Annotated in this window: 49 protein-coding genes and 2 tRNA genes (1 of these 51 running past the window's edge); 24 read left to right on the forward strand and 27 right to left on the reverse strand. The window is 64.4% G+C overall.

What is annotated here, in order from left to right; genetic code table 11:
• Positions 1-859: 859 nt before the first annotated feature.
• The 3 genes from ACG2LG_RS10650 to ACG2LG_RS10660 are packed head-to-tail and all read right to left on the reverse strand — an operon-like array spanning position 860 to position 4,481.
• Positions 860-2,419: an ASKHA domain-containing protein gene (locus ACG2LG_RS10650; RefSeq protein WP_396258828.1), complete on the reverse strand. Its 1,560-nt coding sequence runs from the start codon at positions 2,417-2,419 to the stop codon at positions 860-862.
• Complete coding sequence (locus tag ACG2LG_RS10655) at positions 2,419-3,417, reverse strand: uroporphyrinogen decarboxylase family protein (protein ID WP_396258830.1); 999 nt, start codon at positions 3,415-3,417, stop codon at positions 2,419-2,421. The genes ACG2LG_RS10650 and ACG2LG_RS10655 overlap by 1 nt, the downstream gene beginning before the upstream one ends.
• The gene (locus ACG2LG_RS10660; protein WP_396258832.1) at positions 3,414-4,481 is read right to left on the reverse strand and encodes a uroporphyrinogen decarboxylase family protein; all 1,068 of its coding nucleotides are present in this window, start codon (positions 4,479-4,481) and stop codon (positions 3,414-3,416) included. The genes ACG2LG_RS10655 and ACG2LG_RS10660 overlap by 4 nt, the downstream gene beginning before the upstream one ends.
• A 224-nt stretch (positions 4,482-4,705) precedes the next feature.
• On the opposite strand from ACG2LG_RS10660, the gene ACG2LG_RS10665 reads away from it, so the two are divergent.
• Positions 4,706-5,956, forward strand: a complete 1,251-nt coding sequence (locus tag ACG2LG_RS10665) for a uroporphyrinogen decarboxylase family protein (RefSeq protein ID WP_396258833.1) — start codon at positions 4,706-4,708, stop codon at positions 5,954-5,956.
• A 3-nt stretch (positions 5,957-5,959) separates the two neighbouring features.
• Here ACG2LG_RS10665 and ACG2LG_RS10670 read toward each other — a convergent pair whose 3' ends face one another.
• Positions 5,960-7,081: a uroporphyrinogen decarboxylase family protein gene (locus ACG2LG_RS10670; RefSeq protein WP_396258834.1), complete on the reverse strand. Its 1,122-nt coding sequence runs from the start codon at positions 7,079-7,081 to the stop codon at positions 5,960-5,962.
• Between the two features lie 187 nt (positions 7,082-7,268).
• On the opposite strand from ACG2LG_RS10670, the gene ACG2LG_RS10675 reads away from it, so the two are divergent.
• Positions 7,269-8,894 (forward strand): sodium:solute symporter, encoded by a 1,626-nt coding sequence (locus ACG2LG_RS10675; protein ID WP_396258836.1) that lies wholly within the window; start codon positions 7,269-7,271, stop codon positions 8,892-8,894.
• A gap of 20 nt (positions 8,895-8,914) precedes the next feature.
• A complete protein-coding gene (locus ACG2LG_RS10680) occupies positions 8,915-9,313 on the forward strand; it encodes an L-rhamnose mutarotase (protein ID WP_396258837.1) in 399 nt (132 codons plus the stop codon).
• Between the two features lie 15 nt (positions 9,314-9,328).
• On the opposite strand, the gene ACG2LG_RS10685 is transcribed toward ACG2LG_RS10680, so the two are convergent.
• From ACG2LG_RS10685 to ACG2LG_RS10705, 5 genes are all read right to left on the reverse strand, one after another.
• Positions 9,329-9,631, reverse strand: coding sequence for a hypothetical protein (locus ACG2LG_RS10685; RefSeq protein WP_396258839.1), 303 nt, complete (start codon positions 9,629-9,631; stop codon positions 9,329-9,331).
• Between the two features lie 105 nt (positions 9,632-9,736).
• Positions 9,737-10,615 (reverse strand): homocysteine S-methyltransferase family protein, encoded by an 879-nt coding sequence (locus tag ACG2LG_RS10690; protein ID WP_396258841.1) that lies wholly within the window; start codon positions 10,613-10,615, stop codon positions 9,737-9,739.
• Between the two features lie 13 nt (positions 10,616-10,628).
• Complete coding sequence (locus ACG2LG_RS10695; RefSeq protein ID WP_396258843.1) at positions 10,629-11,261, reverse strand: B12-binding domain-containing protein; 633 nt, start codon at positions 11,259-11,261, stop codon at positions 10,629-10,631.
• 15 nt (positions 11,262-11,276) lie between these two features.
• A complete protein-coding gene (locus tag ACG2LG_RS10700; RefSeq protein ID WP_396258845.1) occupies positions 11,277-11,870 on the reverse strand; it encodes a DUF6580 family putative transport protein in 594 nt (197 codons plus the stop codon).
• A 53-nt stretch (positions 11,871-11,923) separates the two neighbouring features.
• On the reverse strand, positions 11,924-12,658 hold the full coding sequence (locus ACG2LG_RS10705; protein WP_396258847.1) for a DUF1638 domain-containing protein: 735 nt from the start codon (positions 12,656-12,658) through the stop codon (positions 11,924-11,926).
• A 129-nt stretch (positions 12,659-12,787) separates the two neighbouring features.
• On the opposite strand from ACG2LG_RS10705, the gene ACG2LG_RS10710 reads away from it, so the two are divergent.
• A complete protein-coding gene (locus ACG2LG_RS10710) occupies positions 12,788-12,973 on the forward strand; it encodes a hypothetical protein (RefSeq protein WP_396258849.1) in 186 nt (61 codons plus the stop codon).
• A 10-nt stretch (positions 12,974-12,983) separates the two neighbouring features.
• On the opposite strand, the gene ACG2LG_RS10715 is transcribed toward ACG2LG_RS10710, so the two are convergent.
• From ACG2LG_RS10715 to ACG2LG_RS10740, 6 genes are all read right to left on the reverse strand, one after another.
• A complete protein-coding gene (locus tag ACG2LG_RS10715) occupies positions 12,984-14,390 on the reverse strand; it encodes a sugar porter family MFS transporter (protein WP_396258850.1) in 1,407 nt (468 codons plus the stop codon).
• 7 nt (positions 14,391-14,397) lie between these two features.
• On the reverse strand, positions 14,398-15,669 hold the full coding sequence (locus ACG2LG_RS10720; RefSeq protein ID WP_396258852.1) for a uroporphyrinogen decarboxylase family protein: 1,272 nt from the start codon (positions 15,667-15,669) through the stop codon (positions 14,398-14,400).
• A 130-nt stretch (positions 15,670-15,799) separates the two neighbouring features.
• Positions 15,800-17,227 carry a sulfatase gene (locus tag ACG2LG_RS10725; RefSeq protein ID WP_396258854.1) on the reverse strand — a complete coding sequence of 476 codons (1,428 nt, stop codon included), beginning with the start codon at positions 17,225-17,227 and terminating at the stop codon, positions 15,800-15,802.
• Between the two features lie 6 nt (positions 17,228-17,233).
• Entirely contained in the window at positions 17,234-18,568 is a 1,335-nt protein-coding gene (locus ACG2LG_RS10730) for a glycoside hydrolase family 71/99-like protein (protein ID WP_396258856.1), read from the reverse strand.
• Complete coding sequence (locus ACG2LG_RS10735) at positions 18,558-20,525, reverse strand: sodium:solute symporter (RefSeq protein ID WP_396258857.1); 1,968 nt, start codon at positions 20,523-20,525, stop codon at positions 18,558-18,560. Before ACG2LG_RS10735 ends, ACG2LG_RS10730 begins: the two co-directional genes overlap by 11 nt.
• A gap of 276 nt (positions 20,526-20,801) precedes the next feature.
• Positions 20,802-21,302: a hypothetical protein gene (locus tag ACG2LG_RS10740; RefSeq protein ID WP_396258859.1), complete on the reverse strand. Its 501-nt coding sequence runs from the start codon at positions 21,300-21,302 to the stop codon at positions 20,802-20,804.
• Here ACG2LG_RS10740 and ACG2LG_RS10745 point away from each other — a divergent pair.
• Positions 21,268-21,693 (forward strand): PEP-CTERM sorting domain-containing protein, encoded by a 426-nt coding sequence (locus ACG2LG_RS10745; protein ID WP_396258861.1) that lies wholly within the window; start codon positions 21,268-21,270, stop codon positions 21,691-21,693. The two genes, ACG2LG_RS10740 and ACG2LG_RS10745, sit on opposite strands and share 35 nt — an antisense overlap.
• 63 nt (positions 21,694-21,756) lie before the next feature.
• Here ACG2LG_RS10745 and ACG2LG_RS10750 read toward each other — a convergent pair whose 3' ends face one another.
• Together ACG2LG_RS10750 and ACG2LG_RS10755 are read right to left on the reverse strand one after the other, a co-directional pair.
• Positions 21,757-22,779, reverse strand: coding sequence for a LacI family DNA-binding transcriptional regulator (locus ACG2LG_RS10750; RefSeq protein ID WP_396258863.1), 1,023 nt, complete (start codon positions 22,777-22,779; stop codon positions 21,757-21,759).
• 80 nt (positions 22,780-22,859) lie between these two features.
• Complete coding sequence (locus ACG2LG_RS10755) at positions 22,860-25,706, reverse strand: beta strand repeat-containing protein (protein WP_396258865.1); 2,847 nt, start codon at positions 25,704-25,706, stop codon at positions 22,860-22,862.
• 385 nt (positions 25,707-26,091) lie between these two features.
• Here ACG2LG_RS10755 and ACG2LG_RS10760 point away from each other — a divergent pair, with 385 nt between their 5' ends.
• Both ACG2LG_RS10760 and ACG2LG_RS10765 read left to right on the forward strand, forming a co-directional pair.
• The gene (locus ACG2LG_RS10760) at positions 26,092-28,377 is read left to right on the forward strand and encodes a glycoside hydrolase family 38 C-terminal domain-containing protein (RefSeq protein WP_396258867.1); all 2,286 of its coding nucleotides are present in this window, start codon (positions 26,092-26,094) and stop codon (positions 28,375-28,377) included.
• Between the two features lie 52 nt (positions 28,378-28,429).
• The gene (locus tag ACG2LG_RS10765; RefSeq protein ID WP_396258869.1) at positions 28,430-31,519 is read left to right on the forward strand and encodes a glycoside hydrolase family 71/99-like protein; all 3,090 of its coding nucleotides are present in this window, start codon (positions 28,430-28,432) and stop codon (positions 31,517-31,519) included.
• Between the two features lie 15 nt (positions 31,520-31,534).
• Here ACG2LG_RS10765 and ACG2LG_RS10770 read toward each other — a convergent pair whose 3' ends face one another.
• The 3 genes from ACG2LG_RS10770 to ACG2LG_RS10780 form a co-directional block, all read right to left on the reverse strand.
• Entirely contained in the window at positions 31,535-32,275 is a 741-nt protein-coding gene (locus ACG2LG_RS10770; protein WP_396258870.1) for a type II secretion system protein, read from the reverse strand.
• 99 nt (positions 32,276-32,374) lie between these two features.
• On the reverse strand, positions 32,375-33,058 hold the full coding sequence (locus tag ACG2LG_RS10775) for a type 1 glutamine amidotransferase (RefSeq protein WP_396258872.1): 684 nt from the start codon (positions 33,056-33,058) through the stop codon (positions 32,375-32,377).
• Positions 33,059-33,120: 62 nt separating this feature from the next.
• Complete coding sequence (locus tag ACG2LG_RS10780; RefSeq protein ID WP_396258873.1) at positions 33,121-34,479, reverse strand: hypothetical protein; 1,359 nt, start codon at positions 34,477-34,479, stop codon at positions 33,121-33,123.
• Positions 34,480-34,619: 140 nt separating this feature from the next.
• On the opposite strand from ACG2LG_RS10780, the gene ACG2LG_RS10785 reads away from it, so the two are divergent.
• From ACG2LG_RS10785 to ACG2LG_RS10795, 3 genes are read left to right on the forward strand one after another with little or no spacing between them, the layout of a single operon-like run.
• On the forward strand, positions 34,620-35,258 hold the full coding sequence (locus tag ACG2LG_RS10785) for an ATP-binding cassette domain-containing protein (RefSeq protein WP_396258875.1): 639 nt from the start codon (positions 34,620-34,622) through the stop codon (positions 35,256-35,258).
• Between the two features lie 8 nt (positions 35,259-35,266).
• Complete coding sequence (locus tag ACG2LG_RS10790; protein ID WP_396258876.1) at positions 35,267-36,037, forward strand: hypothetical protein; 771 nt, start codon at positions 35,267-35,269, stop codon at positions 36,035-36,037.
• A gap of 3 nt (positions 36,038-36,040) precedes the next feature.
• On the forward strand, positions 36,041-37,036 hold the full coding sequence (locus ACG2LG_RS10795; RefSeq protein ID WP_396258878.1) for a hypothetical protein: 996 nt from the start codon (positions 36,041-36,043) through the stop codon (positions 37,034-37,036).
• 150 nt (positions 37,037-37,186) lie between these two features.
• On the opposite strand, the gene ACG2LG_RS10800 is transcribed toward ACG2LG_RS10795, so the two are convergent.
• Together ACG2LG_RS10800 and ACG2LG_RS10805 are read right to left on the reverse strand one after the other, a co-directional pair.
• Positions 37,187-38,353 carry a choice-of-anchor M domain-containing protein gene (locus ACG2LG_RS10800; RefSeq protein ID WP_396258880.1) on the reverse strand — a complete coding sequence of 389 codons (1,167 nt, stop codon included), beginning with the start codon at positions 38,351-38,353 and terminating at the stop codon, positions 37,187-37,189.
• Positions 38,353-39,075: a type II secretion system protein gene (locus ACG2LG_RS10805; protein ID WP_396258881.1), complete on the reverse strand. Its 723-nt coding sequence runs from the start codon at positions 39,073-39,075 to the stop codon at positions 38,353-38,355. Before ACG2LG_RS10805 ends, ACG2LG_RS10800 begins: the two co-directional genes overlap by 1 nt.
• A 189-nt stretch (positions 39,076-39,264) precedes the next feature.
• Here ACG2LG_RS10805 and ACG2LG_RS10810 point away from each other — a divergent pair, with 189 nt between their 5' ends.
• Both ACG2LG_RS10810 and ACG2LG_RS10815 read left to right on the forward strand, forming a co-directional pair.
• Complete coding sequence (locus ACG2LG_RS10810) at positions 39,265-39,969, forward strand: choice-of-anchor M domain-containing protein (protein WP_396258883.1); 705 nt, start codon at positions 39,265-39,267, stop codon at positions 39,967-39,969.
• A 173-nt stretch (positions 39,970-40,142) separates the two neighbouring features.
• Entirely contained in the window at positions 40,143-41,867 is a 1,725-nt protein-coding gene (locus ACG2LG_RS10815) for a cation:proton antiporter (protein ID WP_396258885.1), read from the forward strand.
• Positions 41,868-41,948: 81 nt separating this feature from the next.
• Here the strand turns inward: ACG2LG_RS10815 and ACG2LG_RS10820 are convergent, their stop codons facing one another.
• Both ACG2LG_RS10820 and ACG2LG_RS10825 read right to left on the reverse strand, forming a co-directional pair.
• The gene (locus tag ACG2LG_RS10820) at positions 41,949-43,112 is read right to left on the reverse strand and encodes a PQQ-binding-like beta-propeller repeat protein (protein ID WP_396258887.1); all 1,164 of its coding nucleotides are present in this window, start codon (positions 43,110-43,112) and stop codon (positions 41,949-41,951) included.
• A gap of 60 nt (positions 43,113-43,172) precedes the next feature.
• Positions 43,173-43,880, reverse strand: coding sequence for a hypothetical protein (locus ACG2LG_RS10825; RefSeq protein WP_396258888.1), 708 nt, complete (start codon positions 43,878-43,880; stop codon positions 43,173-43,175).
• 275 nt (positions 43,881-44,155) lie between these two features.
• On the opposite strand from ACG2LG_RS10825, the gene ACG2LG_RS10830 reads away from it, so the two are divergent.
• A complete protein-coding gene (locus ACG2LG_RS10830) occupies positions 44,156-45,754 on the forward strand; it encodes a GNAT family N-acetyltransferase (RefSeq protein WP_396258890.1) in 1,599 nt (532 codons plus the stop codon).
• 126 nt (positions 45,755-45,880) lie between these two features.
• The gene (locus ACG2LG_RS10835; RefSeq protein WP_396258892.1) at positions 45,881-46,078 is read left to right on the forward strand and encodes a hypothetical protein; all 198 of its coding nucleotides are present in this window, start codon (positions 45,881-45,883) and stop codon (positions 46,076-46,078) included.
• 34 nt (positions 46,079-46,112) lie between these two features.
• On the opposite strand, the gene ACG2LG_RS10840 is transcribed toward ACG2LG_RS10835, so the two are convergent.
• Positions 46,113-46,292 carry a hypothetical protein gene (locus tag ACG2LG_RS10840; RefSeq protein ID WP_396258894.1) on the reverse strand — a complete coding sequence of 60 codons (180 nt, stop codon included), beginning with the start codon at positions 46,290-46,292 and terminating at the stop codon, positions 46,113-46,115.
• A gap of 60 nt (positions 46,293-46,352) precedes the next feature.
• Positions 46,353-47,666, reverse strand: coding sequence for a bifunctional UDP-3-O-[3-hydroxymyristoyl] N-acetylglucosamine deacetylase/3-hydroxyacyl-ACP dehydratase (locus ACG2LG_RS10845; RefSeq protein WP_396258895.1), 1,314 nt, complete (start codon positions 47,664-47,666; stop codon positions 46,353-46,355).
• A gap of 117 nt (positions 47,667-47,783) precedes the next feature.
• On the opposite strand from ACG2LG_RS10845, the gene ACG2LG_RS10850 reads away from it, so the two are divergent.
• The 3 genes from ACG2LG_RS10850 to ACG2LG_RS10860 are packed head-to-tail and all read left to right on the forward strand — an operon-like array spanning position 47,784 to position 49,871.
• A complete protein-coding gene (locus ACG2LG_RS10850) occupies positions 47,784-48,584 on the forward strand; it encodes an RluA family pseudouridine synthase (protein ID WP_396258897.1) in 801 nt (266 codons plus the stop codon).
• Positions 48,547-49,302 (forward strand): Nif3-like dinuclear metal center hexameric protein, encoded by a 756-nt coding sequence (locus ACG2LG_RS10855; RefSeq protein WP_396258899.1) that lies wholly within the window; start codon positions 48,547-48,549, stop codon positions 49,300-49,302. Before ACG2LG_RS10850 ends, ACG2LG_RS10855 begins: the two co-directional genes overlap by 38 nt.
• Positions 49,302-49,871 carry a DNA-3-methyladenine glycosylase gene (locus tag ACG2LG_RS10860; protein WP_396258900.1) on the forward strand — a complete coding sequence of 190 codons (570 nt, stop codon included), beginning with the start codon at positions 49,302-49,304 and terminating at the stop codon, positions 49,869-49,871. Before ACG2LG_RS10855 ends, ACG2LG_RS10860 begins: the two co-directional genes overlap by 1 nt.
• Positions 49,872-49,888: 17 nt before the next feature.
• Here ACG2LG_RS10860 and ACG2LG_RS10865 read toward each other — a convergent pair.
• Positions 49,889-49,962, reverse strand: a tRNA-Gly gene (locus ACG2LG_RS10865).
• A gap of 140 nt (positions 49,963-50,102) precedes the next feature.
• Here ACG2LG_RS10865 and ACG2LG_RS10870 point away from each other — a divergent pair.
• The 7 genes from ACG2LG_RS10870 to ACG2LG_RS10900 all read left to right on the forward strand — a co-directional run.
• A tRNA-Gly gene (locus ACG2LG_RS10870) sits at positions 50,103-50,176 on the forward strand.
• Positions 50,177-50,208: 32 nt separating this feature from the next.
• The gene (locus ACG2LG_RS10875; RefSeq protein ID WP_396258902.1) at positions 50,209-50,814 is read left to right on the forward strand and encodes a hypothetical protein; all 606 of its coding nucleotides are present in this window, start codon (positions 50,209-50,211) and stop codon (positions 50,812-50,814) included.
• A 52-nt stretch (positions 50,815-50,866) separates the two neighbouring features.
• On the forward strand, positions 50,867-52,129 hold the full coding sequence (locus tag ACG2LG_RS10880; RefSeq protein ID WP_396258904.1) for a hypothetical protein: 1,263 nt from the start codon (positions 50,867-50,869) through the stop codon (positions 52,127-52,129).
• Positions 52,130-52,274: 145 nt separating this feature from the next.
• Positions 52,275-54,431 carry a GumC family protein gene (locus ACG2LG_RS10885; protein ID WP_396258905.1) on the forward strand — a complete coding sequence of 719 codons (2,157 nt, stop codon included), beginning with the start codon at positions 52,275-52,277 and terminating at the stop codon, positions 54,429-54,431.
• A 32-nt stretch (positions 54,432-54,463) separates the two neighbouring features.
• Entirely contained in the window at positions 54,464-55,027 is a 564-nt protein-coding gene (locus tag ACG2LG_RS10890; RefSeq protein WP_396258907.1) for a polysaccharide biosynthesis/export family protein, read from the forward strand.
• A 27-nt stretch (positions 55,028-55,054) separates the two neighbouring features.
• Positions 55,055-55,774 carry a PDZ domain-containing protein gene (locus ACG2LG_RS10895; protein WP_396258909.1) on the forward strand — a complete coding sequence of 240 codons (720 nt, stop codon included), beginning with the start codon at positions 55,055-55,057 and terminating at the stop codon, positions 55,772-55,774.
• 61 nt (positions 55,775-55,835) lie between these two features.
• Positions 55,836-56,444, forward strand: the 5' portion of a protein-coding gene (locus ACG2LG_RS10900) for a carboxy terminal-processing peptidase (RefSeq protein WP_396258911.1). It continues 1,671 nt past the right edge of the window; 609 of the gene's 2,280 nt are visible here — the first part of the coding sequence; it begins with the start codon at positions 55,836-55,838; the stop codon falls past the right edge of the window.

Here is a 56,444-nt window from a genome sequence, read left to right on the forward strand (position 1 = left end):
GTGACCCGCCACTGGCTCCGGGTGATCCGACGCCGCAGCCAGAGAGGGAGGAGCCGCTGGACATGGGCGAGGATGCAGCGTCTCGGACGCAAGCACCTTCCCCGGCCCCGCATCATCCATCCGTATCCTGAACAGAGATTCCGCGCCCGACTCAAGGCAGGAGCCGTATGAGGTAGTTCCTCACGTACGGATCCGAGCGGGGGGCCGCCGGCAACGGCGGTCCCTACCGCAATCCCGTTTTTCAAGCACAAGCATTAAGCTCCGACGAAGGGTCTCGTCGCAAGAGGGTGCCTGAGCCACCAAGCCGGAAGTCTTTGGGGTCATGGGTTGCATTTTGACATTTCCTGCCTCCGGACCACCTCATCGTCAATCCTTCTCCCCCAAAGGCAGGCGCCCACCGACTTTGTCGGGGCCCGCGAGCCGGCAGGCATGCCACCGCCGCGCCGTCCCTGGCACCCCTCCGGGGTGCGGGTTGGCGGCGGGGGTGAACCGGGGGTGCTCCCCGCTCTCGCGCAACTGTTCGACCCCCGGCTACTCTCCTGTGACGCCTCCGGCGTCGTTTGCCGGAGATGGCATCAGGCAGCTCCCGCTGCATAGGCAGGCCCGCCCAGCCCGCAGGTTGGGCGGGTCCTTTTCGCAGCCGTTTGGGAGGCTGCGGCAATGATGCCCCCGTGGTTGGATGACAGGTCCGGAGGTTCCGCACCATGTTTTCGACACGCGGCACGACGCTTCCCCTTGGCCGTCGGACTCCTCCGCCGGGGGCCATCGATCACACTACCTCTCAGCGGTGTTCCTTGGTCTTTCTCGAATGCGGGCCGGTTTCATCACCGGCGCTCCATTCCTGATCGCTCGGCCGGCCTTATGGCAGGCCGAGGTGGTCGATGTAGTGGTCTTCGAAGCTGCTGCATTGATTCAGTTCGATGCACTCGCAATCGGCAAGGAGCGGGGCCAGGGGCCGGGAGCTGCCGTGCAGCAGCAGAAGCGATGCACCGCCCAGCGAGGTGTTGCCGAGGGTCTGCAGGCGGTCGGCCGGGACCGCGGGGATGAGGCCGGTGCTGGTGGCAGCCTCCTTGCCAAGGTGGAAGCCGAAGCCGCCGGCGATGGTCAGGTGGTCGAGGGCGCCGGCGGTGATGCCGGCCCGCTCAAGCAGCGTCGCGACGCCGCCGGCAATGGCGGCCTTGGCCTGCAGCAACTCGGCGATGTCCGCTTCGGTGACGAAGACTTCCGACCGGATCTCGACGACCCACTCCGGGGCGTCGTCGACAACCCGGGTGCTGGCCAGCGGATGGTCGCGTTGGATTCGGCCGCTTTCGTTGAGCAGTCCGGCGTGGCGGGCGTGGTGGAGGAAGTCGATGTAGGCGGCACCGGCCAGGCCGACTGGTTCCGTGCGGGTTTTGTCGCAAAGCGTGATCCGCCACGTGTCGCCCTCCAGCGCCAGCGCCCCGATGACTCCCGGCCCGGCGGCGCGGCCGCAGTGGAGGCGTCCACCCTCGAAGGCGGGGCCGGCCGCAGTGGCGGTCCCGATGTAGCGGCCTGCGTGCTTGAGGAGGATTTCGCCATTGGTCCCGAAGTCGATCAGCAGCTCGCTGGTCTGGCGATCGAGCCAGCCGGCGGCCAGCGCCCCGACCGCGACGTCGGCGCCGACGAAGGCACCGAGTGAGGGCAGTAGAAGGGTGGGGAGGTCCTGGCCTTCCGGCAGCAGCGGGAGGGTGAGGTTCTGTTCCTCGAGAAACCCGGGCTCGAAGGGGTAGGCGGCAAAGCCTTCGAGGGAGACTCCGGCGAGCGTGTGCAGCATGACTGCGTTGCCGGCGGCGACCGCCTCCGTCACCGAGCCTGAATCCCTGCCGATGCTCTCCAACAAGTCACGGAGAAGTGGTCGGAGGCCGTCGTGGATCAGAGCCTGTTGGAGCCGGGTTGTCGCGTCGGGGGTGTCCACGGAGAACCCGACGCGGCTGGCGACGTTGTCGCCGAATCGGCGTTGCGGGTTGGCGCTGCTGCGATGGGCGAGGCACTTTCCGGATTCGAGGTCCCAGATCGCCGCGCCGAGGGTGGTGGTGCCGATGTCGAGGGCGATGCCGAGACCGGGGCGGGGGCGATGGGCCGGAGGGGTGCCGAGGATCTCGAAGGCGGAGACACCGCTGAGGCTGTGGTCGCGCCAGGAACGCGCCGGAATCGTGAAGCGGGGGGCGATGGCGGCGGCTTCACCGACGGTGGATTGGCAGGCGCGGAAAGTTTGGGCCTTTCCGGAGTCGGACGGCGCTTCGAGCTGGCAACCACGGCAGCGTCCGGTGCTGCCGCAGCGGGTGTTGAGCGGGCAGAGATGGTCTTCGAGGAAGTCCGAGAGGCGACGCCCGAGATCGGCGGCGGTCACCTCGATCGTCCGTTCCGAACCATCGGGAATCTGGAGGGTCAGCTGCATCAGCCGCAGGGGAGCGGTTCGCAGAGAGCCTTGAGATTCGCGGGCGGGGTGCCGGAGGGAATCTCGCAGCCGGCGTTGACCATGAAGCGTGCTCCGGCGGCTTGCCGGCACTGGAGCGTGAGGGTGCGGATGGATTCCGGGGTGCCGTGGAGGACGTCGGCCACCGGGTCGTGGTTGCCGGCCAGGATGACGTCGGGGAAGGCCTCGCGGGCGGCGGGCATGTCGATCATGTGATCGCAGTCGAGGATGTCGATGGGCAGCTGCGAAAGGCCGGGCCACAGGTGCTTGGTCTGACCGCAGATGTGCATCCGCACGGCGGCACCGGCGTTGTGGATCGCCTCGATCAGGCGCTTCTGGCGCGGCCAGATCAGGTCCTGATAGGTTTCACCCGACATCTGGCTGCAGATGGCGTCGCCGATGCCGATGGTGTCGGCGCCGGCTTCGATCTGGGCGAGGGCGAAGCGGATCGAGGTTTCGGTGCAAAGGTCGAGCAGCACCTCGCTGGCGTCCGGTTCCTCGATCAGGTCCATGAGGAAGTCCATGAGCCCGTGAACGTCGCCGGCGAGCGCGGCGGGTCCCTCGACCCAGCCGAGGATGCTGAAATGGTCGACCGACTGACGGCGGTAGAGCCGGATGGCATCCAGCCGGTCGCGCATCCGTGGTGACGAATCGGGATCGGGGATCTCGACCTCTCCGACCTTCTCCAGGTCCGGCAGGGGTGGGGCGACGCATTCCGGCGTGGCGTTTTCGCGGAACCGGACATCGCCGCCGAGTCCGGCCGTTTCCCGGTAGGGATCGGAGATGCAGCTCACCTGGTCGAATCCGAAATCCTCGGCGCAGCGCAGGTTCGCCTCGACCAGCACGCGGTGGTCGCGTGCAAAGGCGCCGTAGTTGCTGCCGATGTACTCGGCGGCGAACTGCATGAGGATGGGGATGCGTGGAACGAAGTCGGGCGTCTCTCCGCTGAGCAGGGCCAGGTAGCGTTCTTTCGGAGTCATGGCGACGGTGGAGTGGCTTCGATCGCAACGAGGGCTTCCACCTTCTTCAGGATCGTGTGCTCGCAGCCCGGCACGCAGAGCACGTCGCACTCGGTGCCGAGGATGAAGGGATGACCGGTGGCCTCCATTTCACGCAGCAGCGCGCCGCCGGATTCGGTGATCTGGTCCACGGTGATCTCGGTGTCGGAATAAAACTTCTTCGACGGCAGATTACCCATGATGACGGTCCGTTGCGAGATCCATGGGGCGACCTCGGGCAGGTGACAGGGGCTGCCGAGGCTGAGGATGGCGGGGTCAAGGGTGTCGATGCCCCGCAGGATGGGCTCGTTCAGCTCGCCACAGTCGTGGAAGATCAGGTCGACATCGTTCTCGTCCATCAGTGCTTTCAGCCGGCGGTTGAAGTCGAGCACCAGGGTGTCGAGCAGCTCCGGTTGCTGTTCGAGCTGGCGGGGGGAAAGGTAGACGACGTTGCAGGCTGGCTCGCACAGGCAGATGGCGCGGGCCCCGGCGTCGATCTGGAGTTCGATCCAGCGGTGGATCGCGCGGGTGCCGATTTCGAGGACGTGCATGACCTGCTCGGCGTCCTCGTCTTCGGGGTCCAGTCCCACCTGATAGGCGGCGGTGATCGGGTCGTTGACGAGCTTGGTCATCAGGGAGAATGGACCGATGGCCATCCCGACCGGTACCGCCTCGGAGTGATCGCGGACGTGGCGCAGGGCTCCCAGCGAGGCCTCCATGCGCGCGGTCGGTTCGGCCTCGGAGATGGCCTCCAGCCGGGTGGTGTCCCCGGCCTTGATCTCGTCGGGAAAGTGGAAGGCATCGATGTCATCGGGGGCCACCCCGATCCGGGTCAGCAGCCATTCCTTTTCGGTGCGCAGGTCCATCAGGGGAAATGCGAGGGGCATGCGGAAGCGTTCGGCGGTCTCAACGATCACCTTGCCCAGACATTCGCCCGAGAAGCGACAGGCCTGCGGATCCTCCTTTTCGTGCAGGAGCAGGTCGGCGGTGATCGGCAGGCGCACGTCGGACCGCCGGGCGAGATCGAGGTAGAAGGATCGGTCCATGAAATGAGCGGGTCCGGGAGGAGCCAGTTCAATCGACGGGGCGGTCGGGCGCCACCCCGTCCGTGGGATTTCCTCGGAGTATCTTGATCCCGGTCCGCGATCGGGAAGCCGGGTTCCGGGGCCTGCGCCAGCCGATTGAGCTCAGGCCCGTGCGAGATTGTCGCTCCGGGAAAAGTATGGGTTATCAGGGCCATTTCCCGCACCGAACTCCGTCCACCCGTCCCATGACCTCGCGCGAACGCATTCTCGCCGCCATCGCCCACCGCGAACCCGACCGCGTGCCGGTGGATCTCGGCGCGACGCCTTCCTCCGGAATCTCCGCGATCGCCTATGGCCGGCTCAAGCAGCACCTCGGGATGAGTGGCGGCGGCACGCGGGTTTACGATGTGGTCCAGCAGCTGGCCCAGCCGGAGGAGGACATCCTCGACCGCTTCGGCATCGACGCGGTTGACCTCGGGCGGACCTTCAACACGCGTGACGAGGATTGGCATGAAGTGACCCTGTCCGACGGCAGCCCCGGTTTTTATCCAGCGTGGTTCCGTCCCGACCGCGGCACCGACGGCTCGTGGCGGGCGCATGCCGCAGATGGCACCGAGATCGCCGTTCAGCTCAAGGGAATGGACTTCTTCGACCAGAGTTGCTTCCCGTGGCTCGACGACTACCCGGCGGACTTCTCCGGACTGCCGGAGGCGATGGGCAAGGTGCTGTGGGCGGCGCTGGTTCACAGCCCATGGGATCACGCCGGGGATCCGGAGTTCTGGGAAAGACTGCGGGAAAACACCCTGAAGCTGAGGCAGGAGACCGACCGCGCGATCATGGTGGTGGTCGGCTGCAACCTCTTCGAGTGGGGAACCTTCCTGCGGCGGATCGACAATTTCCTGATGGATCTCATCGCCGAGCCCGGAGAAGTCGAGCGACTCCTCGAGGCCCTCATGGAGATCCATCTGGCAACGCTTGAGAAGGTGTGTGCCGCGGTCGGCGATATCGCCGACCTGTGCCGCTTCGGTGACGACCTCGGGATGGACACCGGCCCGTTCATGGCGCCGGACACCTACCGCAAGCTGTTCAAACCGCACCACACCCGGTTGTGCGCCTACGTACACCGTCATTCGTCGATGCACACCTTCCTTCACTCGTGCGGATCGATCCACGCGCTGCTGCCGGATTTGATCGAGGCGGGCTTCGAAGTCATCAACCCGGTCCAGACCGCCTGCCTCGACATGGAGCCGGATCGCCTGAAGCGGGAGTTCGGCCGTGACGTCACCTTCTGGGGGGGCGGGGTGGATACCCGCAAGGTGCTCAATCACGGCACCCCCGCCGAGGTGCGCGACGACGTCCTGAACCGCCTCAAGATCTTCACGCCCGGTGGCGGCTTTGTCTTCAACACCGTCCACAACATCCTGCCCGACGTGCCGCCGCAGAACATCGTCGCGATGTATGATGCGATCGATGAGTTCCACCGCGCCGGTGGCTGACCCTCAGTAGACACACTCGCGGGCGGCTGCGACGTAGGCCTCGAGCTTCTCCACCGGGGTCTCGAAGAAGTGGTCGGAGAGCGAACAGACATAGCCGCCCTTCGAGCCCACCTTCTCGAACACCTCCCGAACCTTGATGCGGATGAATTCGTCGTCCACCCCCTCGGCCACCGTGTTGTACTGGTCGATGCCGCCGATCAGCGCGAGACGACCGTCGATCTTCGCGGCAAACTCCCACGGCTCCTGGTTGCCGCCGATGCTCACCGGGGCCAGCGTCTCGGAAATGTCGCAGCCGTTGGCGACGATGTGCTCCTCGATGCCGACGGTGCCGCCGCAGGTGTGGTAGCTGACGAGGAAACCGTGCTCATGGAGCGCGTCGTGGATCTGCCGGTCGTAGGGGGTGCAGAACTCTTCGTGCAGGTCCGGCGAGATCACGGTCGACGATGCCGCGCCTCCCCCGGTTTCGATCACGTCGAACTTCGCACCCTTCATCCCCTCGACGAAGCGGAGCTTCTTCTCAAGCAGAGCTTGAAGCAATGAGTGCACCCACTCCGGCCGGTCGATGGCGGCGAAGATCAACTCGGTGATGTCCATCAGGCAGGCGGCATGCTGCCAGCACCCGGCCTGATCGCCCCACACGAAGCCGCGCATGATTCCACTGTCACCGAGCTCGTCGTAGAGTACCGAGAGCGGCCCGTGGTCGAGGGTGGGCACCGGCATGTACTTGCGGATCAACTCGACGTCCTCGTCGTGCTTGATGAGGTATTCGGTGATCCAGGTCGTCTTGCGGTCGCCCTCCGTCTTGTAGGTCAGTGTGCCCTCGGGCGTGTGGATGGTGTGATGGTTCACCCGGTGGTCGGGCTCCTTGCTGACCTCGGTCACCTCGTCGCGCCACTCCGAGGTCGAGGTCTTCGAATAGTCGGCATCCACCAGCCAGAACTGACCCATGTCCGGGAAATACTGGACCTGCGCGTCCATGCCGAGTTTCCGGAAGGCCTCGAGGTCCGAAATGCCATTCAGATACTTGTCGAGATGGTATCCCTGCCACTGGTGGGCGGTCACCGGCAACCGGTCCGGGGTGCCCTTGTGCAGGGCGGTGAGGATGCGCTCCTTGCTCGTCATCATGATGGGTGGGCCGATCAACCCGGTGAACCGTCTTGCAAGGTACATGACCGGCCGAAAGGAGCAAGACGGCAAGGTCGCATGATGACACAGAAGGGCCACCGGATCGCAACTCCCCTCTGGCTTCGGATTCACCGGCAGGGCATGATCCACGGCTGAGGATCGGTCCCGGATGGTGATCGACCGGAGCATGAACAACGCGATCGATCTCGTCATCATCGCCACCTACCTCGCCCTCATCGTTTCGCTCGGTGTGTGGGTGGGCGTCCGGGGGCGTCGTGGCAGCCACGACTCGGCCAGGAACTACTTCCTCGCCAGCGGCAAGCTCCGCTGGCCGGTGATCGGTCTCGCGCTCTTCTCCACCAACATCTCGACCATCCACCTCGTGGCCTTCGCCCAGGAGGGATTTGTCAACGGCCTCGCCTACGGCAACTTCGAGTGGATGGCGGCCTTCACGCTGATCATCCTGTCTCTGTTCTTCGTCCCCTTCTACATCCGGGCGAAGGTCACCACGCTGCCGGACTTCCTGGAGAAACGCTACAACGGGACGTGCCGCGACATGCTGGCCGTCATCTCGGTGTTCTCGGCCGTGTTCATCCACATCGGCTTCTCGCTCTACACCGGCGGCATCGTGTTGAACGGCATGTTCGGCATCCCGCTGCCGATCAGCATCATCGCGATCTGCGGGCTGGTCGGCCTCTACACCGTGCTGGGCGGGCTCTCGTCGGTGGTCATCACCGAGGCGATCGAAACCGTGGTCCTGCTGGTCGGCGCGGTGATCATCACGGTGATCTGCTTCGTCAAGCTCGGCGGCTGGCAGGAGCTCGTCGACCACGTCGAGCCGGTCAAGCTGACCATCATCCGTCCGCACGGCGACAGCTCGGGACTGCCTTGGTACGCCGTGCTCCTCGGCTATCCGGTGATCGGGATCTGGTACTGGTGCGCGGACCAGACGATCGTCCAGCGGGTGCTCGGAGCGAAGGATGAGAACCACGCGCGGATCGGCCCGCTCTTCGCCGGCTTTGTGAAAATCCTGCCGGTCCTGCTCTTCGTGCTGCCGGGGCTGATGTGCTACGCGCTGGTCCAGAACGGGACACTCGACATCGCCGGCATGGCGGTCGGTGACGACGGGAAACCGGATACCCAGGACACCTACGCCTTCATGATCCGCGAGCTCCTGCCGACGGGCGTGAAGGGCGTGATCACCGCCGCCCTGCTGGCCGCGCTGATGGGCACCGTGGCCGGCGCCCTCAATTCGGTCTCCACTCTCGTCAGCTACGACCTGGTGAAGCGCTGGCGCCCGGCCACCGACGAACGCACCCTGGTCAGGGTGGGGCGCATGACCGCGCTCTTCACCGTGGTTCTCGCCGTCGTCTGGTCGCTGCAACTCGGACGCTACGAGAGCATCTTCCAGGGAGTGTCCGCATTGATCTGTTACGTCGCCCCGCCGATCACCGCGGTGTTTCTGTGGGGCGTGTTCTGGAAGCGAGCTTCGGGCACCGCGGCGGCCGTCACCCTCTCTCTCGGTTCGGCACTCGGCTTCACCGTCTTCCTGCTCGACTGGTTCAAGGAGTCCACCGGCTGGAACGTTCCCTTCCTGATGGCCGCCTTCTACCTGTTCGTGATCTGCTCGGTGATCCTGGCCGTCGTCTCACTGATCGTGCCGCACCGACACACTCAGGAGAGCGCGAAGCTGGTCTGGGCGAATCCGCTCGAAGCGGTCAGCACCCCGGGTTGGCCGGGCCTTGCCGACTACCGGGTGATCGCCGCCCTCCTGTTCGTCACCATGCTCGCGCTCTACTGGTTCTTCCGCTGAAACCATCCCCTGTTGATCCCATGAAAATGCTCCTGCTGCCGATGCTCATCGTGCTTTTCGCCTCGTGCGCCAGCCGGCCGGTCGAGCGCTACGCCATGGTCACCGGTCTGCGCCCGGAAAAGGAAACCCGCTACCGGGAGCTCCACGCCAAGCCGTGGCCTACGGTCATTGCCAGGTTGCGCGAATGCCGCATCCGCAACTACTCCATTCACCGCACCGAGATCGGGGGACGACCGTATCTCTTCAGCTACTTCGAATATGTCGGCGATGACTTCGAGGCCGACATGGCGAAGATGGCGGCGGATCCCGAAACCCAGCGCTGGTGGAAGGAGACCGACCCCTGCCAACGGCCGCTGCCCGAAGCCCTGAAGAAGGGTGAGATCTGGACGATGGCCGAGGAGGTGTTCTGGACGCCGTGATGCGATCGTGTGAGGTCACCACGCCGCCGCATCGAAGTAGACGTATCCGTCTTGCCACCCGACGAGGACTCGCTGGTCGGGCCCGGAACTGCAGTAGCGCGGCAGACCTTCCGGAGACCACCAGGAGGGCCCGTGCGACCACGAAATAATCTCTGCGGGATGATCCTCCGTGACGACCTTCTTTGCCCCAACCTTCAGTGCATACTCTCGAAGCTCCGATTCCGGGATCTTCGCCCGCACCAGCCGGACAAAGTCTCCATTCCAATGGTCCCGGTAGAACTCCTGAATGTCCGCCGCCCCTGTGGGAAGAGTCCTCACCGCCTTCGAGGGCAAAAACCTGTCGGCAACAAGAATGCCGCACACGCCGAGACCCAGGAGAACCGCGATCCAGAGAATCGTTCGCCTCTTCCCTCTCATAACAGATCAAACCCGCGCCATCGCGGCGAGGTGGGCGGGCGAGGTGCCGCAGCAGCCGCCGATGATGTGGATGCCCAGTTCGCGAAGCTTGCGGGCAAGCTCGGCCATGTCCTCCGGTGTGGCGTCGTAAACCACACCCCCGTCGGCGTTGCGCGGTGCTCCGGCGTTCGGCTGAAGGATGGTCGGAATGTCACCGGCAGCGGCAACGATCTGCTCGCCGAGCTTGAGGTAGTTTTCCAAGGAGAGGTCGGTGCCGCAGTTCGAGCCCACGATCGAGGCTCCGGCATCGCATGCCGCCCGGATTGCATCGGCCACCGTGGTGCCCATCATGGTGCGGAACTCCCCACCACTATCCTGGAAGGCGTAGGTCGCCACGACGGGGAGATCGGTGACCTGCCTCGCCGTCTTCACTCCGACGGTCAACTCGGCGGGGTCGCTCATGGTCTCGACGAGAATGGCATCCGCCCCGCCCGCCGCCAGCGCCTCGATTTGCTCGCGGAAGATGGCTTCGAGTTCTTCGGTGGTGGTTTCACCCATCGGCTCGAGAAAATCGCCGAAGGGGCCGACGTCGCCCAGCACCCAGCCGTCGGGACCGGCGGCGTCTGCGGCGATCTTCGCGGCGAGGCGGTTCCATTCCGCTGTGTGACCGCCTTCCCCATGCCGTTCCAGCATGCTGCGGGTGCCGCCGAAGCTGTTGGTGATGATCAGGCGGCAGCCGGCATCGCGATAGTCCTGGTGGACGGCGCGGATGTCGTCCGGGCGTTCGGCGTTCCAGCGCATCCCGCATTCGCCGGGGGACATCCCGCGCTGAATCAGCTGGGTGCCCATGGCCCCGTCGCAGGTGAGCGGCTCAGCGAGGCAGGCCTGGTCGAGTGGCGTCTTCATGGGATCGGGAGGTTCAGGACTTGGCGAGTTCGAGCGCGAGATCCACCGCGCTGGCCGCGTCCTGGCTGTAGCCGTCGGCGCCGATCTCCTCGCAGTAGGCCTGGGTCACCGGTGCGCCCCCGACCATCACACGGACCGCCGACACGTCGGAGCCGCGGATGGCTTCGACGGTGGTCTTCATCGCGGGCATGGTGGTGGTCAGCAGCGCCGACAGGCAGACGAGTTGGGCATTGTGCTCGCGGGCGGCTGCCACGAACTGATCCGGCGAGACATTCGTCCCGAGGTCGACGACCCCGAAGTTGGCGCCCTTGAGCATCATCGCGACCAGGTTCTTGCCGATGTCGTGCAGGTCGCCCTGAACCGTGCCGATGACCGCGGTGAATTCCGGTTTCACGCCGGCATCGGCGAGCAGCGGCTCGAGGATGCCCATGCACTCCTTCATCGCACGTGCGGCGATGAGCATCTCGGGAACGAAGACTTCGTTCTTTTTGAACTTCTCCCCGATGGCGCTCATCCCGGGGACGAGGCCCTGCTCGACAATGTCGAGGGGCGCGGTCCCTTCGGCCAGAAGGTCCTCGACGATCTGCTTGGCGTCCTTGCGCTTTCCGGATTCAACGGCTTTCGAGAGGTCGGCGAATGTGCTCATGATGAATGGGAGGGATCAGGGTTGGGTCGAGGCGACGGCAGGCACCCGCGTGGGGCGGGTGGCGAGATGCAGGACCAGTGTGAAAAGGGCGACGAAGCCCCAGTCGCCGAGCACCGTGCCGCGCAGGAACGGCAGGCCGGCGGCGTAGCACTCGGCGAGTCCCGCGGGATTCTTTGCGTAGGGGACACCGGCCAGATTGAGGCCGGTCAGCCAGACTCCGAAGTTGCTCACCAGGTAGAAGAAGAAGGGGGTGGCGATGGTCAGCGCGAGCCTTGGCTTCCAGCTTCGCTCGCGGATGGCGAGGGCGCCGAGGCCGATCAGGAGAAAGGCGGTCCAGTCGATGAGCCGGGGCCAGTGGAAGGCGGCGTAGCCGTACCAGTGATTGAGCACGAGGTCGCTGACGAACAGCACGGCCAGGGGCACCCACAGCGCGTGACGCTTTCCGAGATGGAACCCGGCGATCAGGGCGAAGGCTCCGATCGGCGCGAAGTTTTCCGGATGGGGAAACAGCCGGAAGGCGACCATGGCGGCAACGAGGGCGAGGATCAGGGGCATGGCGGGTCGGGGTTGTGAGCGGTCAGGATGGCAGAATCCGTGGAGTCGGGTCATGCGGAATCCGCCGATTTTCTGGTGATATTCTCTGCTGCGGGATCGGGTGGGATTCATTTCTCCGAGGCCGGATCCGCGCGCATCACGGCTTCGTCGGGTGAATGACCGAGCAGTTCGCCCGGCCGGATGGTCTGGAAGCGTTCGTCGTCCCACGGGCCGTGCAGCAGGTCGCGGAGCAGGGCCGGGTCACCCTTGAGGTGCTCGAAGCGCCATCCCATCGATTCCGCACAGCGGCGGGTGTAGTCCGCCTCGCGGCCGGCATTCGGGGTTCCGAGGTCGATGAAGGTGGCGGTGTCGTAGGTCGCCCAGGTGGCCTCCTCGCTCTCGATCAGAAAATCGACGTCCTCGGCCTCGAACTGCTTCGAGAGTTCCTCGCGCATCATCGCCAGCCGGTCCGGTCCGGGCACCCGGCGGGCCCGGTTCCAGCCCGGGGTGTAGTGGTAGCATCCGGGACAGGCCCTCTGGCGCTCCGCGTAGCTTTCCTTGCTGCCGAGAAAGACGGTGATGCAGTCGTGCGCCCGCGGGATCACCAGCGGGTGCCGCCCCGCTTGAAGGCCCGCGGTGCCGAGTCCGCACAGCCCGTAGGCGAGGATGATCGCGGCGATGTCGTCGCGCCCGTCCATGGCATCGATCGCCTGCTGCAGGGTCACCCGCATCCGGTCGGGCTGATCGTGCAGGCCGATCTCCAGAAAGCGCGTCACCCGGAGGTGCCGGGCCTTCCCGGCCAGCATGTCGATCTCGTCGCGGAACACCTCGCAGGCAATCAGCGCAGCGGGAGGGGCATCCATGGCACCCCTCACGACAACGGATGCAGCGCACGATGGCGAGGAAATTGATGCCCGCACGAGTCACTCGCCACCGCAGTCCAAATCCCAACCTGATGTGGAATTGCAGTCGCGTTCCGATTTGCGACCATCATGAACATGATCCGAATCATCGAAGACAACCAAGCGACGCCGATCTGCCCCCATTGCGAGACGAAGATCCACGAAGTCGTGGCGAGGAAAATCGGCGGCAATCTCGGCGTCCGTTACATCTATTTTTGTCGGGACTGCCGCAAGGTGCTCGGCGTTTCACACCGCAAGGGATTCTGGATGGGCTGATCTGAAGGGTTCAGGCCCGGGGAGTCGCCGGTGGGCTGTCATGGGTCCACATGTTCTCAAGTTCCTCCAGCGTGCGGCCCTTGGTTTCCGGCACCAGCCGGATCATCACGATCACCAGCACCAGGCAGAAGCCGGCGTAGATGAAGAACGGGAAGCCCTGGTGGAAGCGTTCCACCAGCCACGGGTTCTCGTCCATCATCGGGAAGGTCTGGGAGACGATGAAGTTCGCGACCCACAGGCCGAAGGCGGCAATCGCCATGGCGCGCCCACGGATCCGGGTCGGGAAAATTTCCGAGAGGATCACCCAGGTGACCGGCCCGACCGAAACCGCGAAGCACGCGATGTAGCCGAGCATGAAGACGAGCAGCCAGCTACCGATGGCCTGGGTGGTCGCCGCCAGTCCGATCGCCGCCAGGCACAGGCCCATGCCCGCGGCGCCGACGATCATCAGCGGCCGCCGCCCGAGGCGGTCGACGGTCCAGATCGCGAGCACGGTGAAGGCGAGGTTGACCGCGCCGACGAGCACCGTCTGCAGCAGCGCGACATCCGTCTCCGCGCCGGCCACCGACTTGAGGATCTCGGGGGCGTAGTAGAGGAAGACATTGATTCCGGTGACCTGCTGGAGCACCGCCAGCAGCACGCCGATGACGAGGACGCGGCGCATTCCCGGCCGCAGAAGTTGACGAAGCGAGGAACTCTCCTCGGCCAGCGTCGCACCGATGGCATCGGCCTCCCGCGCGGCGTGGGCGGCGCCGTGGACCCGGGCCAGCACCCGTCGGGCGGCGCTTTCCCGGCCCTGTTTGAGCAGGAAACGGGGGCTTTCGGGAACGACCAGCATGAGGCCCAACAGCAGGACGGCCGGCACCGCCTCGGAGGCGAACATCCAGCGCCATCCGGTCTCGAGGTTCCAGCTTTCGTCGCCGCCACGGGCGATGAAGTAGTTCACGAAGTAGACCACCAGCATGCCGGAGATGATGGCGAACTGGTTGAGCGAGACCATCCGCCCGCGGATGGCGGCCGGGCTGATCTCGGCGATGTACATCGGGCTGGTCATCGAGGCGATCCCGACTCCGAGTCCTCCCAGCGAGCGGTAGAGGACGAATTCCTCGAAGGTCCGCGGCAGGGCCGTGCCGATCGCCGAGGCGAGGAAAAGCAGCGCCGCGATCAGCAGGGCGGTGCGCCGCCCGAGCCGGTCGTTGATTTCCCCGGCGAAGGCGACCCCGACGAAGCAGCCGACCAGCGCGCTCGACGCCGCCCAGCCCTTGGCGGTGGCATCGAGCTCGAAGTGCTGCTGCAGGAAGCCGATGGCGCCACTGATCACCGCGGTGTCGTAGCCGAAGAGCAGTCCGCCGAGCGTGGCCACCCCGCAGACAAGGACGAGGTAGGGCGTGGAGCCGCGGTCGTTGGACGCCTGCACGATCGGGTCAGGGAAGCGGCCCTCCTCCGTAGCTGTCCTTCACCGCCCGGTACATCGCGAGCATGTTCTCGGTCGGGGTCGGGGCTTGAATGTTGTGGATGTTGTTGAAGACGAAGCCGCCGCCCTGGTTGAAGATGCGGATGCGTTCGCTGACTTCCTGATAGACCTCCTCCGGGGTGCCGAAGGGCAGGGTTTGCTGGGTATCGACCCCGCCGCCCCAGACCGTCAGGCGGTCGCCGTACTTCCGCTTGAAGGCCTCCGCCTCCATGCCCGCCGCCGAGCACTGCACCGGGTTGAGAATGTCGACGCCGATCTCTATCAGGTCCTCGACGATGGCCCCGACCGCCCCGTCGGTGTGGAAGAAGGTCTTCCACGAGGTGTTCTCGTGCACCCATTTGTTCATCTGCCGGTAAAAAGGTTTCCACAGGGTGCGGAACAGTTCGGGGGAGACCAGCAGCCCCTCCTGGCCACCGAAGTCGGTGCCGCTGATGATGATCGCGTCGAGCTTGTCGCCGACGGCCTGCCGCAGCAGCTCCATATTGCGGAGCGCGGCCTTGGTCTGGAGTTCGTAGATGCCCCGGATGTAGTCGGGCTCGAGCAGCAGGTATTCGTACCAGAGGTTCGGGTCGCGCAGGCCCTTGGGTTCGATGAGATTCTCGCCCGGGACGAAGGCGACGTCGCCGAGTCCGCCCTGGCCGAAGTTCATCACCAGTCCGTATTCGGTCTCGTCGTGGATGCGGGTGGCCTCGCGCTCGAAGTGCGCGAGGTCCTCCTCGTCGAACTCGCCGAAGGACTCCGCCCAATCGTTCGGATCGAGGGTGTCATCGTCGATCGGCTGCTGGCGGACGATCGCATCGAAGTAGTAACCGCCCTTCGGCAGCCGGCCCGACGGCTTCGCGCTGCGGTCGCCCTTCGGATAGACGAGGATGTCGCCGTTGGTGTCCTCGGTGTACTCGAACTGCTTCGAGATCCGCACCTCGGTGCCGTCCTGCAGCCGCCACGGCTTCCAGCCCTCGTTCTTGAAACCGAAGATCGTCGACCGGCCCCACAGTCCGACGACATCGACGCCCAGCGCCCGGCGCACGTCCTCATCGACGAAACCGAGCAGCTGATAGGGTTCGTGGACCTTCGGCGGCTCGGCGGGCAGTCCCAGACCCTCGCGCAGCCGCGTGTAGGCGGTGGCCGAAATGCCGGTGACCCAGGTCGCTCCCAAATCCATGCAGACCCGGTCGGGTTGCCGGTGGTCCAGAGTCGCTGCCAGCCGTTCGCGAGAGGTCATGAGACGAGGCCCGACTCCATTCAACACGGGATGGGCGGCGACCACAAGGAAACGGAGACATTCTTTGCCGGATCCATCCGAGCGCGCGCTCTTCGGAGGAGGAGTGGACGGGCCGCTGGCCTTTGGTCTCTTACTTCTGCGGGCCGGCGGGTAGAACGGCATCGAGCAGTTCCTTCAGCTTGGCGCGGGTGGCGGCATGTTTCTCCGCGGTGGCCAGATTGTAGTACTCGCCGGGATCTTCGGGATGGCGGTAGAGCTCGATGCCATGGGCGCCCGACGGACCCCACTCGGTGTAGCGCCAGTGGTCGGTGCGCACGCTGCGACCGACCTTCTTGCCGCGGTTGACCTGGGTGTAGGCCGCCTGCTTTCCGGGGTGTGCCGGATTCTCCAGAATCGGGCGCAGACTGGTGCCTGAGAGAGGGTGGGGTGCCTGGAGCGAGGCGAGTTCCATGAGCGTCGGGTAGAGGTCGATGAACTCGACGATGGCCGAAGTCTCCTTGCCCATGGCGCCGGAACCGGGAGCCCAAATGATCATCGGGGCTCGGGCGCCGAGTTCGAAGACCGTGACCTTGTTCCACCAGTCGTGCTCTCCGAGGTGGTAGCCGTGGTCGCCGACGAGCACGACAATGGTGTCTTCCCAGAGCTCGAGCCGGTCCATCGCCTCGAGGATGCGACCGACTTGGGCATCGGCAAAGCTCACGCAGGCCTGGTAGGCGCGCTTGAACTCGCGGCGCTCCGTGTCGGTGAAATGGGCGAAGTCACGGTCGTTGGGAATGGCGAGCGGCTCGCGGGGTGAGCGGTCCGCCGGTGGGTCGGCCAGCCTGGTGCTCCCCTCGGGATAGCGCTCGAAGTATTCCTTCGGGGCGATGAAGGGGTCGTGGGGTTTGTGCAGGCCGAGGGCGATGAAAAAGGGCTTGTCGGCATGATCCTCCAACACGCGCAGGGCCTCGGTGGTGTTGAGCCAGTCGGGCTGGGCCGGGTCGCCGCCCTCGGCGGCGCGCCACTCGCACCATTTCAGGCGTCCGTCCGTGAGGTTCCGGCCTTCGCCGGTGCGACCGATGCGGGGAGCGCCGTTGAGCTTGTCGAAGAAGTGATCCCACGAGGCGGGATCCTGGAAAAGTGCCGGCCGACCCTTTGGATCCATGCCGAGGTGGAAGATCTTGCCGATGCCGGCGGTGTACCAGCCGTTCCGGCGGAAGGCCTGCGGTAGGGTGACGAGGTCGGGGAGCTCCTTGCGGAAGGGGACGGTGTTGCTGACGATGCCGGTCTCGTTCGGACGCAGTCCGGAGAGAAAGGAGGAGCGGCTGGGGTTGCAGACTGGATACTGGACGTAGGCGCGGCGGAAGAGCATGCCCTTGCCGGCCAGGCGGTCGATGTGGGGCGACGAGACTTCCTCGACGCCGTAGCAGCCGAGTTCGGTGCGCAGGTCGTCGATCGCGATGAAGAGGACATTCGGTCCGGACGGTGGGGGTGGTCCGGGTTCGGCATGCGCGAACACGGGAAGGACGCAGACCGGGACCAATTTCAGGAGTCGGTGGAGGAAAGGCGGGCGGTTCATGGGGTTCTAGTCGCGTGGGGTTGCGTGGCGGTCGGGAAGCTCCGGTGTGGAGGCGGCCTCGCCGCGGAGCCGGCGGGTCGCCTCGCCGACCAGCCACAGGTAGTGGTCGGAAGGCAGACCGTCGTTGTCGAGGAAGCGGCTTTCACCGACCGGCGGGTTGTTGCTGGTCTTGAAAATCTGGGTGGCCTCGTCGAGTTCGTCGAACATCGCCTGGTAGATCATCGAGACGCCGGTCTCTCGGATGAGGGCGTCGTACTGGGTCCAGAGAAAGCGACCGCCATCGCGGTCGATGTAGGCGTCGGGATTGTGATCGGTGCCCTTCTTCAGGTTCGACCAGCTGAAGCCCGGGAAGACGACGGGCATGAAGTCCTTGCCTCGGTCCTCGCACCACTGCAGGTCCCCGGCCGCCCTGCCACGGGCATATTTCCGGGCTCCTTCGCGATCCCGGAAGCGCCCGACCATCCAGGGCGAAATGATGCCGGCAAGGGCGTAGACCCGCTCCCATTCGGCGAAGGGCGAGGCATCCCGCTCGCCGTTGCGCCATCCGGTCGAGGTGCCGAGCATGACGGTCAGCCCGCCGCATTCGGGGTCCTCCTTGAGGAAACGGATCAGTTCGCCGACCTCGTCGGGGCCATACTCGCGATCCTTGAAGCCGACGCCCCAGATCGCCACGACGGGCCTGCCTGCGTGATGCTGGTAGGCAGCGTCCTTGAGGATGCCCTTTCCGGCGACCAGATGGCGCCAGTCCTCGCGCAGGCCGGCGAGGGCTTCGGGCTTCATGCCGCTGAGGTCATACATTACGGCATAGGTGCGACCGTGTGCCCCGGCGCCGGCGCGGCAGTTGTCGAGCACGGTGTCGAGCGAGCGGGACATCGGGTGATCGGCGCGGCGGCTGCCGCGGGTGACCTCGGTGCCGAAGCGCTGGACGAAAACGCCGTCGATGCCGTAATCCTCCATCCACTGGAAGTGCCGTACCACGGTCTCGCGAACCGCCGAGCTGAAGACCTGGGCGGTGCTGCCGTCGGCATGGCGGAAGGGCGTGTCGAAGCGTTCGTTTTCCCCCAGCTCCGACATGTCGGGCCAGACCTCGATGCCGGCGTGGCCGGGTTCGAACTTGCCGGTGGAGGGATTGGTGTAGTGGCGCCAGCCGATCTCCGTGCCGTCGCCCGGCGCGCGGAACCAACCCTGGTAGCCGCACATCACCTTGCCGGTGAGGCTGGCCGCGGGACCTTTGGCGGCGTCCGGGGTTTCCTTTTCCTGTCCGCAGCCGACCAGCACCAGCAGGCCGAGCGATGCCCCGATCGTGCGGGTCGGGGAGGAGGGTGGTCGGTCAGTCGTCATAGAAGTTCCGTTCGGGAAGGTTGCGGTACCAGAACCAATAGAGCCCGGCGGCACTCACCAGCCAGAGCAGCGACGAAACGGCGAGACCCTTCCAGTGGTGGATGACCAGCAGCATGGGAACGAGGAACATCGTCACCTGCCACACCAGGGCGAAGGGCACCGAAATCAGGTCGTTGAAGTGCTCGCGGCTGACCTTGCGGCGCTCTCCCTCGGGGAGCTGTCTCTTGAGGTGGCCCCAGAAGCCGAAGGGGCGGGTCTTCAGGTAGAAGCGGCGCAGCACTTCGGGATCGGTCGGCTTGTCGCAGAAGGTTGCGATGATGCCGCCGATGAGTCCGGCACTGAGCGAGTATGTGAGAAGTAGTACTTCGCCGAGGTCTGGCAGCAGCCAGCGTTGGAGCAGAGCGGCGGTCATGCCGACGAGTGAGCCGACGGCCGTTCCGGTGCCATTGAAGCGCCACCAGTAGAGCCGCAGCAGATTGGGGACGAAGAAGGCTCCGGCGAGGCTCAGCATCAGCCAGCCCCAGATGTCCTCGATGCTGTCGACGTTGTTCGCCATCAGGATGCCGCAGCCGACGAGCACCAGCACCGTGGCCCAACTCGCATGGATCAGTTCCCGGGTTCTGGCGTTCGGGCGCAGGTACTTGCGGTAAAAGTCGTTGACCACCATTCCGGTCGCCATGTTGACGGTGGTGTCGAAGGTCGACATGGAGGCCGCGATCAGGGCCAGCAGCAGAATGCCCCTCAAGCCCTCGCCGACCGAGGTCAGCAGCACGGTCGGCAGGATCTTCTCGGGATTCACGGTTCCCTCGAAGCTGAGCAACCCGAGCTTCTGGGCGAAGTCCTCCTCGCCCACGAGCGCCTTCAGTTGGGAGATCAATTGCGGCGGATGCGCCTCCGGTTGGTTGACCAGACCGGAGATCAACCTGCCCCATTCCGGCTTGGTGACTTCGGGAAACTGCTGGTGAATCAGCGCTCCCGCCTGCTCGAGTACCGCCTGATCCGGAAACAGGTCCCGGACCACGAACAGCCCGAGCACCGCGATGCCCATCATCATCGGCCAGCGCACGGTCATCACAATCGTCCACAAGGCGGTCAACTTCCCGCATTCGCGGTCGGTCTTGGCGCCGAAATACTTCGGGTCCCCGATCTTGCTCGCCCCGTCGAGGACGTTCTTGAAAAGGTAGAGGATCATCAGCGGCACCAGCGCTTGATAGGCCTCGTAGCCCTTCGGCATGGACGCGCTCCACCGCGGGGTGCTGCTCATCCAGTCGGGGTTCCGCGTCACCTCGAGCGCGAGTTCCGCGATCTCGTCACCGCCCGACACCGCGAGGAAGGCCTTGACCGAAATGTAGATTACCGCCGTGACGATGATCGCGCTCTGGAACAGGTCGGTGAAGATGACGCCGTAGAAGCCCGAGATCATCGTGTAGACGGCGGCCAGCGCGATCAGCCCGTAGGCGCACATCTCCGGCGAGAAGGGCAGGAAGGTCGAGAGGAACAGGCCGACCCCCTTGGTCAAGTAGGCCAGCATGCCGATCGTCGTCAGGCAGATGGCGAAGACGCTCATCAACTGCGCAAAGCGGCCGCCCCAGCAGTCGCCGAAGCGGAAGATGTTCCATTCGGCACCGGTGAGGCAGCCGGAGCGACGCTGCCATTTGCCGATCCACAGCATCATGAAGACCAGGATCAGCACCGCCCCGCCGCGGAACTCGATGAACAGGCCCTGCGGTCCGAGCATGAAGAGGAAGGACACGATCAGGGCCGTGCCGGTCAGGTCGAGGAACTGCGCCATGCCCGAGATGCCCATCGCCCACCATGGGACCTTCTTCCCGCCCATGATGTAGTCCTCGAGGCTTTCAGAGGCCCGGCCTTTCAGGTAGATGCCCAGGCCCACCAGAATCAGGGCGTAAAGACCCATGAAGAGGTAGTCGAGGGTGCCGAAGTAGTGCGTGGGCATGGGATGAGCCAGTTGCCTTGCCGATCGAGCCTAGCGACGAGCGCATCCTGCCGCACTCCCCATTCTGGCAAGCGGCGTTGAATTAAACGTTTTATCCAATCTTTCAAGAGATAAATGGCGATGAAAGAGCTGGGTTGCCGCGCTCAAATCCTGATTTGTGAGATTCGGGATTGACGCATCATGGCGAATAATGATTAAAGGATTCATCTCCTTCGGTTTCTGGCTTTCAGGGTGAGGTCAGCGATGGGGTGCCAAACCTTCGAACCCATGAAGCATTCACACGCTCTTTTGCTTGTCTCCTTGGTAGCCGGTGGTTTTCAGGCGGCGGATGCCGCCGTTTACCGCTATCGCCAGAGCGGCGACTGGTCCCAGATCACCGATGGATCCAACCCGGGCTGGGGCGTGAATCCGAACAACGACGGCAGCCCCGGAGCCGGAGTGCCGGCTGCGGGTGACGACGCCCGCATCAACTGGGGAGGGAATACGGTCACAGTATCCACGGCGGTGCCGACCGTCGGCCGGGTTCAGATCGGAGTGGATGAAAGCGGCACCGTGGTGGTGGCCAACGGCGGGGTGCTGACGACCAGTGGCGATCTCCTCGCCGGCAACAACAACGCGAATGCCACCGGCAACCTGATCGTGCAGTCCGGCGGGCAGGTCGACGTGGGGAGCATCCTGTGGGCGGCGAACAACGATGCCGACGGAAGCATCGACGTCCAATCCGGGGGCACGATCACGGCGGGTGATCACGGTGACCGGCACGGCGACGGTGACCATTTCCGGGGTGATCGACCAAACCTCGGGCATCCTGGGCCTGGGCACCAGCAATGCGGCGACTGCCTCCGGCGGAGTGGCGACGGTCAGCATTGCCAATGGCGGAGAACTGAACCTCAACAACATCAGTGGAAATCCAGGCACACCGTCGATTCAGGCCGGATCCCAGATCCTGATCAGCGAAGGAGGATTGCTCAGCGTGAAGGGCGACCAGGTGGGAAACTTGGGTGATTACATCAGTGCTGGCGAGATTGTCGGCGTCGGCGGCAGCCTGCAGGTCTCCTTCGATTCGGACTCGAACCTGACTTCGGTGACGGTGATCCCCGAGCCTTCGGTGGTCGCCCTCTTGACCGTCTTGAGCCTCGGTCTGTGCGTGAGTCGGCGCCGCTCCTGACGGGGTCCGCGCCCCGGCGCTGTGTCGACCACGCCCCACCCCGGGGGTCGCCCGCGGTCCGGATCACAGCGGCACGGCGACGGATTCGCGGACGATGAGGTTGGTGGGTTGCACCTGATGAACCGGGGGGCCTCCGGGGCGTGAGAGCCGATCAAGGACGAGCTTCGCACTGAGCGAACCAAACACCCGCTTGTCGACTCCGACGGTGGTCAGGGGCGGGCTGGAGCGGGCCGCGAGCGGGTCGTTGTCGAAGCCGACCATCGACACATCGTCCGGTGTCTTGATGCCCTTCCCGGCAAGGGCGTTGAGCAGGTGATCGGCAAGCGTGTCATTGACGGCGAAGATGCCGGTAGGCGGCTGGTCCTGGTCGAGGCGGGCGAGCACCTGGCTTGCTGCGTCCTCATCGTCGCTTACCCGCAGGATCACCTCTTTCTCCTCGGCCTGCACCCCGCCGGCACGGAGTCCCGAAAGGAAGCCGGCGATGCGCTGCTCGATGTTGTAGAGTGGCGTCTTGTAGGCCACCATCATGATTCGACGGTGGCCCCGTTCGATGAAGTGTTCGGCGACCTTCAGGCCTCCCCCGTAGCCGTCGGTGGTCAGGCTGTCGGCCTGCATCGAGCCGACGTGCCCGTCGACGATGCACATCGGCACGCGGCAGCGGCGGAGTTTGGCGAAGTCCTCCTGCTGGAAGACGCCCGCGAGGACCACGAGGGCGTCGACCTTGCCTTGGCTGACGATGGTGGGCAGGCCGTCGGCGTCGGTGCGGTTGCCGAGGATCAGGTCGAGGCCGGCCTCGCCGAAGGACTCCGCCAGACCCTCCATGATGCGGGCGTAGAAGACGTTGCCGAAGAGCTCGGCAAAGGAGGGTGCGTAGATCACGCCGACGGCATCGGCACGGCGCAGGCGCAGGCTGCGACCGGCCGAGTTGGGAACGAAATGCAGTTCGGCACAGCGGGCGAGGATTTCCTCGCGCACCTTGGCGCTCATGCGGCCGCGGCCGTTGATGGCATTGGAGACCGTGGCCTGCGAACAACCCACCAGCTCGGCGATATCCTTGAGCGTCACTTCCTTTTCACCTCCAGGCATGGGCGCATCCTATGGGGAAATCGCGGCACCGGACAATCGCTTCCATCGGCCCCGGTGACGATCACCGGAGCCGGGTGGCGTCAGGGGGCATCCTCGACGATGTAGAACTTCCTGGTGCCGGTCGCATCGACGGTGAAGGTCGCGTTGCCGCTTCCGTCCGTGGTCTCGGTACCCTCGGTGGTTCCGAAGCCGCTGAGATCCGTCGAGCTCTTGCAGACATAATCGGTGTTCGGGGCGCCCTTGATCACGATTGTGGCCGTCGTGCCCGTGCGGGAGAACGATTCGATTGTCAGCGGGTCCGGCGTGCCTCCGATGGTCGAGGTCAGCGAGCCCGTGCCGGTGATCAGGGCGCTCGCTGAATCATAGACGCCCGCCGGCTGCGGAACGCCGTCGATGTAGAGCGTGCCGATGGTGCTGGTGCCGGCGTAGTCGAGATCAAGGACGGCTCCGGTGGTCAGATAGAGATCCGAGCCGGCATCGAGATAGGGCTCGGCCAGGCACAGCGTGCCCGCCTGCACGGTCGTGTCGCCGGTATACTGCTGCACGCCATTGACGATCAGCTTGCCCGGACCGATTTTTGTCAGGCCACCGACCCCGGTCATGATGCCCGAGGTGGTGGTCGTCCACGCGCCGTCCGGCACGTCGAAGGTGATGCCTCCGGCGAGAAGGTTGGCCGGAAGGTTGCCGTCGATGTTCACCGAGGCATCGGCTGCCGAGCGGATCGTGCCGCCGTTCAGATTCAGTGTCTGCGAGCTGCCCGGGGCGTTCCCGCTCTTGATCTGGGTGGTCTCGACCACGCCGCCGCTGAGGTTGACGGTGCCGGTGGCCAGGGAGAATTCACCGAGCACCACCGAAGATGCCTGGACGAGGCCGGTGCCGCTGACGTCGAGCTGGCCGCTGGTGTTGTCCTGGAAGCCGACGAGAATCCGCTGGTCTCCGCCGGTGAGCGACAGGGTCCCGCCGGAGATCGAGTAGCGGTTGGTGGCCGTGTCGGCGTCCCCGAAGTCGAGGCGGTTCTTGAGGTCCACCGTGCCACCGGTCTGATTGAAGAGGTTGACCACGGCCCCGGAGCCGGCCCCGAGGCGGAGGCGGCCGATGACGTTGAGGTTGCCTCCGTCCATGTTGTAGGTGGCGTCGGCCTGGTTGTTGAGTCCGATGATGGCGTCGCCACTCACGTTGAAAGTGCTGGTCGAATCCATCTGGTTCGCAATTCCTTTCCGGACCTGCAGGCTGCTGGCGGAAAGCAGCCCGGTGCCACTGAGGTTGAGTGTTCCCTGTCCCAGCGCGTCGCCTCCCACCTTGTCCTGGCCAAGGATCAAGGTGTTTCCGGAAAGGGAGCCACTTGAGACATCGACCACTCCGGTGGTCGATGCACGACCCACCTCGATGTTGCCGCCGATGGTGGCGACCCCGGTGCCGCTCACGCTGAGGGTCGCCCCGCCGGCGGTGAAGGCGCCGACCAGAGCATTACCGGTGGTGTCGAGCGTGCCGGCAGAAATCTGATAGACGTTGCTGGCGCCGGCATTGTCGGCGATGTCGAGTCTTCCGGTGATGTTGACGTCGCCACCCGTCTGATTGAAGAGGGTGGCACCACCCGGTGTGACGCCGACCCGGATCCGGTCGCCACTGTTGATGATTCCCGATGACAGGTTGTAGGTCGAGTCGCCGGTCGAATCGACACCAAGAAGGAAGCCGCCGCCGCCGCCGAGGAGATTGAGTTCCGAGTCACCGCTTTGGCTGAAGCTGCCGTTCCGGATTCGCAGGTTGTCGGTCTGGAGGTAGGCGAATTCGCCAAGATTGAACTCGGCGGTTGAGGTTGCGGCAGAGTTGGGGCCGACGGTGATTTCCCCGGCAACCGTGGTAGTTGAGACACCGATCAGATTCACGGTTCCGGTGGTTTCGGCTCCATTGGAGACGATGATGTTCTCGGGATTGAACTGTGCGTTTCCGGAGGCGTTCAGAATCCCGGTCGCGGTGCCTGCATATCCAACGTTGACCGATTGAGTCGTCGCGAGGGTGCCACCCGAGATCGAGACGGTATTCACCACGTCTGCCGGAGTATTTCCCCCGATGTCAATCCGGCCGTTGACGGTGAGACTGCCGCCCGTCTGGTTCAGCGTGGCGGTCCGCGTCCCGCTGGCAGGGGTCGTTCCCGCCACCCCCACACGGATGCGGTCGTTGGTCACCACGGTGCCGTTCTCGACGGTGAGCAGACCGTTGCTGTTCGCGTCCCAGGCGATGCTGGTTTCACCGTTGAGGGTCAGGTCGGTCGAGCCGCCCGAGATCGTGACGTTGCCCGTGCCGGATCCGGCATAGCCGACCTTCATGGTGTTGATGACCGCCGTACCGCCGGACAGATTGTAGGCCCCGACGGCATCGAAGGCGCCGACCCGGAACTCATTGGTGGTGGTGGTGAGACTGCCGCCGGTCTGGTTGAACGCGGTGCCACTGCCCCCGCCCTCGCGCCCGATGGCCACGGGCCGGTCGGTGGTGATGATGCCCGAGGGGCCCAAAGCGAGGGTGCCGACCTTGTTGAGACCGATCCAGAAACGTCCCCCTGTGCTGACGTCGAGGTTGCCGCCCGAATTGACATTGAGAGTGCCATCCAGAACGTAAAGACCGGTCGCGGGGCTGTCCGTGCCGTCGATACCGATCGTGGAGTCCACCGCCAGCGTCGAAGTGCCATCGATGAGAATCTGGGAGAGGTCATCGGCGGCCGGAGCGGCAACCGTCACGGTGTCTCCGTTGAGAATGCCTGCGAGACTGCCCGTGGTGGGAACACCCGAAGACCAGGTCGAATCCGCCCAGTTTCCAGCGGCTCCGGCATTCCACTCGGTGGTGCTGGCTTCCTGGGCGTGGAGGACGGTGACAAGGCACGAGGCCACGAGGGAGAAGGGCAGCAAGTGCCCGATGTTCATGGGTTTCATGGGTCTGGATGGGATGGCGTCTGGAGGTTTGAATACGGTCGGGTTTGAGGAGGCAGCGTGGCGCGGAAGAGGCCGATCCGACCTCCCTCACACCATGCGAATAAACGTTTAATCTAATGGTGCTCGGGGCTTCAAGCATTTTCTCTGGGTCTCCTTCCACAGGGTTGCTGGGTCTTGGAATCGGTCGTCGAGCCACGATGGCGTGGTTCTGTGGAAGTGAAGGACCCCGGAATTGTGGAGGCATCGGTGCTTCGATTCTGGTGAGATGACATTCGGAGATTCGATTTATCGTTTACGCAAGTGCTTTTGAGGGTTATTCCTTGCCGGTCGAGCGGAGGTCGTCGGGTCGGCCGATGCCTCGATGTTCCTCCACGGCCTTCCGAGCATGAGCAAAACCGTCGTCCACCTGATCGCCAACGCGCATCTGGATCCCACTTGGCTGTGGAACTGGCAGGCCGGCGTGGACGAAGCGCTGGCGACCTTCCGCTCGGCGGTCGATCGCTGCCATGAATATCCCGAGTTTCGCTACACCCGTGGGGAGGCCTGGCTCTATGAGTGGGTCGAGGAACTCGATCCGGGTCTTTTCGCCGCCGCGAGGGAGCTGATCGAGGCGGGGCGGTGGAGCATCGTCGGCGGCCAGTGGACCCAGCCCGATGCGAATCTTCCGACGGCGGCGGGTTGGCGCAAGCAGTTCGCGCTCGGCCAAAAGTACTTTCACGATCGTTTCGGGATTTCGCCGACGGTGGCTTACAATGTCGACAGCTTCGGTCATCCGGCCACCCTGCCGGATCTGCTCCACGAACAGGGCTACCGTGGCTACGTGTTTCACCGCCCGAACGAGAGTCAGGTCGAACTGCCGGCGCAGACCTTCCGCTGGCGGGGACCGGGGGGCGCGCAGGTCATCGGCTTCCGCATTGCGTCGGCCTACGTGACCCGGAGCGACGACCTGCACGGACAGGTCGATCTCGCGCTCAATGCCGCCCATCCCGGCCCGGGCCACACGATGTTGTTCTACGGCCTCGGCAATCACGGCGGGGGCCCGACCAAGGCCTCGATCGAATGGTTGCTCGAACACCGGGAGGCGTTCGATGACGTGGAACTCCGCTTCAGCACGGTGGACGACTTCTACACGGCCGTCGAGGAGGTGGTTGACGAGCTGCCGGTGGTCGAGCAGGAGTTGCAGCGGACCTTCCCCGGTTGCTACAGCGTGGTGCACGAGACCAAGCAGTTCCAGCATCGTGGCGAGCGGCTGCTGGAACAGGCCGAGGAGCTCGTTCGGGCCTTTGGCGGCGACGACCGCTTCGCCGAGGACTCGCTCGGGCGAATCGACGAGGCTTGGCGCGATCTCGCCTTCACCCAGTTCCACGACATTCTTGCCGGGACCAGCGTGCCTTCCTCATACGTGTCGACCCGCCACATGCAGGGGCGGGCGGGCATCGTCGGCGAGGAGGAGATCGTGCGGGTCACGCGACGGCATGCACGGGGCACCCTGGAAGATGAGAACGTCCAGCGGTTGGTGCTGATGAACGGATCGGTGCATGCCTTCGACGGTCATGTCGAGTGTGAGCCCTTCATTGATTTCGACGACTGGGGTGAGCGTTGGTTCGCCGACGAGGAGGGGCGCGCGGTGCCCTTCCAGTTGGTCACCTCGGAGCCCAACGCCGGGGCCATGGTCCACCGTGCGGTGCTTCCGGTCACCATTCCGGCGACCGGCTCTCGGGTGCTTCGCCTGCTGGATGGAGCGGAGTCTCCGGTCCCGGACCCGGTCGGGGCGGTTCATGCCGGGGGAACAGTGCTCGCCAACGACCGGGTCGAGGTGGAACTGGGCCCGCAGGGGATTGCGGCGCTGCGTCGCGACGGCCAGGATTTGCTCGGGCCGGACGGTCTCGGACTGCATTTGCGGGAAGATCACGGCGACACCTGGGTGTTCCACGCAGCCGGTTTCGATGAACCGGTCCGGCAGCGGATGAATGCGCTGGAGTGGACCATCGAGGATGCCGGTCCGGTGCGGGCCAGAGCTTTCGCCGAGACGACCCTCGGCCGTTCGCAGCTGCGGTTGGCCGTCACGGTCTACTCCGGAGTGCCGGAGGTTCACTTTCATCTCGAGGTCGTCTTTGCCGAGCGTTACCACCTGCTGCAGATGCCGCTGCAGCTGAGGTCCTCCCCCTCCGCCTGGACCAGCGGTCTCGCCGGGGGACATGTCGAGCGGATGCCGGGCCCCGATGAAATGCCCTTTGGTGGATGGGATGCCGTGGTGGTGGGAGAGCATCGCCTCGGTCTGCACACGCCGGATGCCTACAGCTCCAGCGTCCGCGACGATGTCTGGCAGTTCACGTTGCTCCGGTCGCCGTTGATGGCGTGGACCGGTGACAGCGAGTTGTCGCCGGCCTTTTCGAGGAGGCACTCCGACCAGGGCTGGCACGGCTTCCACTTCATCCTTCGCGCGGATGCCGGCGACCATGCCGCGACCTCCGAGCGGATTGCCGACCATCAGGCCAAGCCACCGGTGATCTTCGACCACTACGTCGGCATGAACCGTCCGGCATGGGGCAACGCACCACCCCGTCGGCTGTGGACTCCGGACATCCCGCACGCCCGCAATCTCGGACACATGCGCCACCTCGATGACATGGCCGGGCAGGGGCGGAACTGGGAGGAGTTGCCGCAGTGAGACGAGCTCCCAGGAACGGGATGGCGATCGGGTTTTCCATCCATGCGCCCTGATGAAGACTCTACTCCTCGTCATCCTTGCCCTGGCCGGTCCCGCATGGGTCCGTGCCACGACAACGACGGTGTGGAATCCGGCAGCGGCTGGGATCTTTCCACCCACCCGGGGGTCGTGGTCGGACCCGGCGAACTGGACCGGCGGCGTGGTGCCGGATGGCGATTTCAAGGCGGTCCTGAACGTGGCGGGTGCCGCCGAATGCGTGCTCGATACGGCGGTGACGGTCACGCACCTGGTCACCGGGGACAACGGGCCCGGAGGCACGCTGCGTCTTGCCGCAGGCGCGGAGCTGACCTGCACCGACTGGGCCGGGCCCTACAACCGCAGCTCGGAGATCATCATCGAGGCGGGGGCGACCGCGGATTTCCAGTCGAGGCTGCTGATCGGTCAGTTCGCGGATCCGGGGGATCACGAGATGGTTTTCCGGATGACCGGCGGCGAGGTCAACGTCGGCACCTTTGTTCGAATCGGGGAATCCTTCGGTGATGCGACGAACGTGGTGCCCCACATCCAGATCAACGGCGGGGTGCTCACCGCGGACCGTCTCGAGATCGGCCGTGGCACCACCGATATCACAGCGGGAATGTTCCTGTTGCGGACCGATCAGTCCGGCGAGATCGCGGACTTCATCGATGCCGGCAAGCTTACGGCCTACGGTGGAACCGGGACGATCCTCTACGACTGGGACAACCGCCATTCCGGTCGCCTGACCATCACGGCCCTGCCCCCCGACGCCCCGGGTCCGGAGAATCCGCTGCTTCCCGTGCCGACACCTTTTCCGAGCGGCGGCGAAGGCTACTTCACTTCGGGGAGCGTCGGGGGGAAGACCGTGTGGACGGCGGCGAACATGCTCTACTTCGACGTTCCGAATGGCACCTTTCCACCCGGCTTCCCGGTCTACCTGCGCATCGAGTATCTGGATGAAGGCCGGGGACGGCTGGAGGTGAAGTATGACTCCGACGAGGGTGCCGACCTCGCCGACAAGTTCCGGCCATCCGAGGTCCACACGCGCTCCGACCGGGTGAATGGCGGCGGCTTCGTGGATTCGTATCACGAACTCTCCAACCCGCTCTTCGCCAACCGCCAGAATGGGGGGAATGACTTCCGGATTGAGTTTGCCACGGATGACGGCACTCCCTTCTCGGTCGCATCGGTGGCGCTCAGCATCGAACCTTTTCCCGATCCCGACTTTGCGTTCTCGATTTCGCGTCCATGGCTCGGAGCCTACGCCGGACCGACTCACGACTTCGTGGATCCCACGACCACCCGCGGCAAGGTCATGACCGGCTACCAGGGTTGGTTCGCCGCGCCGAATGATCCTGACGATCTTGGTTGGCGCCATTGGAGTCGAGGCCGGTCGTCCGTGCCCTCGCCCGAGACCATCACCGTCGACATGTGGCCGTGGCTCGAGCATCATGATCCTGCGGAGCTCTACCGGTCGGGTGATATGCAGCTGGCCGACGGCCGGCCCGCCTATGTCTTCTCGTCCCGGGATCCCGGCACCGTGCAGCGGCATTTCCGCTGGATGTGGCAGCACGACATCGATGGAGCCTACCTTCAGCGCTTCGTGAGCCGTGGCTCCAGCGGGGCCTACGGGGCGCCGGAGTTCGTGCTGCACAACGTCCGGCGCGCGGCCAACCTGGAAGGACGCGTCTGGGCGATCGAGTATGACGTGAGCTCGATGTCCGACGATCCCGACCCCTTCGAGGTCATCACCCGCGACTGGAACTGGCTGGTTGAGCAAGCGCGCATCCTCGAGGACCCTCGCTACCTGCATCACGACGGCAAGCCTGTGCTGTTCATCTGGGGTTTCTCCGTGCCGGGTCGCGAAGGTCTGGATCTCGGTGAAGCCAACGCCATCATCGACTGGTTCAAGGCGCAGGGCCTTCACCTGATTGCCGGGGTCCACTCGGGGTGGCTCGGGCAAACGGGATGGCACGGGCACTACCAGAAATACGATGCCCTGCTGGGCTGGATGGAAAACGATGCCGGGGATCTGGCGGCCCAGAAAGCCCAGCTCGATGCCTGGAACATGGACATCCTTCCCCATGCCTGGCCCGGGTTCTCGTGGCACAACCTCAAGAAGCTCGTGCCCTTTGATGAGTACACCCCCCGCAACGGTGGGGCCTTTTACTGGCAGACGCTGCACCAAGCGGTCGCCGTCGGCGCGGACCAGATCTTCCTCGGGATGTTCGACGAGTACGACGAGGGCACGGCGATCATGCCGATGTCGGACAATCCGCCCCAGCCCCACGGGGCCTGGGGGCATTACCTCACCAATGAAGGCGACGACCCGTTTCGCTACCTGAGACTGAGTGCGGCGGCACGCGAGATGTTGAACGGCTTCCGACCGGTCACTTCCCAGGTTCCGGCAACGGCAGACACGCCGGAACCGGCCCGTGGTGGGCAGGATGCCAGCGTGTGGCTGGGCGACCCGGACCAGGAGGAGGGCCTCACCCATCCGCAGCCGGGTGATGGGGTCACGGTGCCTGCCGTGGCCGGTGGCTTGTCCTGTCGGACGCTGTCGGCCGGGTCGTATCTCTACTTCGGCATCGATGATGCGGTGCTTCATCAAGCCGCCGCGGGCGCTGAGGTGACGATCGAGGTCGAGGTTTTCGATGATCAGCCGGATCTGCAACTACGACTCCAGTACGACGGACTCGAGGGAGCCTACATCGTTCATCCGGAGGTCCATGTCATGCCTGGCTCCGGTGGTTGGCGAAACCTCCGCTGGGTCGTCCCGGACGGGTATTTCGGCAATCGTCAGAACTCCAACGCCGACTTCCGCATCGCCCGTGTCGCACCCGGACCCCTGTCGGTTCGGCGTGCGAGCGTGTTCTTGCCGAGCGAGGGTGGCCTGAGCCGGACCGCCCCGGCCTCGGGTCTTCGCTGGAACGAGAATGGTGAGCTTGTCTGGTCGGCGCGGGATGATGCCACCGGATGGCGGCTTTTCGAGTCGGGGTCCCTCGAGCAGGGATCGTGGTCCGAAGTGGGTTCGCTCATCTTTCAGGACGAGGCCGTCCGGCATGCGCCGACCGGAGCTGACGAAAGACGTTTCTTCCGGCTGCAGCGGGAGCCCGGCCCTTGACCGGGCTGGCCGCGTTCAACGGACCACGTTCCGGGTCAGCTCGCGCGACTCGATTTCGGCGAGGCTCAACACGCTCACACTTCCATCGGCCAGGCAGACATTGACCCTGTCGCGGTGCCGGGGAGCCGGGCCATGACCGCTCCAGCGGTCGGGTTGGGACCAGATGGCATACCAACCCTTGTTCAGTTCATTCGCATTGCGAGTGGCATCTCCGATCAGCCAGGTGCGCTCGGGGCGGGCGATCAGGTTCAGGCGGAGGGAGCCGGGTTGATTGACCCCGACCGGACGGTTCTCGGCGTAAACAAAGATCGTGTCCTCGACCACGCCGTAACCCCCGTAAGTGTGGCTCATGAAGTCGCAATCCGGGCAGGTCCAGACACCTTTTCCGCATGGCAGTTCACCATTGCCATCCCACAGGTACCCGTCCCGCGCGAGCTGCACCGTCCAGATCGGAGGACGCTTGCCGGTGTCGGGATCGACCGCAGGCTGCAGGTCGACCAGCTTCCCATTGTTGTCCATCGCGTGGGAGAGAATCGCTCCGCCGAGCTGTCGGAGGTTCGAGACGCACTCCGTGGCGCGGGCCGCACTCTTCACGCGCCCCATGATGGGGAAGCTGATGGCGGCGAGAACCACGATGATCACGATCACCACCATCAGTTCGACGAGCGTGAACCCGGCCACATGGTTTGGCTTGGCAGAGCGGGTGGAAGAATCGCGACACCGTTGAGAGGGGACCGGGATGATGATGGCTTTCACGGGGATGGATTTTGGAGTTGATGAAACCTTTAATCAAAGATATAACGTGAGGATAGAAGGGTGTCAAGCTCCCGGACTCGGAATTGTCGACCATCGTGATCATTCGCATGGATCGACGAGGGAGGAGAGGACTTGGTTGAGCAGCTCGTTGGCGGCTCCGCAGGCTTCGGGGCTGAGGATTTCGTCCGCTGTCTGGACACGAGGGGCATCCACGAGTTCGTCCGCGCAGTTGGCGACGAGCGCCGCGGCGGACTCCGGCGTGGTCTCGAGGTGGAACTGCAGTCCGATCACTCGGTCGCCGAGGCGGAAGGCCTGGTTTTCGCAGGCCTCGGTGCGGGCGAGAGGGATGGCGCCCTTGGGGAGGTCGAAGGTTTCGCCGTGCCAGTGGAAGGCGGTGAAGCTCGTGGGAAAGTGGAAGCCGTCGGTGGAGGAGACACCCTCGAGCGGGAACCATCCGATCTCGGGTTCGGAATTTGGATAGACCCTCGCACCGAGGGCGCTGGCGATCAGCTGCGCGCCGAGGCAGATGCCGAGCACCGGTTTGCCGGTGTCGAGAAAGGTCCGGATGAATGCCTTCTCCCCAACGAGCCATGGGTGGGTGGCCTCGTCGTTCACACTCATCGGACCGCCCATGATGATGAGGAAATCGATGCCTTCGGGGGCGGGGGGCGACTCGCCCTCGAAGAAAGCGGTGCGGGTGATGCCGAAGCCGTGCTCACGCAGCCACGGCTCGATCGCTCCGAGGCCTTCGAAGGGGACGTGCTGGAAGTAGTGGGCGTGCATGGTGGGCGATGGCAAGCGGGACGCTTGCCATGCTTTCGCAAAGCGGAGCTTTGCGCCACCCTTCAGTGGACGTGGCCGTCGCAGCCGGTGCCGATGTTCAGGACGAACTGCAGCCAGACGGAGTGCTCGTTGCCGTAGCCGCCGAGGTCGTCGTAGCTGTACTGGAGCCGGGTGTGGAGGTCGGCGTTGGGTGCCAGATTGCTGAGATGGGTGACGGCGGTCGAGGCGCGCCAGCGGCGTTCGGCACCGGCGGCGCGGTCGCCCGAGGCCCATTCGAGACGGGCGGCACAGGTCCACGAGGGGTGGAAGCGGATCCCGGTCGCGGCGTAGATGCCGCATTCGTCGAAGCTGCCGGGGTTGCCGTTGTTGTCGATCGCATCGACGTAGCGGTAGAACGCTTCGGTCCGCCACCAGGCCGGGCGATCGGCGACCGTGAAGGTGCCGAAGGCGTCGGCGCCGACGACCCAGGTGGTCCGTTCGAAGCCGTTCTGTCCGGCGGCGATCGAGGCACCGATGAGGTTGAACCCGTAATCGCCCGCAACGTCGGATTCGAGTCGGGCGAAGAAGTAGCCGTCGTCGAGGTAGGCGTCCTCCATATCGAAGATGCCCCCGTTTCCGGCGAAGCCGTGGGAGTGGCCTCCGTGATCGTGATCGTCGTGGTCATGATCATCGTGGTCCTCGTCCCCATGATCGTCGTGGTCGTCATGATCCTCGTCGTGATCGTCATGGTCCTCGCCGGCGTGCTCGAGCGCTTCCTCGTAGAATTCGCGGCGTTGTTCCCGGGTCATGCCGTGGGAGTGAGGCCGGGTCTGGCCGTAGCCGAAGCGGAAGACGGTCTTCTCGCCGATGCCGGGAATGATGAACCCGATGTCGCCACCCTGCGTGATGAGGCCCTCTTCGCCCAGAAGCCGGATGACCGAGATGGGCGGTTCGACAAACTCGCGGTCGTGAAGGTGCGTCTGGTTCTCGTGGCCGAAGGGGACGAAGAACTGGCCGGCGCGCACCGACACACCGGCCGGCAGCGAAACCGTGGCGTAGAGTTCCTCCAACTCACCATCCCAGCCGTCGTATTTGTCCCAAAAGGTGTTGTAGACGCCCATCATCGAGAGATAGGGCCCGAGCTCCATCAGGGCTCCGACCTCGATGCCCTGGAGGTTGAACCCGTCGTCGATCGGGGCGTGGCCACCCTGGATCAGCCCGTAGTTCTTTTCGGAGGTCGAACCGCCGAAGGCGACCGCCGCGGAGAGGAAGGGGTGGAAGTGGAACCAGGCGTCGTCGTGGGATGGCAGCTTGAGGTCGGGATGGTGAGGGCTGACCGGCGCGTGAGCCGGAGTGACCGGATCGTGGTCGTGATCACAGTGCTCGTGCTGGGCGGCCGCCGGGACCACGAGGGCAAGGGCCGCCAAGGCGACTCGTTTCATCAGGCTCATGGAGAACGCCTTACGAAAGTGAAACACTTCCGACAAACGTTAATTAACGCAAATAGATTACAAAAACATATTGACTGTGATCCTGTAATACCCATATCGTCGTGGTCATGGTGAGCGTGTCATCGGGTTCCATGTCCGCGGTCCGGATTCCGAAAGGCTTCGGGATCGGCTACGAGAGCACTCTGGCCACCTGCGACGAGGAGGTGGATCTCGGGCCGGGGACCCATTTCCTGCTGGCGCGCAACGGCCGGGGCAAGACGACCCTTCTGAAAACGCTTTCGGGTCTGCTGAAACCGACGGAGGGGGCTTTCGTGCTGGAAGGCAATCGTCAGTTCATCAGTGATGAACTGACCTACGATCGGGAACTCGCCGCGTCGCACGTGTTCGCCGCCTTCCTCTCGGGGTCGATCCGCAAGGAGGCGCACGCTTTCGCGGAGGAACTCGAACTCGATGTCGCGAAGCCCTTCGGCAAGCTCTCCTTCGGCAACCGCAAGAAGGTCGGACTGGTGGTGGCGGAGTTTTCGCTGATCGGAGACGGCACGGACGTGATGTTCTACGACGAACCCTTCACGGGTCTCGACACGCCGGCGCGCGAGGCCTTGCTGAAGCGCTGGCGGGAGAGCGAGGAGCGGGTGCTGCGGGTGATCTCCTGCCACCCCGACCTCGACGAAATGTCGATGCCGAGCGCGATGCTGATCAGCGACGGCCGCATCGGCCGCCCCGGGGCCGGCGCGACGACCTGGTCGGAACTCAAGAAACTCCTCAACTGAATCCCGCGATGCATCTCTTCCGGCTCAGCCTTCTGACTCTCTGGGTGCGCAAGACCTGGGTGATCATCCTGCTGCTGACCTGCGGCTTGCCCTTCGTGATGCCCCACATGGCGCCGGTGGAGACCGTGCCCAAGCTGATGCCGCCCGCGAGGGCGCACGCGGCCTGGCTGGTGGTCTGGGGCGTGGGCATCCTGTGGGGCCTGTCGCAGGCGGCCCGCCTCGGTGATGGAAACTCCCGGACCGGGGTCGGAAACTACCTCCGCGCTCGCGGCGAAGGTTCGCTGAAACAGATGGTCTCGATGTGGTCGGCGCTGATGATTTTCCTGCTGCCGGTCGTGCTGATCGCGGTGGTCATCTGCCTGGTCGCGGCGATGCCCGGCGATCCCGAGGAGAAGGGGCTGTGGGTGGCGACCAACCTTCAGGCCGCGTTTCTGTTCCTCGTCGCCATCGGCCCCCTCGCCCTGCTCGGCATCGGTCTCTCGAGCCGCTTCGGATCGATGGTGGGATTCGTCGTTCCGGCGGGCCTGTGCCTTTACGGCCTCTACGGGGTGGGGCATCTGGCGGAGACCATCAAGATGGGAGGGAACCCCATCCTCGAGTGGCTTTACATCGTTTCGCCCCAGTACCATCTGGCCGACCTCACGCCTCGCCTGATCTTCAAGATGGGCCAGGTCGAGTGGAGCTCCTTCGCCGGGTTCCTCGGTTACTTCGCCCTGCTGGGAGGCATGCTGGGAGGCCTGTCGCTGCTGCTTTTCCGAACCGAACCCCTGCGCTCCTGAGTCATGGATCGTCCAGCAGTCAGGCGGCCGGCCATCATCGCTGCAGTCGCGCTCCTCGCGGTGGCGTGGGTGGGTGTCTCGGTGTCGATGACACGTGGCGGCCACTTCGAGCACGAGCCGAATTTCATGTCGCTCAAAGGCAGCGCCTACGGCAGGACGATCGCCTTCGCGATGCGCGGGCCGGCCGACCTTTACTGGCACCGGGGAAGCCGGGAGGATCTGCACGAGGATCATCATCACGATGAAGACGAGGAGGGCGGTGATGTCCTGCCCGCCGGGGACGTGGTGAATCCGGCGGCGCGGATGGCGGCGATCGCGGGGGAGATCAAGCGGGAGTTCGAGGAGCACGAGGCCGAAGAGGCCGCCGGGCCCGCGCCCCGGGTGCCGGCGAAGTCGACGCGCGAGTGGCTGCTGCGCTCGCTCAAGGACATGAAGATCGCGCGCTACGAGCGGACCAATCACCGCGGCGACACCGATGCGATGCATGCCTTCATGAAGGGCGAGGCCGAGAAGCGGCTGAAGCTTAGCTACGAGATGGATCCGACCAACCTCCTCTGCTACGGCTCGTATTTCTTTTTCCTGAGTGAATCGATCGTGCGGCTCAAGGGGGCGGACGACGAGGGGGCGGTGATTGCCGAAGGCGAGCGGCGGGCGCTCGACCTGGCACGCCGCACGGCCAATTACTGCCTGCAGTATCCGGACGAACCGACGGCCGCCATCACCGGCGCCTCCGCCTGCCACGACGCCCTCACCGTGATGTTGAGGAACAAGGTGGGGACCGAGCAGGAGCTGCGCGGTTTCCTCGAGATCGGGGCCCGCTCGCTGCAACGCTTCGACCAGCTCAAGGAAGAGATGATCGCCGACGGCCGCTGGGAGGATTTCTCCGAGCACCGGCGGCTTGAAATGGACGAGGCCCGGACCCTGGTCGGGGTCGCCCTGCTGGGCGATCGCCAGCTCATCGAGGCGCAACTCAAGCCCCGGCCCGGGGAAGCGCGCTGAATCACCACCACAGAGGCGGTGGCGGTTTCAGGCTCCGCCCACGCTGCATTTCTCATGAACGCCCGGGCAACCCGGTGAACTCCTGAAAGCAGTCTGATGCCCGAGGGAAACCGAGGGACGGCGTTGCCGGACCGGTTTTGACTTCACCAGTCAGAATTCGTCGCCGGCCGTGACGTCGACGCGACCGAATCCGCGGGTGGCTCCGGGGGGGGCGGGACGGCGGGAAGTGACGAGTTCCCACTCCGCATTGAGGCCGTCCAGCGGAGGATCGAAGTCGGCGGCAGTCGTCGCCACACCGGTGTCGTTCCAGCCTGCCGACAGGTCGCTGGAGAACTCCGGCTGATAGACATCCGGCATCAGGCGGTCGCCGGCCCGCCGACGCGGGTAGGTGAGGGTCTCGTAGAGGGTGCCACCATCGTCGACGAGGGAGAAGGTCGGGAAGCCCAGACCTTCCTCCACCGGAACCGGACCACCGACGCGGGGATTCGTGCCGAAGGCGTATTCGAGCAGGTTGACCAGACCGTCGAGATCGGGGTCGGCGTCCATTCCGGAAATCGCCGGATCATCGAGCTCGTCGGCATCGAACCAGGTGGCCTGCCAGCGTCCGACCGTGCCAACCGTGAAGGTCAGGGTGAAGGGGTCACCGGCACCCGTCGGATTGGTCTCCCCGGGGCCGAGAAATGCCGACGACTCGAAGGTTACCCGGTGGACCCCGAGTTCGGTGAAACCCCACCAGACGTGGAGGTGGCTGCCCGCCGCGTAATAGAAGCTGTCTTCGTTGGAGGTATCGGAGGTCGACATCCAGACCGTGGGGGGCTGGCCGGACGAGGCGTTCCACAAGGAGAAATGCGAAGTCTTTCCCGGAGGAGGGGAATAGTCCACCAGCGAAATCTTGATCCAAGGCCGGGCCAGTCCCTGCGAGACGCGGGCATCCGCGGGGATGTAAGAACCGAAGGTGTCGGTGGGCTGGTCGTTGTCGAAGCCGGGCCACACTTCGTTGATGCCCGGGGTGCCTTGGACAGCGGTCCAGATCGGATCGCCTGGAGAGGCTCCCGTGAAGCTGAAGGTGCTCGACGTGGGTTGGGTCTGCCTCGACCCCGAGATGGCGGGATTTCCGGCCACGACCGGCTTGTCGGAAAGCGGGAGAAAGACGAGCGCCGGGTCCCAGGGCTCCGGGTGGCTGTCAACCCTCAGGACGTTCGACCACTCTCCGCCCTCATAGTGCGAGCGCACGTCGAGGTGTTCGCCGAGGGGCGACAGTCCGGCTGCGAGGGGAGTGGCGCTCAGCAGGGAAAGAAAGGAAGCGGAAGACTTCATCACAGGCCGGGCGGTTGGGCGATGTTGATTCCCGAGTCGGTCTTCTGCTTCAGCGTCGCGGCGCGGATCGACTCCACGCGACCATCGGCGTAGAGGTAGTTGGAACGCCCGTCCGCCGCGAGGCGGTCGTCGCTGCCGCCGAAGCGGCTGGGGGCGATGTCCGAGCAGACGCCGCTCCAGCTGCCCCAAAGATTCGAGTGCGTGTGGTCGTTTCCGGGGCCGGCGCCGATCCGGTCGGAGCAGACGAAGGCGAGCAGGGTCCGGGACGCGTCCGGAATGGCGGCCGGCCGGTTCAGTGCCGGTCCCACGGTTTCTCCCCATGCATTGACCTCGGGGACGAAAATGAAGCTGTTGAGGATGTAGCTGGTGCCTCCGGCTTCGAGCCGCTCGTTGGCGCGGGGGTCGGCCGGGCAAATCCGGATTTCGTCGTAGTCGCCGAGGTAGGGTCTCAGGGACTCGATCCATGCCCGGTCGAGACTGACCGTGTGCGAAGTCTCCGGGAAGCGCCCGCCATGATCCTGGGCATGGAGATGGAGGGCGACCCCGATGTTCCGCAGATTGCTGAGGCAGCGGGCCTCCTGGGCGCGGACCTTCACGGAGTTGGCAACGACAGCTCCCAAGGTTGCGAGCACGGCAACGATGACCACCGAGACCATCAATTCGACCAGCGTGAAGCCGGTCGGTGCCGGGCGATGATGCGGATGACGGGGGCGGTAATTCATGGGCGTGGCGTGGGAAGTGCTTTCGGAATCGTGATGGAATGGACCGGAATCGTCCGGCGGACCGGGTCGGGATGCAGCTGACTGCGGCAAGATGTGCAGTTGCATAAAAAATGCAAATCAAAATAGATTTCTCTTGCATAAGAGTTGCGATAAGGAATTTTGACGCCGCTTCCCACGATCCAACCAATCATGAAAACGAATCTTCTCTTTGCGGCGTCACTTTCAATTTTGGGCCTTCCGACTCTCGGCCACGCGGCACTCCTCGTGACGGGAGGGCACATCGATGCCCCGGCCTTCGGCTACGACACCATCGGAGGCTTCGAACCGCACATTCACAACGAAGGGGGCCCGGATGGGGCGATCATCGGCGGTGTGGTCCAGACTACGGGATCCGAATACGAGCCGGACGAGCTCGTGTTCCAGCTCAAGTCAACCGTCACGACCAGCGTCAGCGGAACGGACTACTTCTGGCTGCCCGAAGGCGAGTTGGACGCGGCGGCCAACGGCCTTCCTTTCCTGGGAGTGGGCCTGGAGGAACTGGCTCAGGGCGACTGGGACGGGGGCGTTGGAACGGTGACGATCACCGCGTCGAAAGTCAGTGGGCCCGGAGAGTTCCGCCTCTGGCAGGACGATGGTTTCGGCGGGGTCGTCGACTTCATCAACACGGCGACGGCGACGGACAGCTTCACGCTGATCGCCGGGACCCATACCCATTACAACTGGGGCTTCACGGAACTCGGCGTCTATGAAATCGAATTTGGAATTTCGGGCAACCACGTCACGGATGGAGCCCAGTCCGGCTCCGCGGTTTACACCTTCGCCGTCCCGGAGCCTTCAACAGCTTTGCTGGGTGTGTTGGGGGGTCTGTTGCTGCTGCGCCGTCGGCGGGGCTGACCTCTTTCCAGGAACGGTCGAGTTGAAGCGGGTGGGGTGCTCAGGCACTCCGCCCGCACTGCGTTTCGCCCCCGGCATGGACCCCGCGCCAGGCTGCCGACTCCGGGGAACTCGATTGCTTGTGGCACCGCTTTTCCATCGCCATGCCGGGGCTGGCAACTAGCCTGACGACGATGACTTTGCCTCTGCTGGCTGCTGGAGAGTCGCCGATCACGTCCTTTTTCGGACTGTTGGCGATGGTGCTGGTGATGTCCGTGCTGATGGCGCTGATCCTGACCAAGGCGAAGCAAAGCCTGCTGGTGGGATATTTCGTGGTCGGTGTGGTGATCGCCAACAGCGGCCTGCTGTGGTTCGTGGGCGCGGACAAGGACGACCCGGTGATCGGCCATCTGGCCGAGCTGGGGGTGATCCTCTTGATGTTCACCCTCGGGATCGAGTTCTCGCTGAGCGAGCTCAAGCACCTGTGGCGGATCGCCCTTTTCGGCGGCGGACTGCAGGTCGCGCTCACCGGCCTCCTGGCGGGCTTGGGCGCCAAATGGGCGGGTCTGCCCGGCCCCGAGTGCGCGGTGATTGCGGTGGGAGTGGCGCTGAGCTCGACCGCCGTGGCGATGAAGTCGTTCCAGGAACTCGGTCAACCGCACAACCCGGGAGCCCGCGCGGCGCTGGGAGTGGCTCTTTTTCAGGACATCTTCGTCATCCTCTTCATCCTGATATTACCGGCGATCTACGGACTCGGGGAAGGGACGTTGGCCGGTGGCATCGGCATCGCGCTGGGCAAGGGCATACTTTTCCTCGGCGCCGTGATGCTGTTCGGAAAATATGTCAACGAACCGCTGCTCCATCTGGTCGCGCGGACGCGCAGCCGGGAGCTTTTCACACTGACGGTGATCGCGCTGTGCTCGGCGGTGGCCCTGGCCGGCCAGATGCTCGACCTCTCCCTTTCGCTGGGGGCCTTCGCCGCCGGTCTGGTGGTCAGCGAGTCGATCTACTCCCACCGGATTCTCTCGGACATCCTGCCCTTCAAGGACCTGTTTCTGACGATCTTCTTCGTCTCCGTCGGCCTGATGATCGACGTCGGGGCCCTGCTCGAGGACTGGGTCTTCGTGCTGGTGGGGACGCTGGTGATCCTGGTGGTGAAAGGCTCGATCGTGCTCGGGGCGGTGAGGCTGATGAAACTGCCGCTGCGACCGGCCCTGCTGGCGGCGGCGAGCCTCGCCAGCACGGGGGAATTCTCGCTGGTGCTTCTGGCGCAGGCGGGGGCCTACCGGGCCTTCGATCCTGCCGTGATGCAGCTGCTGCTGGCCTGCACGGCAGTCTCGATGGGTCTGGTGCCGAGCCTGATGCGGGGCGCCACCCCTTTCGGCAAGTGGCTTGAAGCCCGGGTGGGCCACAAGCTGCCGACGGGGGAGGGCCTGGAACACGGTCTCTCGACCAGGCAGATGCAGGACCATGCGGTGATCTGCGGTTTCGGACCGGTGGGCCGCGCGCTGAACGAGTCGCTGCGCCGCTGCGGCGTCGACACGCTGGTGCTCGAAATGAATGCCGACACGGTCGCCGAGTTGAAGCGGGGCAAGCAGGCGGTGCTGTTCGCCGATGCGACCCATCCGGAGGCGCTGGACCTGGCGGGCATCGAGCGGGCGCGGATGGTCGCCTTCACCTTCCCGGCGGTCGAATCGACGCTGGCGGCGCTGCCGCTGGTGCGGGAGCGGAATGCCGAGGTCTGTGTGTTCGGGCGTGCGAAGTTCCAGAACGAGGTGGAGCAACTCAAGGCGAAGGGCGTGAACGTGATCCACGACGAGTGCGAGAGCGCCGGTGCCATGATCCGGTCGGCCATGGGCGTCTATCAGCGGGCCGATCTCGATGACAAGGAGATCGACGAGATCGCGCATCCGGCGTGAGGGCGGGGCGGCGGAAGCCACGGGCCGAGGACTTGCATGACCGGGATCAATTCTTACGACTCGAACTCGGGGAATGGGGCATCAACCGGCCACCGAGTAGCAGACCACGGTCGACCGGTGCTTGAAGATCAGGTAGCCCTCGCCGAAGGCGCCGCTCGGCCATTCCTTGTCGATGGTTTCGAGCTCATGGAGCACGGTGCCCTTCAGATCCAGCAGCCGGATCACGCGGTCGAAGACGATCAGGCGGTCATCGCCGGTGACGATCACGCTCGATGCCCGTGGAAAGGTCCAGAGCGGTTCGCCGGTCTCGAGGTCAAGGCAGCGGCCGACCTCCGGCAGGTACACCTGGCCGGCCCCGGGGTGGATGACCGGGCTGGTGGTCTTGCAGTGATATTTCGAACGCCAGATCTCCTTTCCGTCGCGGTAGCACACCGTCCGCCGGAGGTTGTAGGCGGCGGATGCCACCACCAGGTTCCCGCTCACCGCCGGGGTTGAAATGTTGCACGCATACTGGGTCGGCCACGGGATCTCCCGGCCCTCGATCCACAGCTTGTCGATGCCGAAGAAGACCCTCGCATCCGGGGCGGTCGGCCCGCCGCTGTGCCCGACCTGGCCCTCGCCCCAGGCGGCGGTCTCACGGCCCGTTTCACGGTCGAACGCCATCACCGCGCCCCGGGTGCCCCCGACCTCGACCCACACGTTCGGGCCGTGCAGCAGCGGGGATCCGGTGTAGCCGTAGTCGCGGATGTGCTTGCGCGGCCCCATCCGGTAATTCTCGTAGAGGTTGAGGCTCCACTTCTTTCTCCCCGTTGCCACATCCCAGCACCAGAGGTCGCCGTCCACCGAAAGGGTGAAGAGTCGCGAGCCATCGCAGGCCGGTGTCGATAGCGGCCCGACGTAGAAGCCCTTGTCGCCCGTGGAATGCCTGCCGTAGCGACCGCCCGGCGAGTGCCCCTGCCAGACGACCTCGCCCGTCGCGGCCTCCACGCAGGTCACCTTGGTCCGCTCGCCGTCCAGCGTCGTCAGGTAGATCTTTCCGTTCACCACGATCGGCGAGCCGTCGGACTCGCCGAAGGACCGCTGCCACAGCTTGCGCGGCGGCCATTGCCCGCTCGGCTCGGCGGTGTGCCCGGTGCGCATCGGTCCAAGCCATTGAGCCCACCCCTTCAACGCCTCCTCGGCGGGAAGCGGGGTCGTGAGGACGTGACCAGCCAAGGCCAGCAGCATTCCCGGAAACAAACGCATGCGCCCCATACCTCACGACGCGGGCCCTCCCTTTCATCGGGCGGGACCGGGCGGGCTTGGTCAATCGAACGGACCGAACTCGGAGATGGTGACCACGCGCACCACCATGTGCGGATCGTGAATCATGAGCACGTAGCCCCGGGCGTTCGCGTCCGCCGGCACGAACCGGTCGTGGCAGATCACCTCGTTTCCGTCGTGGTCGTGACTCACCAGCAATTGGAACATTCCGTTGCCGTCGGCCGCCGGTTCGACCACCTGGGTCTTGCCGGGCGGGGTCTTCGTTTCCTTGTCGCCCGTCTTCACGTCGCAGGTCACCTCGCTTGCGTTGACCAGCAGGAGTTTCCCCTTTCCGAACTTGGTTTTCTTGCCGTCGATCACGTGGGCGTCGAAGCGTCCCTCATCCTGGCTGGCCGAGAGAACGACGAGTGCCCGCTCCATGTTCCGGGGCACGGTGAAAGTTGCGGCCGGCTGCAGCTTCCCATCCTCCCGGATGCAGAATCCGATCTCTTCGCGGGGCAGTTGGATCCAGTCGGATACGAAGGATGGCCGCACGTCGAGCTCCTCCCGCCCCCGCCACTCACCCTTGTCGTCCCTGGTTGCCAGCACGCATTCCGCCTGAGCCCTGGGGGCGGTTGGAAGCACGATCCGGATCTGGACTTCGTCTTCCGCGGCCTCCACCGGTTGGATCATCGTTGGGAAAAGGAACGGGGCGAGGATGAAGGAAAGGAGTTCCGGGAGGTGGGAGAACCGGGGGATGGAACGGATCATGGTAGATGACGTGAAACGAATTGCAGGCAGTCTGAGAGCGTCCGCTCCGCAAGTCGAGGATTCACTCGGCGGCGCAAGATCATCATAGAAAGATCGTTGGCCTCGTGGCGGCATGCACGACCGGGCCGTCTGGGGCTGGCCCAAGGATCGTGGGATGGGCGATCCTTCAGGAGTCCGGGAAGGCAGCGCGGGTCACATCCGGACGGGGTGGGTGGCGAGGGTGGGGAAGGAATCCGTCGCTTGCGGTTTGGCGACGGGCGGCGGAACCTCCCGCCGTGCAGCCGAAGGAATACGAGACGAACAAAGGAACGGTGTGGGTTCGAAATCCGGGGATCGAGGACATCCCCGCGATGATCAAGCTGCACCGCCTGTGCTTTCCCCAGATGGTGGCCGCCGACGGCGCGTGGGAAGAAGGGGAGCTGAAGTCCCACCTCGATGTCTTCGAGGAGGGGCAGTTCGTGGCGGTGGTCGACGGCAAGATCGTCGGCGTGGCGTCGTCGCTGATCGTCTCGATGGGCCGCGACCCGCTGCGCAAGCACACCTACTACGGGATCACCGACGACGGCTATTTCTACAACCACGATCCGCAGGGCGACACGCTCTACGGGGCCGAGGTGTACGTCGATCCGGAGTGCCGGGGCCTGGGCATTGGAAAGGTTCTCTACGAGGCTCGGCGCGACCTGTGCCGACGCCTGAACCTGCGACGCATCCTGGCCGGGGGGCGCCTCTCGAACTACGCCAGCCATGCCGAGCGGTTGACGCCCGAGGAATACGTCTGGCAGGTGCAGGAGGGGAAGATCGGCGATCCGGTGCTGGGTTTCCAGATCTCGCAGGGCTTCGCGGTGCGCGGGGTGATGCCGAACTACATCCGGGATCCTCTTTCCAAGGATTTCGCGAGCCTCATCGAGTGGCTGAACCCGGACTACCAACCGCAGGACAGCGACGACCCGAAGGTGCGCGTGGCCTGCGTGCAGTACAAGATGCGCAAGGTCGCGGACTTCGATGAATTCGCTGCGCAGGTCCGGTATTTCGTGGAAACCGCGGGCGAGGACTACGGGGCGGAGTTCGTGCTGTTCCCCGAGTTCCTGAGCGTGCAGCTCCTCAGTGGCCTGCCGCCGATGGGATCGCGCGAGGGAATCCGCAAGTTGTCGGAGTTCACGGCACAGTATGTCGACCTGATGGCCACGCTGGCTCGCGAGCAGGGCCTCTACCTGATCGCCGGCTCGCACCCGGTCGAGCAGGAGGACGGCCGCCTGCACAATTCGGCGATGATCTTCAAACCCGACGGCAGCCACGTCGAGCAGCCGAAGTTGCACATCACTCCGAGTGAAAAGACCTGGTGGGGCATCTCCGGCGGGGATTCCCTGATGGTGATCCAAACGCCCAAGGCGCGGATCGGGGTGCTGATCTGCTACGACGTGGAATTTCCCGAAGCGGCGCGCTACCTCGCGGACCGCGGGGTGGAGATCCTCTTCGTGCCCTACTGCACCGACAACCGTCAGGGCTACCTGCGGGTGAGCACCTGTGCCGCGGCGCGGGCGATCGAGAACCAGATCTACGTGGCGACGGCCGGGGTGGTGGGCAACCTGCCGGATGTCCCGGCGATGGACATCCACTACGGCCGCGCGGCGGTGTTCACGCCGAGCGACTTCGAGTTTTCCAGGGACGGAATCCAGGGCCAGGCCGATCCGAACGTCGAGACGATGCTGGTGACCGACCTCGACATCTCCGATCTCTACCGCTCGCGCGAGAGCGGGGCGGTGACGCCGATGAGCGACCGCCGCAAGGATCTCTTCGAATTCCGGCCCAAACTCTCGAACGAGATCATCGCCCGTGGCGTGGAGGAGGGGACGATCGAAGGCGAGGAGGGCTGAATCTTCCTGGTTGGGGAGGCCATGCCGGGGTTCGGGGGATGAAACTGATCCGTTGGACCAAGAAATTTGGTAATTGCGACTCTCGCTCGCGATTGGTAGTCAAGAACCCCAAACCTTCAGGTTTCCATGACTCCCCACCGCCCCCAACAACTCCGGCAGGCCTACACGGCGGGCCGGGATGCCTCATTGCAGCAGGGGCTGGTACCTGGACGGCTTGAGAGCCCGGCGGTCGAAGCCAAACTCGACAAGCTCTTCGCCTTGTCGGTGGGGATGTTCGTCGCCGCCGTGGCGGCCGTGACCGCGGTGGGGATCTGGCTGTTCTGAGGACCGCCGATTATGAAATCGGCATCTCATCGGTTCAGCGAGGCTTCTCGATCGAAGATGCCGATTTCATAATCGGCGGTTCTTCCGAAGACTCCTCGAACTCACCCGCACAGCACGAGGCGAGGGCGGTGTAGCAGTCCTCGCAGATGGGGCGGTCGCCGAAATGGAGTTCGGTCGGGGCGCCGCAGCGGGAGCAGGGGGTGGAGTCCGGCATGATGGAGACGCGGCTGGAAGCCACGGGGACGGCCTGCGGCAGGATGCCGCAGCGACCGGATCAGTTGTCCACCAGCGCGAACTTGAGGTCCGCCTCGGAGGCGATCTCACCGTTGACCAGGCAGCGGCAGGAGGTCTGGCCGATCGAACCGCGGGCCTTGGTCATCTCGGCCTGGATGTAGAGCGTGTCGCCGGGCAGCACCGGGCGCCGCCACTTGACGTTGTTGGAGCTCATGAAGTAGCCGATCTTGCCGGCGTTTTCCGGTTTGCGGAGCATCAGGATGGACGACACCTGGGCCATCGCCTCGAGCTGCAGGACGCCGGGCATGATCGGGTGGCCGGGGAAGTGGCCGGGGAAGAAGGGTTCGTTGATGGTAACGTTCTTGACGCCGGTGCACTTGTTGTCTCCCTCGAAGTCGACGATGCGGTCGACCATCAGGAACGGGTAGCGGTGCGGCAGGAGCTTCATGACATCGTTGATGTCGAGCACGGCCTCGCCACGCGGAATTTCGAAGGGTGCGGCGAGGGCGCGCATCTGCGAGTACTGCTCCTTGAGTTTGGCCGCCATCTTCGTGTTGGGGCCGTGGCCGGGCTTGACGCAGATCACGTGGCCGAGCAGGCGCTTGCCGCAGAGCATGAGGTCGCCGATGACGTCGAGTGCCTTGTGGCGGGCGAATTCGTTGTCGAAGCGCACCGCCTCCTTGCTCATCACCTGATCGCCGCGGACGACCACCGCGTTTTCCAGCGAGCCTCCCTTGATGAGCCCCTTGTCGAGCAGCGGCTTGACGTCCTCGTAGTAAACGAAGGTGCGGGCCCGCGCGATCTCGTTCTCGTAGGTCTCGGGGTTGACCTCGGTGGAAAAATACTGGGCGAAGCGGCCGCCGGGGCCGACGTTGGTAACGGAGACCCGGAATTTCCGGTCGGGCACGATGGTGATCAGCGATCCGTCGCCGGTTTCCATGTGCAGCGGCTCGCGGATCTCCCAGGTTTTGCGGGGTGCTTCCTGGGTGGCGATTCCGGCCTTCTTGATCAGCTCGACGAAGGGGCCCGCGGAGCCGTCGCCGATCGGCGGCTCGTTGGCGTTCATCTCGATGATGGCGTTGTCGACGCCCATGCCGACGAGGGCGGAGAGGACGTGCTCGACGGTGTGAACCTTGACCGAGCCTTCGGCGAGGGTGGTGGCGCGCTCGACGGTCTGGACCTTCGAGACGTCGGCATCGATGAACGGCTGGTCGGCGATGTCGACCCGGCGGAACTTGAAGCCGTGGTTTTCCGGGGCGGGTTGGAGGGTGAGGGTGACCTTCTCACCGGTGTGCAGCGAGGTGCCTTCGAGGGTGGCGGGTCCGGCAAGGGTCTGTTGCGCGTCAGCGGGCATGCGCGGAGCCTACGGCTCGAAAGTTCCAAGTGAGAAGTTCCAAGTTCCAAGGTCCAATTCTCGTGAAGCATCATTTTGGCACTTGGAACTTTTCACTTGGAACTTCGGACTGTGCGCGTGAGGGCCGAGTGCGATTTCCGGGTGGTCGATGAGACCGGCGACTGGATCGTGGTCGAGAAGCCGGCGCCGCTGGCGGTGCATCCGGCGAACGGCCGCACCGACGAGCCGACCCTGCTCGGTGGATTGCAGGCGCTGCTGGCCTGCGACCTGGCCGATGGCGGCGGGCTCTCCATTTTGACGCGACTGGATCGCGAAACCAGCGGGTTGGTGCTGGTGGCGAAAACCAGGGAGGCCGCCCGGCATTTCTCGGGCCTGCTCGAGCGGCGGGAAGTGGGGAAGGAATATCTGGCGGTGGTGCACGGCTGGCCGCATTCGGACGATTGGATGGAGGAGGGTCCGATTCTGCGGGCCGGCGAGGTGGGGGAGTCTCCGATCTGGCTGCGACAGCGGGTGCATGCCGGGGGCAAACCCTGTGCCACCCGGTTCCGGGTCGAGCAGCGTTTCGAGAGAAGCGGGGGGCGGTTCTCGGTGCTGCGATGCTTTCCCGAAACGGGACGGATGCACCAGATCCGCGTTCATTTGGAGGTGGCTGGGCATCCGCTGGTCGGCGACAAGATCTACGGCTCCGATGGATCCCCGTATCTGGAGCAGATTTCCGGCGGGCTGTCGGAGGAATCCCGCCGCCGCCTGATGCTTCCGCGTCATGCCCTGCACGCCTGCCGGTTGGCGGGGGAATGGGAGGGGCGGATGCGGGTGTGGGAGTCGCCCTTGCCGCGGGATTTGGCTCGGTTTGTGGACGGCAGGGCGCTAGACGACGGGCATGGCGAAGCTTTCGGAAATCAGGGCCTTTCTGGATGACCAGCTGAAGATTGCCGAGATCCCCGACTACCCGGGAGCGGTGAACGGTCTGCAACTCGCGGGAAACGAGGAGGTCGCGAAAGTGATCGCGGCGGTCGATGCCTCGGCCCCGGTCATCGAGAAGGCGGTGGCGGCCGGCGGGGACCTCCTGCTGGTTCATCACGGGATGTTCTGGCGTGGCGCGCAGCCGTTGACCGGAGCGTTCTACCGGAAAATCAAGGCGGCGATGGACGCCGGAATGGCGATATACTCCGCCCACCTCCCGCTCGACGTGCATCCGGAGTGGGGGAACAATGCCCGACTGGCTGTGGAGATCGGGATGGAAGTGGACGGCGGTTTTCTCGACTACAAGGGGATGCCGGTCGGCTTGCTCGGCCAGTGGCGGGGGGCGCTCGCCGATCTGGTGGATCGGGTGGGGCGGGCAATTGGCGGTGCTCCTCACATTTGCCCGGCCGGCCCCGGGCAGATCGGTCGGATCGGCCTCTGCACCGGGGGTGCCGGCTCACAGGTGGCGGAGGCGGCGGAGGCGGGGATCGATGCCTTCATCACCGGCGAGGGACCACACCACACCTACGGACTGGCCGAGGAACTGGGAATCAATCTCATCTACGCCGGGCACTACGCGACCGAGACTTTCGGGGTGAAGGCGCTGGCAGGCGCGCTTTCAGAGCGATTCGGAGTGGCTGGCCAGTTCATCGATCACCCGACCGGGCTCTGATGAATCCGGACGATCTGGACTCATCCTTCTTCAAGGCTCATCCTGTGGAGTGCGCCCGGCGCTTGATCGGGGCCGAGTTTCGCTGGGACGGCTGCGCCGGGAGAATAGTCGAGACCGAGGCCTACGCGGCCGAAGACGATCCGGCCTGCCACACGTTTTTCCGGCCGAGCGCCCGGTCTTTTGTCGAAGAGAAGCCACCCGGAGCGGCTTACGTCTACCTGAACTACGGCGTTCACTGGCTGTTCAACGTGCTGGTCAAGGGAGGTGAAGTCAGTGGTTTCGTCCTCTTCCGCGCGCTGGAGCCGATCGAGGGACTTTCGATGATGCAGACTAGAAGATCCCGGGTGAAAGAGGATGAATTGTGTTCGGGGCCCGGGAGGCTGACCCAGGCCCTCGGAATCTCGGGAGAGGCCCATGGGGCGGAGTTTCTGAGCCACGAGGCTCGTGGGATCAGGCTCGGGCAGCCCATGGAAGTCCTGAGCGGCCCCCGGATCGGGATTTCCCGAGGAACCGGGCTCCAATGGCGTTTCGGGGCACCGCGATGCCTCCACCTGAGCCGCCGGTTCTAACCCTTGGCAAGGGAGGCTGGTACGGGCGACGGGAATCGAACCCGTATCTCAAGCTTGGGAAGCTCGCATTCTACCATTGAACTACGCCCGCCTTGCACGAGGGCGATAGCGAGCGGCTCCGCCTCAAGCAACCGAAAAATGGGTCGGGATCGTTTCGTGCGCCCCTCCCAAAAAACCGAATTTATCCTTGCCGCTGCGAGCTTTGCGCTGTTTTCTTGTCGAAGTCCGAGCGCGGGTATAGCTTAGTGGTAAAGCTCCAGCCTTCCAAGCTGATTACGCGGGTTCGATTCCCGCTACCCGCTCCAACGTCCCACGAAACCCCTCAGAAATTTCCGCAATGAAGTTCCTACTCTCCATCGCCGCCGTTCTGCTGGCCACCAATTCGTATGGCAATGATGCTGCCGTGGACGACTGCTTGGAGCTGTCGGTCAAGGTTCGTCATCAGGTCAGCGCCAAGCCGTCACTCGTGCTCGAGATCGTGGAAAAGCAAATCGCAGCTTCGCCCGGATGCGCCTGCGAAATCGTCAAGGCAGCGATCGAGGAAGTCTCCGCCGAAGCCGAGCTTGTCGGAGCCATTGTCGAGACCGCGGCGATGACCGCTCCCGAGCAAATGCGCCTGATTGCCCAGTGCGCCCTTGCGGTGGCTCCTGACGCGCTGTCCGAAATTCAGGCGGTGATGATTCGCCTTGAGCCGTCCAGCGGTGAGGCGGGTCTCAGTGCCAAGAGCGCGAAGGGTCCCAAGCAACCGCTGCCGGACGTCAAACCCGCTTGGAACCCGCTGGACTTTCCGGGTCAGGGCATTGGCCCGAGCCCGGGAACCTGGTTTTTCAATCCCATCGACCCGGTGACTCCCATTCCTCCGGTCATCAATCCCCCGGTGGTCGAGCCCCCGGTCGGCACCCCGACCGACCCTGGCTCCCAGACAGAGATTCGTCCCCGTTGACCCTTAGCCCCACCCTGAAGACCTTCGCTGTTCCCCACCCCACCCCACTCTCATGAAACGCTACCTTGCAACCGCCCTCCTTTCCGCGATCGGGGCGATTTCCGCCCAGGCCCAGGAGGGTCTCTATTACATCGGATCGGAGGCCCAGGAGCCACTCCCGCTCGAGTGGTCGCTTGGAATCAACTTCACCTGGGATGACAACGTTACCCCGACGGCGATCGGCCTGGGGGCCAACGAGTCCGCCTTCAGCGTCAACCCGTACGTCGGTCTGTCGTTTGTGAACATCACGCCGCGCTCGACCTTGGATCTCTATGCCCGAGTCGGTGCCATCTACTATTTGGACGCTCCTTCCGCGATCGGAGCCGATGACCTGAATCCGCAATTCCGAATGGGCCTGAACTGGACGCATCGTTTCACCGAGCGTCTCCGGTTCACCAGCCGCAACTTCGCCGCCTACGAGTTGGAGCCGGACTACGCCTATGGTTTTGCGACCTCCCGGCAGAACGATGCCTATTTCCATTGGGGTACCACCAACGCGGTCGGCTTCCGCTGGACCGAGCGCTTGGCGACCTACACCGGGTTCGGAATCCGCGGGCTGGACTACGACAGCGCGGTGAACAACCAGGATCGCCTGATTTACGAGTTGTTCCACCAGTTCCGCTACCAGCTGACGCCGCAGACGGTGGCGACCTTTGATTATCGCTACTCACAAACCGAGGCGGATGGATTCGCCTCGGATTCATCCTCCCACTTCGTTCTTCTCGGGGTCGAGCATCGCTTCAGCCCGAACACGATCATCGTGGCCAAGGCGGGTGCCCAATTCCGCGAGTCCGACGCCCGCGCCGGCTCCAACGCGACCTCGCCCTTTGTCGAGCTTGCGCTCCGCTCGAATATCAACGACCAGTTTTCGATTCGCTCGTTCGTCCGTTACGGAATCGAGGACTACGACACCACCCGCATCATCGCGAATGGGGGAGCGGTCGGTCTCTACGACTTTGATGACCGGCGGACCCTTCGCGTTGGTATCCGCGGGAATTACGAATTCTCGCCCCGTTTGAGTGCTTTCACCGGAATCGACTACATCCCTGCTGACTTTGGTGATGGCCGTCTGGTCGCGGTTCAGGCTGGTCTGCCCGCCTTGACCGCGAACGGAATCCGTGAGGACCTGTTCAACATTTACGCCGGCGTCAATGTGCGGTTTACGGATCGAATCTACGGTTCGCTGTCCTACAACTTCACCACCGCCGATTCGGATTTTGTCGGACAGAGTTACGACCGGAACCGCGTCACGGTTGGTGTGCATGCCCAGTTCTGATTGCAGGCCTGATCGGCTCTGGCAGTTTTCTCCCTCGGTTTTTCAATCATAGATCCCTTTTCAACCTCCCGCAGTGGTATTCTCCATTGCGGGAGGTTTTCGTTTGAACCCCCTTCTTTCCAAGTCGATAAATCCCCGTCATCTCATGAATTCCGAACAGAGCAACTCATCGGAGGTCGCCCTCCACGCGATTGACTACTGGCAAGTCATCAAGAACCGCTACGGCATCATTCTCCTGACCTTCCTGCTCGTCTTCATGACCGCCCTCGTCATCACCTATGTGATGCCGAAACGGTACGAGTCTTCGGCGACCATTCAGGTCCGCCCGAATCTTCCCTCGGTCCAGGTTCTCCCCGGCTACGTCTCCCATGATCCGACCGCCGGCAGCGCGACCTTCTTCCCGACCGAGTTCGAGGTGATCAAGTCACAGAAAACCCTCGATATCGTCGTCGACAAACTCGATCTCATCAATCACTGGAGTGCGGATCGTGAGACGTGCCGGGCGCGACTCCAAGGCATCATTGGTGCGCAGAATATTCGTGGCACCGACCTCATCGAAATCAAGGTTCGGACCTCGAACCCGGCCGATGCCAGGATGATCGCGGAAACGGTGTCGGATGCTTACCGAGAGCGGCGAAAAGTTCTTGAGAATAAACGGTCGGATCGGGCAATGGCCGAACTACGGGAGGCGGTGCGCTCGCAGGAGGATCTGGTGGAGGAGAAACGCAAGGTTCTCACTCAGTTGATCCGGAACGAAGGAGTGATCTACAGTCGAGGATCAGGGGACGAGGGGGGCTACACTGAAGAGCGGCAGGCTCTCAGTGCCGCGCAACGATACGCCGAGCTCGAATCCGAAAAGATCAAGCTGGAGAGCCAGATCGACACCTTGCTTCGCTACGATGGTGAACAATTGATCACCTACGCGGCCGGGCTGAATTTGCCCGAGAATATCATCAAGACTTTGCATCCGCGCTGGCTCGAGGCGAGAAGGGAAATTGCAGCCGCCAAGCTCGGAGGACTCGGAGAGAACCACCCGACCGTCAAGCAGCAGAGCAAGATGATCGAGGGCTTGAACCGGGACCTCGAGGAGGGCGTGGTGGCCCTTCGGGAAACCCTGAGGGCTCAGCTTGAACTGGTGTCCGAGCAGGCCGAGCGGCTCCGGATCAAGAAGGACAAGGAGGAAGCGGAGGCGGTCACGCACGGCATCGCGCGCTACAGCTTCGATGACGCGAAAGCCGATTTCGAGACCGCCCAGGAATTGCTCGAGAAACTCAAGGTGAAGTTGATCAGCGAGGAAATGCAGCGCCGGATCTCCGAGGACCCGGTTGTGGTCCACGCCGATCCTGTCGAATCGCAGAGCCCGGTGAGTCCGAATGTGAAGCTCAACCTCGCGCTCGGAGCGGTGGTGGGCCTCGTGTTTGGCATCGGCATCGCCTTCTTCCTCGAATACCTCGACACCTCGGTGAAGACGCTCGAGGACGTCGAGAAATACCTTCAGGTTCCCGTGCTCGCCGTGATTCCGAAGGAGGTCGGGATTCTCTACAAGCAGAGCGGGATGAGTCCGGATGCGGAAGCCTACCGAATACTTCGAACCAACATCGAGTTCAACCGGAAGAACCCCGAGGACAACTCGATCACCGTCGTTTCGGGTGGAGCCGGTGAGGGCAAGTCGACCACCCTGGTCAACCTCGCCTACATCTGTGCGCAGGGGGGGTACACCACGTTGATGATCGACGCCGACCTTCGCCGCCCCCGTCTCCACACCTTCTTCGACATCAACAACTCGGTTGGCCTCACCAACTACCTGACGACCGACCTGATGCTTGAGGACGTCATTCTCCAGACGCCGGTCGACAACCTCTACTTCATGCCGTCGGGGATCCTGCCGGCCGACGCGGCGGGCATCCTGAACTCCCGCCGGATGTCCGAGCTGATCCAGGATGTGAAGCAACGCTTCGACCTCGTCCTCATCGACTCCCCGCCGATCCTCGGCGTAAGCGATGCGTCCGTGCTCGCGAGCGAAGTCGACCTCACCATGGTCGTCATTCAGCACCGCAAGCTTCCCCGCAACATGCTCCTGCGGGTCAAGTCGGCGGTCGAGAATGTCGGAGGCCACGTCATCGGCGTCGTGCTGAACAACGTGGATGTCCGCAGCGACAGCCAGTATCAGTACTACACGAGCTACTACACCTACTACGCCCCGAGCGACGCGCCGGCACCGGCGGCCAAACCCGCGAAGAAGTCGGCGGAGTCGGCGGCGGTCGCGGAGAAGCCGGTGTCGACGCAGGACGACCTCTATTGACAGCCCGGGCATCACAAGTGACCTTCGGAACCATGAAGACGATTCATTTGATCCTGTTGGGACTCCTCTCCCTGATCGGCTATGCCGCAGGCCAGACGACCATCGAGGCGGGTCGGGCGATCGAAATCCGGATTCAGGGAGTCCCGAGCGAAGAAATGAGCCGGGTGAACAACACCTATCCGGTCTCCGAAGGGGGTTACATCCGGATGCCCTTCATCGGCAACGTGCGGGCGGCGGGGATGAGTCCGAATGCCCTGGCGAACAGCATCGAGTCCCGATACCGGGCGGCGAAGATCTACACGGATCCGACGGTTCAGGTCTTTGCGTCCAGCGACGAAACCGTCGCGGAATACACGGTCACGGTGGGAGGTTACGTCCGGAGTCCCGGGCAAAAGCGTTACACCCGCGGGTTGAACCTCTACGATGCGATCCAGGCGGCGGGCGGGGCCAATGAGTTTGGAAGCTTGTATCGGGTGAAGCTCATCCGGGACGGGAACCTCCGGCAATACAACGTCAAGGAAACCGAAGCGAAGGGGGTTCTTCTCAAGCCGAACGACACCATCGAGGTTCCCCAGAAGAATCTTTTCGGGCGCTGATACCCGGGTGTGATGAGCGTTCCAGGGTTGAGGACATGGCTGGTCTTGCTGGCGCTCGTCGTCGCGGTGCTGCCGTCCAGGGCGGTCGAACCACCGGAGGAGCTTCTCAAGGAGCTGTCATCCGAGCATTACCCGCAGCGCATCAAGGCACAGCGTGCTTTGGAGGACTGGGCGGCGGAAGCGGGCGACGAAGGGCTGGGTTGGCTTCTTGAAACGAGCAGCGCCCACGACGAACCCGAAGTGCGGAACCGGGTGTTCGAAGTCCTGAGAAGCCAGGTGATGTCGCAGCTCGACCGCGAACGTCCGGGTTTCATCGGAATCACCATGGTCGGCTTCCAGGTTGATCTGGAGGGGGAAAAGGTGCCTGCGGTTGCCATCACTTCGGTCCAGAAGGGCTCTCCGGCTGACCGGACCGGGTTGCGGGAGGGTGACCGGATTCTCGGCATCGATGGAGAGCGCTGGACCGAGGGAGACACGCCGGATCAGTTGGCCCGGAAGGTGGGTGGAATGAAGCCGGGAGAGGAGATCGAGTTGGAGGTCGCCAGGGAGGACGAGGTGAAAACCTTTGCCCTGAAGCTTGCGCCGCGTCCCTGGGCTGCGGGCGAATGGGGCGAACTTCGCCAGATGCGTGCCGTCCCGTTCGCGGGCAGGTTTTCTCTCGAAAACGTGGAGAAGGAAGAGCGGGACAAGGCTTTCAGGGAATGGTTGCAGAAGCGGACGCCCGGACCGGGTGCCGGTGCCCGGTGATCGTCGAGGATTTGCGTTCGACTTTCGGCTGCCGTGTGCGAGGCTCCCGGTCTTTCAACGCGTGAATATCCGATCCATTCTCCAATCCTGGAGGCGCTCGAGAGTCGGCGTCGCCAGTCTCGTTGTGCTCGCCTCGGCGCAGGTTGCCTGCGCGCAGAAGACCGACTTCGACCAAGTCGGCTGCCAGATGGCGATCATGCTCCAGAACAGTCACTTCGACCGTTCCCGGCAGCCGTTCCGGGCGCTGAGCGACGATTTTCTGGCGACCTACCTCAAGGACCTTGATTTCGGGCGGGTCTACTTCACGAAGGCGGACATCGATCGTTTCGAGGAGGAGTATGGCGAGACCCTTTCGCAAATGCTTCTCGAGCGGGACAGCATGCGGGCGGCGGAGGACATCTATGAGACTTTCGTGGAGCGGGTTGAGGCGCGGGTCGCCGAGGCCAAGCGACTGCTGAAGGAAGGGGAGTTCGATTTCGACGCGGAGGAGACGGTGAAGCGGAGCCGCGAGGAGGCACCGTGGCCGGAGGACGAAAAGGAGGCGATGGAGATCTGGCGGAAGCAGATCAAGGAGGCGCTGCTTTCGGAAACCCTGCGCCGGGAGATGGTGATCAAGCTCGCCAAGGAGCAGGGGAAGGAGGAGCTGTTCGCCGATGAACGATCGCCGGAA

This window comes from Haloferula sp. A504 (assembly GCF_044385805.1).
In the GTDB taxonomy this organism is placed as follows: domain Bacteria; phylum Verrucomicrobiota; class Verrucomicrobiia; order Verrucomicrobiales; family Akkermansiaceae; genus Haloferula.

What these genes read in the sequence shown, in the direction of transcription:
- ACG2LG_RS10885 (WP_396258905.1), top strand. Translation starts at nt 52,275, where the DNA reads ATGAATTCCGAACAGAGCAACTCATCGGAGGTCGCCCTCCACGCGATT.
- ACG2LG_RS10800 (WP_396258880.1), bottom strand. Translation starts at nt 38,353, where the DNA reads ATGAAGTCTTCCGCTTCCTTTCTTTCCCTGCTGAGCGCCACTCCCCTC.
- ACG2LG_RS10805 (WP_396258881.1), bottom strand. Translation starts at nt 39,075, where the DNA reads ATGAATTACCGCCCCCGTCATCCGCATCATCGCCCGGCACCGACCGGC.
- ACG2LG_RS10820 (WP_396258887.1), bottom strand. Translation starts at nt 43,112, where the DNA reads ATGCGTTTGTTTCCGGGAATGCTGCTGGCCTTGGCTGGTCACGTCCTC.
- ACG2LG_RS10710 (WP_396258849.1), top strand. Translation starts at nt 12,788, where the DNA reads ATGAACATGATCCGAATCATCGAAGACAACCAAGCGACGCCGATCTGC.
- ACG2LG_RS10775 (WP_396258872.1), bottom strand. Translation starts at nt 33,058, where the DNA reads ATGCACGCCCACTACTTCCAGCACGTCCCCTTCGAAGGCCTCGGAGCG.
- ACG2LG_RS10755 (WP_396258865.1), bottom strand. Translation starts at nt 25,706, where the DNA reads ATGAAACCCATGAACATCGGGCACTTGCTGCCCTTCTCCCTCGTGGCC.
- ACG2LG_RS10815 (WP_396258885.1), top strand. Translation starts at nt 40,143, where the DNA reads ATGACTTTGCCTCTGCTGGCTGCTGGAGAGTCGCCGATCACGTCCTTT.
- ACG2LG_RS10890 (WP_396258907.1), top strand. Translation starts at nt 54,464, where the DNA reads ATGAAGACGATTCATTTGATCCTGTTGGGACTCCTCTCCCTGATCGGC.
- ACG2LG_RS10875 (WP_396258902.1), top strand. Translation starts at nt 50,209, where the DNA reads ATGAAGTTCCTACTCTCCATCGCCGCCGTTCTGCTGGCCACCAATTCG.
- ACG2LG_RS10785 (WP_396258875.1), top strand. Translation starts at nt 34,620, where the DNA reads ATGTCCGCGGTCCGGATTCCGAAAGGCTTCGGGATCGGCTACGAGAGC.
- ACG2LG_RS10655 (WP_396258830.1), bottom strand. Translation starts at nt 3,417, where the DNA reads ATGACTCCGAAAGAACGCTACCTGGCCCTGCTCAGCGGAGAGACGCCC.
- ACG2LG_RS10665 (WP_396258833.1), top strand. Translation starts at nt 4,706, where the DNA reads ATGACCTCGCGCGAACGCATTCTCGCCGCCATCGCCCACCGCGAACCC.
- ACG2LG_RS10750 (WP_396258863.1), bottom strand. Translation starts at nt 22,779, where the DNA reads ATGCCTGGAGGTGAAAAGGAAGTGACGCTCAAGGATATCGCCGAGCTG.
- ACG2LG_RS10690 (WP_396258841.1), bottom strand. Translation starts at nt 10,615, where the DNA reads ATGAAGACGCCACTCGACCAGGCCTGCCTCGCTGAGCCGCTCACCTGC.
- ACG2LG_RS10675 (WP_396258836.1), top strand. Translation starts at nt 7,269, where the DNA reads ATGAACAACGCGATCGATCTCGTCATCATCGCCACCTACCTCGCCCTC.
- ACG2LG_RS10695 (WP_396258843.1), bottom strand. Translation starts at nt 11,261, where the DNA reads ATGAGCACATTCGCCGACCTCTCGAAAGCCGTTGAATCCGGAAAGCGC.
- ACG2LG_RS10705 (WP_396258847.1), bottom strand. Translation starts at nt 12,658, where the DNA reads ATGGATGCCCCTCCCGCTGCGCTGATTGCCTGCGAGGTGTTCCGCGAC.
- ACG2LG_RS10810 (WP_396258883.1), top strand. Translation starts at nt 39,265, where the DNA reads ATGAAAACGAATCTTCTCTTTGCGGCGTCACTTTCAATTTTGGGCCTT.
- ACG2LG_RS10720 (WP_396258852.1), bottom strand. Translation starts at nt 15,669, where the DNA reads ATGACCTCTCGCGAACGGCTGGCAGCGACTCTGGACCACCGGCAACCC.
- ACG2LG_RS10790 (WP_396258876.1), top strand. Translation starts at nt 35,267, where the DNA reads ATGCATCTCTTCCGGCTCAGCCTTCTGACTCTCTGGGTGCGCAAGACC.
- ACG2LG_RS10730 (WP_396258856.1), bottom strand. Translation starts at nt 18,568, where the DNA reads ATGACGACTGACCGACCACCCTCCTCCCCGACCCGCACGATCGGGGCA.
- ACG2LG_RS10860 (WP_396258900.1), top strand. Translation starts at nt 49,302, where the DNA reads ATGAATCCGGACGATCTGGACTCATCCTTCTTCAAGGCTCATCCTGTG.
- ACG2LG_RS10825 (WP_396258888.1), bottom strand. Translation starts at nt 43,880, where the DNA reads ATGATCCGTTCCATCCCCCGGTTCTCCCACCTCCCGGAACTCCTTTCC.
- ACG2LG_RS10725 (WP_396258854.1), bottom strand. Translation starts at nt 17,227, where the DNA reads ATGAACCGCCCGCCTTTCCTCCACCGACTCCTGAAATTGGTCCCGGTC.
- ACG2LG_RS10855 (WP_396258899.1), top strand. Translation starts at nt 48,547, where the DNA reads ATGGCGAAGCTTTCGGAAATCAGGGCCTTTCTGGATGACCAGCTGAAG.
- ACG2LG_RS10780 (WP_396258873.1), bottom strand. Translation starts at nt 34,479, where the DNA reads ATGAAACGAGTCGCCTTGGCGGCCCTTGCCCTCGTGGTCCCGGCGGCC.
- ACG2LG_RS10660 (WP_396258832.1), bottom strand. Translation starts at nt 4,481, where the DNA reads ATGGACCGATCCTTCTACCTCGATCTCGCCCGGCGGTCCGACGTGCGC.
- ACG2LG_RS10650 (WP_396258828.1), bottom strand. Translation starts at nt 2,419, where the DNA reads ATGCAGCTGACCCTCCAGATTCCCGATGGTTCGGAACGGACGATCGAG.
- ACG2LG_RS10840 (WP_396258894.1), bottom strand. Translation starts at nt 46,292, where the DNA reads ATGCCGGACTCCACCCCCTGCTCCCGCTGCGGCGCCCCGACCGAACTC.
- ACG2LG_RS10765 (WP_396258869.1), top strand. Translation starts at nt 28,430, where the DNA reads ATGAAGACTCTACTCCTCGTCATCCTTGCCCTGGCCGGTCCCGCATGG.
- ACG2LG_RS10880 (WP_396258904.1), top strand. Translation starts at nt 50,867, where the DNA reads ATGAAACGCTACCTTGCAACCGCCCTCCTTTCCGCGATCGGGGCGATT.
- ACG2LG_RS10700 (WP_396258845.1), bottom strand. Translation starts at nt 11,870, where the DNA reads ATGACCCGACTCCACGGATTCTGCCATCCTGACCGCTCACAACCCCGA.
- ACG2LG_RS10680 (WP_396258837.1), top strand. Translation starts at nt 8,915, where the DNA reads ATGAAAATGCTCCTGCTGCCGATGCTCATCGTGCTTTTCGCCTCGTGC.
- ACG2LG_RS10845 (WP_396258895.1), bottom strand. Translation starts at nt 47,666, where the DNA reads ATGCCCGCTGACGCGCAACAGACCCTTGCCGGACCCGCCACCCTCGAA.
- ACG2LG_RS10735 (WP_396258857.1), bottom strand. Translation starts at nt 20,525, where the DNA reads ATGCCCACGCACTACTTCGGCACCCTCGACTACCTCTTCATGGGTCTT.
- ACG2LG_RS10760 (WP_396258867.1), top strand. Translation starts at nt 26,092, where the DNA reads ATGAGCAAAACCGTCGTCCACCTGATCGCCAACGCGCATCTGGATCCC.
- ACG2LG_RS10740 (WP_396258859.1), bottom strand. Translation starts at nt 21,302, where the DNA reads ATGGTCACCGTCGCCGTGCCGGTCACCGTGATCACCCGCCGTGATCGT.
- ACG2LG_RS10835 (WP_396258892.1), top strand. Translation starts at nt 45,881, where the DNA reads ATGACTCCCCACCGCCCCCAACAACTCCGGCAGGCCTACACGGCGGGC.
- ACG2LG_RS10795 (WP_396258878.1), top strand. Translation starts at nt 36,041, where the DNA reads ATGGATCGTCCAGCAGTCAGGCGGCCGGCCATCATCGCTGCAGTCGCG.
- ACG2LG_RS10670 (WP_396258834.1), bottom strand. Translation starts at nt 7,081, where the DNA reads ATGATGACGAGCAAGGAGCGCATCCTCACCGCCCTGCACAAGGGCACC.